Origin of the sequence: Altererythrobacter sp. TH136 (genome assembly GCF_007065885.1) — a bacterium.
GTDB lineage: Bacteria > Pseudomonadota > Alphaproteobacteria > Sphingomonadales > Sphingomonadaceae > Tsuneonella.
The window spans coordinates 2131163-2186263 of record NZ_CP041409.1 but is presented as its reverse complement, the minus strand read 5'-3'; the positions used below and the strand labels follow the sequence as shown (position 1 = coordinate 2186263).

At 66.0% G+C, this 55101-nt stretch carries 61 protein-coding genes and 2 tRNA genes (2 of these 63 only partly in view); 29 read left to right on the top strand and 34 right to left on the bottom strand.

Translation table 11 applies throughout. The features are described from left to right. A protein-coding gene (locus C0V74_RS10625; protein ID WP_143251733.1) for a restriction endonuclease subunit S crosses the window boundary here: on the top strand, positions 1-605 show its 3' portion. 580 nt of this gene lie to the left of the window's left edge; only the last 605 of its 1185 coding nucleotides appear in the window; the start codon falls outside the window, past its left edge; it ends in the stop codon at positions 603-605. On the opposite strand, the gene C0V74_RS10620 is transcribed toward C0V74_RS10625, so the two are convergent. The 4 genes from C0V74_RS10620 to C0V74_RS10605 form a co-directional block, all read right to left on the bottom strand. Further along, positions 585-971: a hypothetical protein gene (locus C0V74_RS10620; protein ID WP_143251732.1), complete on the bottom strand. Its 387-nt coding sequence runs from the start codon at positions 969-971 to the stop codon at positions 585-587. The two genes, C0V74_RS10625 and C0V74_RS10620, sit on opposite strands and share 21 nt — an antisense overlap. Before the next feature lie 202 nt (positions 972-1173). Then, positions 1174-2418 (bottom strand): hypothetical protein, encoded by a 1245-nt coding sequence (locus tag C0V74_RS10615; protein WP_143251731.1) that lies wholly within the window; start codon positions 2416-2418, stop codon positions 1174-1176. 200 nt (positions 2419-2618) lie between these two features. Next, the gene (locus C0V74_RS10610; protein ID WP_143251730.1) at positions 2619-4184 is read right to left on the bottom strand and encodes a site-specific integrase; all 1566 of its coding nucleotides are present in this window, start codon (positions 4182-4184) and stop codon (positions 2619-2621) included. An 83-nt stretch (positions 4185-4267) separates the two neighbouring features. Continuing rightward, a tRNA-Ser gene (locus C0V74_RS10605) sits at positions 4268-4357 on the bottom strand. Positions 4358-4515: 158 nt separating this feature from the next. On the opposite strand from C0V74_RS10605, the gene hspQ reads away from it, so the two are divergent. Continuing rightward, positions 4516-4896 (top strand): heat shock protein HspQ, encoded by a 381-nt coding sequence (hspQ, locus tag C0V74_RS10600; protein ID WP_131626186.1) that lies wholly within the window; start codon positions 4516-4518, stop codon positions 4894-4896. Positions 4897-4905: 9 nt separating this feature from the next. On the opposite strand, the gene C0V74_RS10595 is transcribed toward hspQ, so the two are convergent. Beyond that, positions 4906-5802 carry an ABC transporter permease gene (locus C0V74_RS10595; protein WP_143251729.1) on the bottom strand — a complete coding sequence of 299 codons (897 nt, stop codon included), beginning with the start codon at positions 5800-5802 and terminating at the stop codon, positions 4906-4908. Positions 5803-5874: 72 nt separating this feature from the next. Between C0V74_RS10595 and C0V74_RS10590 the strand changes: the two genes are divergently transcribed. Beyond that, positions 5875-6561 (top strand): GcrA family cell cycle regulator, encoded by a 687-nt coding sequence (locus tag C0V74_RS10590; RefSeq protein ID WP_143251728.1) that lies wholly within the window; start codon positions 5875-5877, stop codon positions 6559-6561. Between the two features lie 63 nt (positions 6562-6624). Next, positions 6625-7146 (top strand): DUF1993 domain-containing protein, encoded by a 522-nt coding sequence (locus C0V74_RS10585; RefSeq protein ID WP_143251727.1) that lies wholly within the window; start codon positions 6625-6627, stop codon positions 7144-7146. Positions 7147-7155: 9 nt separating this feature from the next. On the opposite strand, the gene C0V74_RS10580 is transcribed toward C0V74_RS10585, so the two are convergent. The 6 genes from C0V74_RS10580 to C0V74_RS10555 form a co-directional block, all read right to left on the bottom strand. Then, positions 7156-7836 (bottom strand): spermidine synthase, encoded by a 681-nt coding sequence (locus C0V74_RS10580; RefSeq protein WP_131626189.1) that lies wholly within the window; start codon positions 7834-7836, stop codon positions 7156-7158. 94 nt (positions 7837-7930) lie between these two features. Further along, positions 7931-10267: a polyribonucleotide nucleotidyltransferase gene (gene pnp / locus C0V74_RS10575; protein ID WP_143251726.1), complete on the bottom strand. Its 2337-nt coding sequence runs from the start codon at positions 10265-10267 to the stop codon at positions 7931-7933. A 171-nt stretch (positions 10268-10438) separates the two neighbouring features. After that, a complete protein-coding gene (gene rpsO / locus C0V74_RS10570; RefSeq protein WP_131626191.1) occupies positions 10439-10708 on the bottom strand; it encodes a 30S ribosomal protein S15 in 270 nt (89 codons plus the stop codon). Beyond that, positions 10705-11640 carry a tRNA pseudouridine(55) synthase TruB gene (gene truB, locus C0V74_RS10565; RefSeq protein ID WP_143251725.1) on the bottom strand — a complete coding sequence of 312 codons (936 nt, stop codon included), beginning with the start codon at positions 11638-11640 and terminating at the stop codon, positions 10705-10707. Before truB ends, rpsO begins: the two co-directional genes overlap by 4 nt. Further along, entirely contained in the window at positions 11633-12313 is a 681-nt protein-coding gene (locus tag C0V74_RS10560; RefSeq protein WP_143251724.1) for a site-2 protease family protein, read from the bottom strand. Before C0V74_RS10560 ends, truB begins: the two co-directional genes overlap by 8 nt. Positions 12314-12335: 22 nt before the next feature. Continuing rightward, entirely contained in the window at positions 12336-12920 is a 585-nt protein-coding gene (locus C0V74_RS10555) for a thymidine kinase (protein WP_131626194.1), read from the bottom strand. 111 nt (positions 12921-13031) lie between these two features. On the opposite strand from C0V74_RS10555, the gene C0V74_RS10550 reads away from it, so the two are divergent. Further along, the gene (locus C0V74_RS10550) at positions 13032-13490 is read left to right on the top strand and encodes a DUF4126 domain-containing protein (RefSeq protein ID WP_143251723.1); all 459 of its coding nucleotides are present in this window, start codon (positions 13032-13034) and stop codon (positions 13488-13490) included. Between the two features lie 3 nt (positions 13491-13493). Here the strand turns inward: C0V74_RS10550 and rbfA are convergent, their stop codons facing one another. Genes rbfA through rimP form a run of 6 tightly spaced genes read right to left on the bottom strand, consistent with a single transcriptional unit; the run spans position 13494 to position 20083 of the window. Beyond that, positions 13494-13898 (bottom strand): 30S ribosome-binding factor RbfA, encoded by a 405-nt coding sequence (gene rbfA, locus C0V74_RS10545; protein ID WP_143251722.1) that lies wholly within the window; start codon positions 13896-13898, stop codon positions 13494-13496. Next, positions 13898-14473, bottom strand: coding sequence for a DUF1697 domain-containing protein (locus C0V74_RS10540; protein WP_143251721.1), 576 nt, complete (start codon positions 14471-14473; stop codon positions 13898-13900). The genes rbfA and C0V74_RS10540 overlap by 1 nt, the downstream gene beginning before the upstream one ends. Positions 14474-14476: 3 nt before the next feature. After that, the gene (infB, locus tag C0V74_RS10535; RefSeq protein ID WP_143251720.1) at positions 14477-17074 is read right to left on the bottom strand and encodes a translation initiation factor IF-2; all 2598 of its coding nucleotides are present in this window, start codon (positions 17072-17074) and stop codon (positions 14477-14479) included. Between the two features lie 4 nt (positions 17075-17078). Further along, on the bottom strand, positions 17079-17870 hold the full coding sequence (locus C0V74_RS10530) for a DUF448 domain-containing protein (RefSeq protein ID WP_143251719.1): 792 nt from the start codon (positions 17868-17870) through the stop codon (positions 17079-17081). Beyond that, complete coding sequence (gene nusA, locus C0V74_RS10525) at positions 17851-19515, bottom strand: transcription termination factor NusA (protein ID WP_143251718.1); 1665 nt, start codon at positions 19513-19515, stop codon at positions 17851-17853. Before nusA ends, C0V74_RS10530 begins: the two co-directional genes overlap by 20 nt. Before the next feature lie 7 nt (positions 19516-19522). Beyond that, positions 19523-20083 carry a ribosome maturation protein RimP gene (rimP, locus tag C0V74_RS10520; RefSeq protein WP_143251717.1) on the bottom strand — a complete coding sequence of 187 codons (561 nt, stop codon included), beginning with the start codon at positions 20081-20083 and terminating at the stop codon, positions 19523-19525. Positions 20084-20407: 324 nt separating this feature from the next. Here rimP and rnk point away from each other — a divergent pair, with 324 nt between their 5' ends. Continuing rightward, the gene (gene rnk / locus C0V74_RS10515) at positions 20408-20812 is read left to right on the top strand and encodes a nucleoside diphosphate kinase regulator (protein WP_143251716.1); all 405 of its coding nucleotides are present in this window, start codon (positions 20408-20410) and stop codon (positions 20810-20812) included. Here the strand turns inward: rnk and pspF are convergent. Next, the gene (pspF, locus tag C0V74_RS10510) at positions 20809-21843 is read right to left on the bottom strand and encodes a phage shock protein operon transcriptional activator (RefSeq protein ID WP_143251715.1); all 1035 of its coding nucleotides are present in this window, start codon (positions 21841-21843) and stop codon (positions 20809-20811) included. The genes rnk and pspF overlap by 4 nt on opposite strands. A 110-nt stretch (positions 21844-21953) precedes the next feature. Here pspF and C0V74_RS12935 point away from each other — a divergent pair, with 110 nt between their 5' ends. From C0V74_RS12935 to C0V74_RS10470, 10 genes are all read left to right on the top strand, one after another. Continuing rightward, positions 21954-22136 (top strand): hypothetical protein, encoded by a 183-nt coding sequence (locus C0V74_RS12935; protein ID WP_210413485.1) that lies wholly within the window; start codon positions 21954-21956, stop codon positions 22134-22136. Positions 22137-22252: 116 nt separating this feature from the next. Continuing rightward, positions 22253-23035 carry a phage shock protein PspA gene (pspA, locus tag C0V74_RS10505; protein ID WP_246845006.1) on the top strand — a complete coding sequence of 261 codons (783 nt, stop codon included), beginning with the start codon at positions 22253-22255 and terminating at the stop codon, positions 23033-23035. 3 nt (positions 23036-23038) lie between these two features. Then, on the top strand, positions 23039-23335 hold the full coding sequence (gene pspB / locus C0V74_RS10500) for an envelope stress response membrane protein PspB (protein ID WP_131626203.1): 297 nt from the start codon (positions 23039-23041) through the stop codon (positions 23333-23335). Continuing rightward, the gene (gene pspC / locus C0V74_RS10495; RefSeq protein WP_131626204.1) at positions 23332-23709 is read left to right on the top strand and encodes an envelope stress response membrane protein PspC; all 378 of its coding nucleotides are present in this window, start codon (positions 23332-23334) and stop codon (positions 23707-23709) included. The genes pspB and pspC overlap by 4 nt, the downstream gene beginning before the upstream one ends. Positions 23710-23734: 25 nt before the next feature. Next, entirely contained in the window at positions 23735-24046 is a 312-nt protein-coding gene (locus C0V74_RS10490) for a hypothetical protein (RefSeq protein ID WP_131626205.1), read from the top strand. After that, positions 24046-24384, top strand: a complete 339-nt coding sequence (locus tag C0V74_RS10485) for a hypothetical protein (RefSeq protein WP_143251714.1) — start codon at positions 24046-24048, stop codon at positions 24382-24384. Before C0V74_RS10490 ends, C0V74_RS10485 begins: the two co-directional genes overlap by 1 nt. Further along, entirely contained in the window at positions 24381-24644 is a 264-nt protein-coding gene (locus tag C0V74_RS10480; protein WP_131626207.1) for a hypothetical protein, read from the top strand. Before C0V74_RS10485 ends, C0V74_RS10480 begins: the two co-directional genes overlap by 4 nt. Positions 24645-24678: 34 nt before the next feature. Further along, positions 24679-24918 carry a hypothetical protein gene (locus tag C0V74_RS10475; RefSeq protein ID WP_131626208.1) on the top strand — a complete coding sequence of 80 codons (240 nt, stop codon included), beginning with the start codon at positions 24679-24681 and terminating at the stop codon, positions 24916-24918. Beyond that, positions 24915-25091 (top strand): hypothetical protein, encoded by a 177-nt coding sequence (locus tag C0V74_RS12930; protein ID WP_165938647.1) that lies wholly within the window; start codon positions 24915-24917, stop codon positions 25089-25091. The genes C0V74_RS10475 and C0V74_RS12930 overlap by 4 nt, the downstream gene beginning before the upstream one ends. Before the next feature lie 33 nt (positions 25092-25124). Continuing rightward, positions 25125-25532 (top strand): SufE family protein, encoded by a 408-nt coding sequence (locus C0V74_RS10470; RefSeq protein ID WP_143251713.1) that lies wholly within the window; start codon positions 25125-25127, stop codon positions 25530-25532. On the opposite strand, the gene C0V74_RS10465 is transcribed toward C0V74_RS10470, so the two are convergent. Next, positions 25529-26785 (bottom strand): MFS transporter, encoded by a 1257-nt coding sequence (locus C0V74_RS10465; protein WP_246844840.1) that lies wholly within the window; start codon positions 26783-26785, stop codon positions 25529-25531. The two genes, C0V74_RS10470 and C0V74_RS10465, sit on opposite strands and share 4 nt — an antisense overlap. Before the next feature lie 38 nt (positions 26786-26823). Beyond that, positions 26824-27342 carry a sterol desaturase family protein gene (locus C0V74_RS10460; protein WP_143252271.1) on the bottom strand — a complete coding sequence of 173 codons (519 nt, stop codon included), beginning with the start codon at positions 27340-27342 and terminating at the stop codon, positions 26824-26826. Positions 27343-27483: 141 nt separating this feature from the next. On the opposite strand from C0V74_RS10460, the gene C0V74_RS10455 reads away from it, so the two are divergent. Next, positions 27484-27909 carry a hypothetical protein gene (locus C0V74_RS10455; protein ID WP_143251712.1) on the top strand — a complete coding sequence of 142 codons (426 nt, stop codon included), beginning with the start codon at positions 27484-27486 and terminating at the stop codon, positions 27907-27909. 57 nt (positions 27910-27966) lie between these two features. Here the strand turns inward: C0V74_RS10455 and C0V74_RS10450 are convergent, their stop codons facing one another. Next, on the bottom strand, positions 27967-28389 hold the full coding sequence (locus C0V74_RS10450) for a thioesterase family protein (RefSeq protein ID WP_143251711.1): 423 nt from the start codon (positions 28387-28389) through the stop codon (positions 27967-27969). 206 nt (positions 28390-28595) lie between these two features. On the opposite strand from C0V74_RS10450, the gene leuC reads away from it, so the two are divergent. The 9 genes from leuC (at position 28596) to C0V74_RS10405 (ending at position 34387) form a co-directional block, all read left to right on the top strand. Beyond that, positions 28596-30029: a 3-isopropylmalate dehydratase large subunit gene (gene leuC, locus C0V74_RS10445; RefSeq protein WP_143251710.1), complete on the top strand. Its 1434-nt coding sequence runs from the start codon at positions 28596-28598 to the stop codon at positions 30027-30029. Beyond that, positions 29960-30520: a DNA-deoxyinosine glycosylase gene (locus C0V74_RS10440; protein WP_349236031.1), complete on the top strand. Its 561-nt coding sequence runs from the start codon at positions 29960-29962 to the stop codon at positions 30518-30520. Before leuC ends, C0V74_RS10440 begins: the two co-directional genes overlap by 70 nt. Positions 30521-30559: 39 nt before the next feature. After that, entirely contained in the window at positions 30560-30715 is a 156-nt protein-coding gene (locus C0V74_RS10435) for an isopropylmalate isomerase (RefSeq protein ID WP_131626214.1), read from the top strand. Continuing rightward, entirely contained in the window at positions 30715-31329 is a 615-nt protein-coding gene (gene leuD, locus C0V74_RS10430; protein WP_143251709.1) for a 3-isopropylmalate dehydratase small subunit, read from the top strand. The genes C0V74_RS10435 and leuD overlap by 1 nt, the downstream gene beginning before the upstream one ends. Next, positions 31326-32324 (top strand): NADPH:quinone oxidoreductase family protein, encoded by a 999-nt coding sequence (locus C0V74_RS10425; RefSeq protein WP_143251708.1) that lies wholly within the window; start codon positions 31326-31328, stop codon positions 32322-32324. The genes leuD and C0V74_RS10425 overlap by 4 nt, the downstream gene beginning before the upstream one ends. A gap of 54 nt (positions 32325-32378) precedes the next feature. After that, positions 32379-32702 carry a DUF1476 domain-containing protein gene (locus C0V74_RS10420; protein ID WP_131626217.1) on the top strand — a complete coding sequence of 108 codons (324 nt, stop codon included), beginning with the start codon at positions 32379-32381 and terminating at the stop codon, positions 32700-32702. 4 nt (positions 32703-32706) lie between these two features. Beyond that, positions 32707-32940 carry a BolA/IbaG family iron-sulfur metabolism protein gene (locus C0V74_RS10415; protein WP_131626218.1) on the top strand — a complete coding sequence of 78 codons (234 nt, stop codon included), beginning with the start codon at positions 32707-32709 and terminating at the stop codon, positions 32938-32940. Positions 32941-32976: 36 nt separating this feature from the next. Continuing rightward, positions 32977-33306 (top strand): Grx4 family monothiol glutaredoxin, encoded by a 330-nt coding sequence (gene grxD, locus C0V74_RS10410; RefSeq protein ID WP_143251707.1) that lies wholly within the window; start codon positions 32977-32979, stop codon positions 33304-33306. A gap of 304 nt (positions 33307-33610) precedes the next feature. Then, on the top strand, positions 33611-34387 hold the full coding sequence (locus C0V74_RS10405) for an NUDIX domain-containing protein (RefSeq protein WP_143251706.1): 777 nt from the start codon (positions 33611-33613) through the stop codon (positions 34385-34387). Positions 34388-34415: 28 nt separating this feature from the next. Here the strand turns inward: C0V74_RS10405 and C0V74_RS10400 are convergent, their stop codons facing one another. The 4 genes from C0V74_RS10400 to C0V74_RS10385 form a co-directional block, all read right to left on the bottom strand. Continuing rightward, positions 34416-35723, bottom strand: a complete 1308-nt coding sequence (locus tag C0V74_RS10400; RefSeq protein WP_143251705.1) for a L,D-transpeptidase family protein — start codon at positions 35721-35723, stop codon at positions 34416-34418. 104 nt (positions 35724-35827) lie between these two features. Then, complete coding sequence (locus C0V74_RS10395; protein WP_143251704.1) at positions 35828-38431, bottom strand: HWE histidine kinase domain-containing protein; 2604 nt, start codon at positions 38429-38431, stop codon at positions 35828-35830. Beyond that, the gene (locus C0V74_RS10390; RefSeq protein ID WP_143251703.1) at positions 38409-38843 is read right to left on the bottom strand and encodes a biliverdin-producing heme oxygenase; all 435 of its coding nucleotides are present in this window, start codon (positions 38841-38843) and stop codon (positions 38409-38411) included. Before C0V74_RS10390 ends, C0V74_RS10395 begins: the two co-directional genes overlap by 23 nt. Positions 38844-39079: 236 nt before the next feature. Further along, positions 39080-39156 (bottom strand) — tRNA-Arg (locus C0V74_RS10385). A 56-nt stretch (positions 39157-39212) separates the two neighbouring features. Between C0V74_RS10385 and C0V74_RS10380 the strand changes: the two genes are divergently transcribed. Next, positions 39213-39953: a queuosine precursor transporter gene (locus tag C0V74_RS10380; protein ID WP_143251702.1), complete on the top strand. Its 741-nt coding sequence runs from the start codon at positions 39213-39215 to the stop codon at positions 39951-39953. 56 nt (positions 39954-40009) lie between these two features. Here C0V74_RS10380 and C0V74_RS10375 read toward each other — a convergent pair whose 3' ends face one another. The 9 genes from C0V74_RS10375 to C0V74_RS10335 form a co-directional block, all read right to left on the bottom strand. Continuing rightward, positions 40010-42988 (bottom strand): TonB-dependent receptor, encoded by a 2979-nt coding sequence (locus C0V74_RS10375; RefSeq protein WP_143251701.1) that lies wholly within the window; start codon positions 42986-42988, stop codon positions 40010-40012. A gap of 186 nt (positions 42989-43174) precedes the next feature. Continuing rightward, positions 43175-44170 carry a P-type DNA transfer ATPase VirB11 gene (gene virB11 / locus C0V74_RS10370; RefSeq protein WP_143251700.1) on the bottom strand — a complete coding sequence of 332 codons (996 nt, stop codon included), beginning with the start codon at positions 44168-44170 and terminating at the stop codon, positions 43175-43177. Positions 44171-44180: 10 nt separating this feature from the next. Further along, positions 44181-45317, bottom strand: a complete 1137-nt coding sequence (locus C0V74_RS10365) for a TrbI/VirB10 family protein (protein ID WP_246844838.1) — start codon at positions 45315-45317, stop codon at positions 44181-44183. Continuing rightward, complete coding sequence (locus C0V74_RS10360; RefSeq protein ID WP_143251699.1) at positions 45317-46102, bottom strand: TrbG/VirB9 family P-type conjugative transfer protein; 786 nt, start codon at positions 46100-46102, stop codon at positions 45317-45319. The genes C0V74_RS10365 and C0V74_RS10360 overlap by 1 nt, the downstream gene beginning before the upstream one ends. Next, positions 46099-47295 carry a type IV secretion system protein gene (locus C0V74_RS10355; protein WP_143251698.1) on the bottom strand — a complete coding sequence of 399 codons (1197 nt, stop codon included), beginning with the start codon at positions 47293-47295 and terminating at the stop codon, positions 46099-46101. The genes C0V74_RS10360 and C0V74_RS10355 overlap by 4 nt, the downstream gene beginning before the upstream one ends. 10 nt (positions 47296-47305) lie before the next feature. Then, entirely contained in the window at positions 47306-49756 is a 2451-nt protein-coding gene (locus C0V74_RS10350; RefSeq protein WP_143251697.1) for a VirB4 family type IV secretion/conjugal transfer ATPase, read from the bottom strand. A gap of 30 nt (positions 49757-49786) precedes the next feature. Beyond that, positions 49787-50068 (bottom strand): VirB3 family type IV secretion system protein, encoded by a 282-nt coding sequence (locus tag C0V74_RS10345; RefSeq protein WP_143251696.1) that lies wholly within the window; start codon positions 50066-50068, stop codon positions 49787-49789. Positions 50069-50072: 4 nt separating this feature from the next. Then, complete coding sequence (locus tag C0V74_RS10340) at positions 50073-50375, bottom strand: TrbC/VirB2 family protein (protein ID WP_143251695.1); 303 nt, start codon at positions 50373-50375, stop codon at positions 50073-50075. 3 nt (positions 50376-50378) lie between these two features. Next, positions 50379-51008 carry a lytic transglycosylase domain-containing protein gene (locus C0V74_RS10335; protein ID WP_143251694.1) on the bottom strand — a complete coding sequence of 210 codons (630 nt, stop codon included), beginning with the start codon at positions 51006-51008 and terminating at the stop codon, positions 50379-50381. Positions 51009-51300: 292 nt separating this feature from the next. On the opposite strand from C0V74_RS10335, the gene C0V74_RS10330 reads away from it, so the two are divergent. After that, positions 51301-52956, top strand: a complete 1656-nt coding sequence (locus C0V74_RS10330) for a hypothetical protein (RefSeq protein ID WP_143251693.1) — start codon at positions 51301-51303, stop codon at positions 52954-52956. Between the two features lie 82 nt (positions 52957-53038). Further along, positions 53039-55101: the 5' portion of a TonB-dependent receptor gene (locus C0V74_RS10325; RefSeq protein ID WP_143251692.1), read on the top strand. It continues 673 nt past the right edge of the window; only the first 2063 of its 2736 coding nucleotides appear in the window; its start codon is at positions 53039-53041; its stop codon lies beyond the right edge, outside the window.

Below are 55101 nucleotides of genomic sequence, written 5' to 3'. Positions count from 1 at the left end.
TTGGCGATCCGTCGGTGAACCCCAAGGGTTGGCCTACGTTCGAGCTAAAGGCGCTGGTGCATTTCGCAAGTGGCGGCACTCCTTCCAAGGGAGAGCCAGCATTCTGGGACGGGGCAATCCCGTGGGTTTCGGCAAAGGATATGAAGGCCGATCCACTGACTACGTCGCAAGACAGCCTAACCGATGCCGCGATTGAGCGCGGCGGTGCGAAGCTCGTTCCCGTAGGCAGTTGTGTGGTCGTGGTTCGAGGCATGATCCTCGCCCACACAGTTCCCATCCGGCAAACCTCGGTCCCGTTGGTCATCAACCAAGACCTCAAGGCGCTGATCCCCGGTGACAAGATCGACGGGTGTTATCTCAGATGGGCACTGCAATGCCTGCACCACCGCCTCTTGAGCCGAGTAACGACCGCTGGGCACGGGACGAAGAAGCTCGATTTAGAAGAGTTGACCGAACTCCAGATGCCGTTGCCGCCGTCGGCACTTCAACAGGCGTTCGCTGAACGAGCGCGAGAGGTGACGAGCATTCAACGGCTTTCCGAACAAGCCGCGAGCGCAGCCGAACGCACCAGTGACGCGCTCATGTCACGTCTGTTCGCCGCGTGACCCCTGCCGCGCCCCCATACCTTCCCAGAAGCGACGGGAAGCCAGTTCACGCCGCGCCTGGGACTGCGCTACGCGTTTCGCCTTCTCCTCCTCTGCCCGGAGGGCCTCTTGATGGGCGATCCTTTGCCGCCCATGCTGGCGTTCCAGTTCGCGGCGTTCGGCAGCCGCTTGACGTAACTTGCGGGCCTTCTTGCGATCCTTCGTCCAGTAGGCGGCCTTCAGCCGCTTCGCGTCGCAGGCGCGGCAACAGGATCGCAGGCAATCGGACTTGGATGCATCGCGGGCGAACGCCTCCAGAAGGCGATTTCGGCAACAAAGATGGCAATGCTTTCGCCCCGGCGGGGCGGCTTTTCGGGTTCGCGGCATAGGGGTTATCCGGGGTTGACGTGCAGAGAATGGCGAGGTTTCCCTCCCCTATAGTGCGTACTAATTACAACCCTCTGAAAACACACAACAACATCCGATCGGGTTTTCTCTCCCTTATCGACCTCGAATCATGCCTTTACGGCTCTCAGTAATGACCGAAGGTGTGCGTTGGTGCCGGGACGGATCGAGAAGGATCGTCGTCCTACCGGGATGGAAAAATGGGAAGGAGGGGGACGTTGAGAGAGGACGCAACCCTCCGTTCTTGCTCGGGCGAAGACCAGCCAGAAATGATGGGGTAGGCCCTAGCAGAGCCGAACCGGCCAAGGGTTCCATGATAGGCTAGGTTCATTGTTTGCCCCAACACGAACTCGGCCGAACGGGGGACGATGAAACTGTCATGGACAGGGAGGCAACAGATGCCCCTTCCGCGCAGGTAACCGAGGATTGCCGAAGCCATTTCGCTGTCTATCGCCTGAAGTTCCACGCCCCGGCCGCTCCTGAACCATCCGCTGATCGGCTGGTGCTCTGTCTCGATCAGCTGGAGCAAGGCCTTGTAGGTGTAACGGCGCGGAAGCCGGGCCAGTGCGCCCTTCGGAGCCTTGGGTTGCACGCCGGGGCCAGCATTGAGGAGCTGGTTGAACGCGGTCTTCACGACAGGGCGATAGGCCTCCCCCTCCAGCCCGGGCAGCACATAGGGGTCCGCCTCCGGCCCCAGCGGCATCCCTTCGAGGTGATAGCAGAGACGTGGGTGAAGCGATTTGAAATCCAGCTCCACCGTCTCCTCGCCATCGATTAGCAAGCGGGCGCGGTCTCGCTTCGGCAGCGCCTGCCACCAGCCGCCATAGAAGCGGCCGCCGTGATCCCACCGGCGGTTGTTGAATACGCGATAGAGCCGGGTGGCGGAGCGATCACGCGCATCCGGCCGGTCTTCCCTATCCACTTCGTCGTCGATCTCACCGGTCGACTCTTCCATGACCTCCAGGTCGATCCGAAAGGTCGTGAGGAATGCGTTGAAATCGCGAAGCTGCTCGCGCATCCGACGCGTCTCGATCGTGTCCCCATAGGGGACCAACCGCTTGTGACCGCGCGGACCTTCGGGGGCAGCCTTCAGGCGCACCAGCTCCGACCATTGAGAATAGCCGATGGACTCCGGGGTGATCCCAAAGGTGACCTCAAGCGCCTCAACAAGCGAAGGACGAGCGCGGAGGCGCGAGCGATAGCCCTTGCCGCCTGCGCCACCGAAGGCGTTGGGCGAACGGTCGTAGGAGCCGAGCTTGTGGTCGGCGAACCCGGCACGAACGAGAAAATCGGCCGCAGTGATGACCGCGGTCGCGCTGGCATCCGGGTGGACGTAGCGGTGGCTCGCACCGTAATCGTTGTTGCTTCGGGAGTAGGCGAGCCATCGCTCTGGATCGACTCTGAAGGCCCCGTAGAGGCCCAGCAGCATTGAGCCGAGAGTGCACCGCAAGCGATCCCTGTCCGCGCTCCTTCGGGCCTTCTGGCGACTCTCTGCGGCCTCTAGGAGGTCGAGGATATGATCGAGCGCGGCAGGCCAGCCGGGGGCGTCGCAGGAACGATCCCACGGAAAGGGCCGACTGTTCTCCAGATGCTGGCGGTCGCGCTCGCCGGGCAGTGTCGATTCTCTCATCAGACGAGCGCGATGCGGGGCAGCTTCTCGACCTCTATCGCCAAGTCGCGCACGGCCCACACGCCGTAACGCTGACCTTCGCTTGCCGGTGCATGGCCTTGGATTGCGTCGCGAGCCTCCTGCTCCATTCGGGCCGAACGTGCAGCCGTCTTGAACCGGTGCCGCCAGCCGTGGTTGGGGGCGACGTTGGGATCGTCCACGCCTAGAGAACGGACCCACTTGGCTAGCCGCTCGCCGACCTTCTTGAACTGCGGGTTCCCGTCGGAGCCCTTACGGTTTGCCTTGGGATCGTAGAAGATCGGACCTTCGGGCAGCGAAGTGACCAGCTCGACGAAGCCCTGCTCGACGAGGTGCGAATGGATCGGCACCTTGCGCGCCTGCTGGTTCTTCACGCCCCCGGCTTCAGGCGTAATGTGGATCAGCCAGATGCCGTCTTCCTCGAAGACGTCCTGCTTGCGGAGCTGGGTGATCTCGTTGACCCGCGCTCCGGTGTAAGCGCAGAGCCAAGGCGCCCAGCGGCGGGCACGAATTGACAACTCTGTCTGACGACCGTCACCCGTTGCGAGCGTCGCGTTGAGGATGGTCTTCGCCTCTTCGTCGCTGAATCCGGGGTCGCGCAGACGCTGGGCCTTGCCACCGCGCACCTTCAGGTTGACAGCCGGGTTATCCTCGACCCGCCGATTGTCCTTCGCCCATCCGAAGACTGCCTTCGCGGCCGAAAGGTATCCTTCCCGGACCGTCTTCGCCGAAAGCTTCCTCTCGAGTAGGAGATGGTCTTTCCAGCGGACGACGTCGTCGGCCGTGACCAGGGAAGCGTCATCATGCCCGACGAAGGCCGTGAGCGAGGTGATCATCCGCTTCCACGCCTTGACGGTAGCGGGAGCCGGGGCGCGTTCCGCAACATAGCCATCGAACAATGAAATGATCGTGGGCCCGTCCTTCGAGGGCTTGGTCGGAGTCTCTGTGACCGGCTGCCATTCGGGAAGCGTTGCGACCACCGGATCGGCACCGTAGTCGCCGCTCGCCCGCCGGATCATGAGATCGCAGAGCGACAGGTAGAGATCGGCCATGTCCTGCAACAGCCGTTCCCGACTGGCGTCCGTGATCGAGAGGGCTTCGGCATTGAGCAGCAAGTCGGCTTGTTTCCGAAGGTATGGCGTGATCCGCCATGGGCCTTCGTATGGCTCGCTGGAGTAGGCCGAGGCGTTGTCGGTTTCGGGGTAAAGCTCCTCGCGGGAAACCTCCCAGCCGATTACTTCACCCGGATCGTCGGACAGCTCCGCGACTTGCTCCCGATACCATCGACCCGCGAGTGCGCGGCTGTGGCGCTGACTCAACGATAGTGGCTCGTGCCGCTCGGTCGAACGCAAGGCCGCGATGCGGTCCTCGACGGCCATGAGCCATGCTGCGAACTCTGCGCGTGCTTGCGTGTGATTGAGGGAGGCCGGCCAAGTCGGCTTGTCCTCGCGCTTGCCATAGGCTTCGCGGATGTCTGCCGGGATGACCTTTCGTGCCGTCCAGAGACCCGTGGATGTTCGCGAAAGCTTCGCCATTCGTAGTGCCATTTGGACCGTCCTTTGTACTTGGACGGCTGAACAAACCTCTGAAAATCAGTATCTATTTCGACGCACAGGCCTTTTCAAGTGCGTGGCGGAGAGGGTGGGATTCGAACCCACGGTACGGTTGCCCGTACACCGCATTTCGAGTGCGGCGCGTTCGACCACTCTGCCACCTCTCCGCAAGAGCTCGTGCGCTTGACCCCCGAGGGGGGTCTGGTCGAAACGAGCGCGCCGCCTAGCCGAGCGTTTCGGGCTTGCCAAGTCCCCAACTGAACCGGGCGGGGAACAAGCGGGCGGCGGCGCTTGTTTGATGTGTGCAGAGGCTTATATTTCACCCATGGATCGTTCGCAGTTCTTTTCCCCCACCGCCGGCCGCACGATCGAGGCGCCGCGCCACTCCTCGACCCGCTTCGGCGTGGGCGAAGTGGTCCGGCATCGCCTGTTCGATTTCCGCGGAGTGGTGTTCGATATCGATCCGGTGTTCGCCAACAGCGACGAATGGTACGAATCGATTCCCGCCGCGGTCCGGCCCAACAAGGACCAGCCATTCTACCACCTGCTGGCCGAGAATTCGGACAGCAGTTACGTGGCCTACGTCAGCCAGCAGAACCTGGTGCATGACGCGGAGAACGGACCGGTCGATCACCCGCAAGTGCCCGAACTGTTCGAAACGTTCGACGAAGGCCGCTACCGCCTGCGCCGCGGGCTGACGCACTGACGCCGCGCGTCAGCTCTTCAGCTTCCACCCCGATCGCAGGATCATGTAGGTGCCGAGCGCCAGCAGCGCGTTGAATACGCCCAGGCCCACCGCGCCATGGAACACCGCCATGTTGGTGTCACCGATGTCGCTGCGGCCCAGGAACCCGAACCGGAAGCCGCTGATCACATAGAAGAACGGATTGGCCCGGCTGATCGCTTGGAACGCCGGCGCGAGGTTGTCGATCACATAGAACGTGCCCGACAGCAGGCTGAGCGGCGCGACCACGAAGTTGGTCACCGCCGCCGCGTGGTCGAACTTTTCCGCCCAGATCGACGTCAGCAGCCCTAGCACCGCCAGCATGATCGCCCCCATCAGGCCGAACCAGGCCACCGCCCACGGGTGCGCCATATGCAGTGACACGCCGGGAAACAGCAGCATCGCCGCCCCCACCGCCAGGCCGACGGCGATCGCGCGGGTGACCGCGGCGCCGACGATCCCCGCCATCAGCTCGCCGTTGGACAGCGGTGGCATCAGCAGGTCGATGATGGTGCCCTGGATCTTGCCCGACAGGAAACTGAAGCTGGAATTGGCGAATGCGTTCTGCATCATGCCCATCACGATCAGCCCCGGCGCCACGAACGAGGCGAACGGCACGCCCAGCACTTCGCGGCCCGACCGGCCGGTTCCGCTCAGCGCGACGGTGAAAATGACCAGAAACAGCAGCGTGGTGACCGCCGGAGCCCAGATCGTCTGGGTCTGCACCTTGAGAAACCGGCGCACCTCCTTCATATAGAGGCTCCACAGGCCGATCCGATTGAGACCCTGGATGACCGGCGTGCCCCGCGGGTGGAACGACTGGCGCAGCGCGCCTTCGCTTCCAGCGGCAGGCGCGGCGGATGACAGGGACTGGACTTGATCGGCCATGGCGCCGCGACTAGGGCCAAGCGCCCCCTGAAGCAACCGCCGCTCGAACACCGACAGGACGAAATCGACCCGATGAGCTGGACCGACGAACGCATCGCGACCCTGAAGAAGATGTGGGAAGGCGGCGCCACCGCCAGCCAGATCGCCGACGAGCTTGGCGGGGTCAGCCGCAACGCCGTGATCGGCAAGGCGCACCGCCTGGGGCTGAAGGCGCGCCCTTCCCCGGTCAAGCCGAACGAAGACAAGCCCGAGGCGAAGAAGGCGGCCCCTGTGCCTGCGCCCGCTGCTGCGGCGGCGCGGCCCGCGGTCAAGCGCCCGGTCGCCGCGGCGCCCGCGCCGCGCGAGCCCGAGCCGCAGCCCGCTCCGTCACCGGCGGCGGCCAGCGCCACGCCCAGCCAGCCGATCCCCAATTCCACCTCCATGCCCAAGATCGTCTCGGTCGGGCCGGGCGGGTTCCTGCGCCAGGGTCCGGGCGATCAGCAGCCGCCGATCCCGCCCGCGCCGCCGCGCCGGCTGGTCCCCGCCAAGCCCAGCGCCGATATCGCGGACAAGACCTCGCTGCTCGATCTCAACGACAAGGTGTGCCGTTGGCCGATGGGCCACCCGGGCGAGGCGGACTTCCACTTCTGCGGTGAAGCGGTGAACCCCGGTTTCCCCTATTGCGTGCAGCATTGCGGCCGCGCGTATCAGGCGCAGCTGCCGCGGGGTGCCCGCCGGCCCCCTCCGCCGCTGCCATTCGGCGGCCCGCGGGTTCGCTAAACCAGTTTCAGGCCCGGTGGTCGCCAGACTGCCGGGCCTTTTTGCTGACCGAGAGGATAACCGATGCCGCTTTCGCTTCACGCCGCTTTCGTCCCCGGCGCCCTGCAGATGCTGGGCACCACGCACGGGCTGATCGACAAGGCGGAGGCGTGGTGCGGCGAACAGGGCAGCGATGCGTCCGCGCTGATCGGCGCGTGCCTGCACGACCAGATGCTGCCGTTCGCCTATCAGGTGAAAAGCGTGGCCGACCACACCGGCGGCGCGATCGAGGGGCTGCGCGCCGGAGTGTTCTCTCCGGCCATGGAAGCGCCGCCGCAAGACTTTGCGGGATTGCGCGCCAAGCTCAACGCAGCGATCGCCACGTTGGAAGCGGTCACCGAAGACGAACTGGAAGGCATGATCGGCGCGCCGATGCTGTTCCAGATGCGCGACTTCAAGATGCCGTTCACGGCCGAGAACTTCCTGCTCAGCTTCAGCCAGCCGAATTTCTATTTTCACGCCGCGACGGCGTACGACATCCTGCGGATGAAGGGGCTCAGCATCGGCAAGCGCGACTTCCTCGGCCGAATGCGTCTCGCCAGCTAACGCCGGGGCTCAGGGCTTCCGGGCAAACCAGATCGTGTGGCGCGGCCCCTTGTTGTTGGGGCGTGCGCGGACGAACCGTTCCTCCACCTCCAGCCCCGCGTCCTGGAGGCGGCGGGTGAACTTGGGGTCAGGGCCGGCAGACCACACCGCCAGCAAGCCGCCGGGGTTGAGCGCGTCGCGCGCGCGAGCGATGCCGGTGCGGGTATAGAGGCGCTCGTTACCCGTGCGCACGATCCCGTCAGGGCCGTTGTCGACGTCAAGCAGGATAGCATCGTACGCCGCGCTCGTGCCGTCGCCCGCGTCATCGATCAGCGCGGCCACGTCACATAGCTCGATCCGGGCGCGGGGATCGGCCAGGCTGTCGCCGGTCAGGTCCGCCAGCGGTCCCTTGGCCCAGTCGAGGATTTCCGGCACGATCTCGGCCACCGTGACCGATCCGTGCGGTCCCAGCGCCGCCAGCGCGGCCCGCAGGGTAAAGCCCATCCCGTAGCCGCCGATCAGCAGACGCGCGTTCGGCTTGCCCAAGCGCTCGATCGTCAATTCGGCAAGCTGCTCTTCGGAAAAGCGCATCCGCGTGCCCATCAGCTCGTCGCGGCCGAGCATGACGATGTGATCGGTGCCATGGCGCACCAGCGTCAGCGTGTCGCCATCGGGGATGCGCGCGGTGGCGATCGTTTCGCGGGGTAGCATGGCAGCCTCCTCGCAGGCGCCAACGCAAAAGAAAAGGGCCGCCGGATCTCTCCGGCGGCCCTTCCCGATTTGCGTCTTGGTTCAGCGAACCGGATCAGTCCTTGAGGAAGTCCGGGATGTGGCTCTCGCCGCCGCCGTTCGAAGGACGGTCGTCGCGGTCGCGCCGGGGTCCCCGGTCGCCGCCGCCGTCACGGCGCGGGCCGCGATCGCCGCCGCCGCGTCCGCCGCGGTCACCACCGCCACTGCGGGGTCCGCGACGATCGCCGCCACGGTCACCGCCGCCCGAACGGGGCTCACGCGGTTCGCGCGGCGGACGGGTGTCCTCCAGCTCGGCGCCGGTTTCCTGGTCGACGACGCGCATCGACAAGCGAACCTTGCCGCGCTGGTCGATCTCGAGGACCTTGACCTTCACTTCCTGGCCTTCGGAGACGACATCGGTCGGCTTCTCCACCCGCTCGTTCTTCATTTCGCTGACATGGACCAGACCGTCCTTGCCGCCCATGAAGTTCACGAACGCGCCGAAATCGACGATGTTGACGACCTTGCCGTCGTAGATCTTGCCGACTTCGGCCTCTTCCACGATGCCCGAGATCCACTTGCGCGCGGCCTCGATCTGGCTGAGGTCGCTCGAGCTGATCTTGATCAGGCCCTCGTCGTCGATGTCGACCTTGGCGCCGGTTTCAGCGACGATCTCGCGGATCACCTTGCCGCCGGTGCCGATGATGTCGCGGATCTTCGACTTGTCGATCTGCATCGTCTCGATGCGCGGCGCGTGCGCCGACAGCTCGGTGCGGGCTTCGCCCAGCGCCTTCTGCATCTCGCCCAGGATGTGCGCGCGGCCGGCCTTGGCCTGGCCCAGCGCCGCCTCGAAGATCTCGCGAGTGATCCCGGCGACCTTGATGTCCATCTGCATCGTGGTGATGCCTTCGGACGTGCCGGCGACCTTGAAGTCCATGTCGCCCAGGTGATCCTCGTCGCCGAGGATGTCGCTGAGCACGGTGAACTCGTCACCTTCCAGGATCAGGCCCATCGCGATGCCCGAAACCGGGCGCGTGATCGGCACGCCGGCGTCCATCAGAGCGAGGCTGCCGCCGCAGACCGTCGCCATCGACGAAGATCCGTTGGACTCGGTGATGTCGGACACCACGCGGATCGTGTAGGGGAACTCTTCCTTCGCCGGCAGCACCGCCCGCAGCGCCCGCCAGGCGAGCTTGCCGTGGCCGGTATCGCGGCGCGAGGGGGCGCCGAAACGGCCCACTTCACCGACCGAATAGGGCGGGAAGTTATAGTGCAGCATGAAGTTCGAGTAGGAGAGACCCTCCAGCCCGTCGATCATCTGCTCGCTGTCCTTTGTGCCCAGGGTCGCGGTGCAGATCGCCTGCGTCTCGCCGCGGGTGAACAGTGCCGAGCCGTGCGCGCGGGGCAGGATGTGGACCATCGATTCGATCGGGCGGACCTGGTCGGTCTTGCGCCCGTCGATGCGGGTGCCGTCCTTGAGGATCGCCTTGCGGACGATGTCGCTTTCCAGGCTCTTCACCAGCTTGATGCGGCCCATGTATCCGGCCGGATCGCCTGCTTCGAGGTGCGCGAAGTGCTCGCGCGCCTTGGTGCGGGCTGCGTTGATGGCGTTCTGCCGTTCCGACTTGTTGGTCAGCTTGTAGGCGGCGGCGAGGTCTTCGCCGATGACCGAGCGCAGCTCTTCCAGCGTCTCGGCCTTGCCTTCGACCTTGTCGACCGCCCAGGGATCCTTGGCAGCCTGTTCAGCAAGGTCGCAGATCAGGCCGACGACCTTCTTGATCTCGTCGTGCGCGAACAGCACCGCGCCGAGCATGACCTCTTCCGACAGCTCCTTTGCTTCGGATTCGACCATCATCACCGCGTTGCCGGTGGCGGCCACGACCAGGTCGAGCGCGCCGGCGGCCGCTTCGGGCTGGCGCGGGTTGAGGGTGTATTCACCGTCGACATAACCGACGCGCGCGGCGCCGATCGGGCCCATGAACGGCACGCCCGAAATGGTCAGCGCGGCCGAGGCGGCGATCATCGCGACGATGTCGGGCTCGACCTCGCCGTCGAAGCTCAGCACCTGGGCGATGACGTTGATCTCGTTGTAGAACCCTTCGGGGAACAGCGGGCGGACCGGACGGTCGATCAGGCGGCTGGTCAGCGTTTCCTTTTCGGTCGCCCCGCGCTCACGCTTGAAGAAGCCGCCCGGAATGCGCCCGGCGGCGAAGAACTTTTCCTGATAGTGGACGGTGAGGGGGAAGAAGTCCTGCCCCTCCTTGACCGACTTGGCGGCGGTCACGGCGCACAGCACCACGGTTTCGCCATAGGTGGCGAGAACCGCGCCATCGGCCTGGCGGGCGATACGCCCGGTTTCCAGGGTGAGGGTCTTGCCGCCCCACTCCATCGATACAGTCTTGGTGTCGAACATTACGTTTTCCTTCGTGACCCGCACGGCCGTATTGCGGTGCGGGGCCTCTGATCCGGGTAAGCCGTCCCGGTCCGGTGCGGGGCTCGTCTGTCGCCCCAGGGCCGGGCGGGCCGAATGCCCGCGAGCCCGAATGCAAGAAGGGCGGCCCTGAAGCCGCCCTTCCCGCGAACCTTACTTGCGAAGCCCGAGCTTCGCGATCAGCGCATTGTACCGCTCGACGTCGATCTTCTTGAGATAGGCGAGCAGCGTGCGGCGCTTGTTGACCATCATCAGCAGCCCGCGCCGCGAATGGTTGTCCTTGTGGTGGCCCTTGAAGTGGTCGGTGAGGTTGCGGATACGCTCGGTGAGGATCGCGACCTGCACTTCGGGAGATCCGGTATCGCCGTCTTGACGGGCGTTATCCTTGATGACCTCTTGCTTCTTTTCGGCGGTAATCGTCATAAGTCTTCATCTTTCGCGGCATCGGGGAGGTTGAAGCCGCGGACGACGGTCGTCGTCCCCCCGCGGGTTTCCATCAACGCGACCGGCACGCCGGCGTATCGCGCTAGGAACAGCCCGTCGGGCAAGGCTTGATCGAACAAGACCCGGCCCTGTCGGGCCGCCTGCGCGCTTGTTCGATCGAGGTCATGGGCCGGGATACCGTCCAGCCCAGCCTCCAGCGGCAGGAGGTGGTCTTCAAGGCGCGCGCCGTTGCCGATTTCGTTCAGCAAGTCCAGCGAAATCGCCTGCGCCTGCCCGAACGGACCCGCCTGCGTGCGCCTGAGATAGGTCACGTGGCCGACCGTCCCCAGCGCGCGTGCGATGTCCCGTGCCAGGGAGCGGATGTACGTACCCTTGCTGACGTGAGCACGCAGGGTGATCCGGCCCGCCTGCGCCGCGTCGATCGCCCCGAGGTCGAACACGGTCACGGACCGCATCGCCAGTTCCACCTCCTCGCCCGCCCGGGCGAGGTCGTAGGCCCGCCGCCCGCCGACTTTCAGCGCCGAATAAGCCGGCGGAACCTGCTCGATCGGGCCGGTGAAGCGCGGCAGCACCGCTTCGACCTCTTCCGCGGTCGGCAGCCGGTCGGAGCGGGCGACCACCGCGCCCTCGGTGTCGAGCGTGTCGGTTTCCTCGCCGAAGGCAATCGTGAACTCGTACACCTTGCTCGCATCGAGCATCCGCCCGGCGAGCTTGGTCGCCTCCCCCAGCGCGATCGGAAGCACGCCTTCGGCCAGCGGGTCGAGCGTGCCGCCGTGGCCGATCTTGACCTTGCCGTACCCGGCCTGCCGCAGCACCCGCTTGACCGCCGCGACCCCTTGCGTGGAGCCGAGCCCGCGCGGCTTGTCGAGGATCAGCCAGCCCGATACCGCGGCAAGCGGCTGGTCAGGCACCCGCCACCCAGCCCGCCAGGGTCAGGAACTGCCCCCGCACCCATTCGACCGGGGGGCCGACGGTGTTCTCGATGATCCCGGCCTCAGGGAACGCCCAGGTCGCCGCGATCAGCGCGATGAACAGCAGCATCCCCAAGTTGCGCAGCTTGGCATAGTGATGCGCCAGGCTGCGCGGCAGCAGCCCCTCGACGATGTGGGAGCCGTCGAACGGCGGGATCGGCAGCAGGTTGAACAGCGCGAGGAATACGTTGATCGTGATGAATAGGAGCAGCCCGCCGATCACAAACTCATTCGCCTCGGTCGGCACGGCGATCGCGCCAGCATACAGACCGAGCGCGATCGCGCCGAGCGCGCCCAGCAGGATGTTGGTCCCGGGTCCCGCGGCGGCGACCAGCATCATGCCTAGCCGCGGGTTGTCCAGCCGGGCGAAGTTGACCGGCACCGGCTTGGCCCAGCCGAAGATCGGCCCGCCGATCAGCGCCATCGCGCCCGGCACCAGCAGCGTGCCGATGGGATCGACGTGGAGAATGGGGTTGAGGCTCAGCCGCCGCGCTTCCTTCGCGGTGGGATCGCCCAGCGCCAGCGCCGCCCAGCCGTGCGCCACTTCGTGAAACACGATGGCGACGATCAGGCAGGGTATCAGCAGCAGGGCGAGTTGAAGGGTTTCAGACATCAATGCTTTCCGGGTTGGCCGCTCATGTGGGGTGTCCCAGCGCCGCGCAGAAGTGCCTGCGACACAATGCCACATAGCGCTCGTTGCCGCCGACCTCGGTCTGCTCGCCTTCGCGCACCGCCTTGCCCCGCTCGTCGACGCGCAGGTTCATCGTCGCCTTGCGTCCGCAGTGGCACACGCCCTTCAGTTCGATCAGGGCATCGGCGATGCCCAGCAGGGCGGCGGAGCCGGCGAACAGCTCTCCCTGGAAATCGGTGCGCAGGCCATAGCAGACGACCGGGATGTCCGCGCTGTCGGCGAGGCGCGCGAGCTGCCACACCTGCGCCTTGGTCAGGAACTGCGCCTCGTCCACCAGCACGCAGGCGATTGCCGCCTCGTAGGCATCGGCCAGCACGCGGGCTTCGATATCGGTGTCGCCGGTGAACCGATGGGCATCGCTGGCCAGCCCGATGCGGCTGCTGATCGCGCCGAAACCGGGCCGATCGTCGAGCGCGGCGGTCCACAGCGACACCCGCATGTCGCGCTCGCCATAGTTGAAGGCTGCCTGCAGCAGGGTCGAGCTCTTCCCCGCGTTCATGCTGGCGTAGTAGAAATACAGCTTGGCCATGCGCGCGGTCTGGCGGCGCGGGCGATGCTTGAAAAGCCGGGACCGCGCGATCCTGCGGATAAAAGGCCGGCGCGCGGCGTTAAGCCCGAAACCGGACTTTCAAGGATCGCCATGCTTCGTTCGTTTCTCATCGGGCTGGTCGCTGGCCAGCGCGGGATCACGCCGCTGGCGGTGACCGCCGCCGGCGCGCGGCAAGGCACCCTGCCCGCTTCGGCGCCGTTGCAGCGCCTGATCGGCAATCGCTATGTCGCGGGCGGCAGCGTGGCGCTCGCGGCGGCGGAGATGGCGGGCGACAAGATGAAGAGCGCGCCCGACCGCGTCGTCCCGGCCGGCCTGTTCGTGCGCACGCTGACCAGCGCCTATGCCGGGGCGGCCATGGCGCCAAGGGGGCAGCGGGCCGCCGGGGCGGCGGTGGCGGCGGTCACCGCGCTGGGTGCGTCGTACATCGGCTGGCGGCTGCGCTGTGCGGCGATGAAGCGGTGGGGCCAGACCCGCACCGGCTTTGTCGAAGATGCGCTGGTGCTTGGCAGCGGGCTGGCCATCGCGCTCAGCGGACCGGATCGCCGCTGACCGTCAGTCTTCGTCCGGCTCGCCAAGGTCGCGCGCGACCTTGGGATCGTTGAGCAAGCGCTCGATCCGCTCAGCCTCGTCGAAGCTTTCGTCGGGCTTGAACGACAGGCGGGGCGCGAACTTGAGGCCCAGGCGCTTCGCCACCTCGCGCTGGAAGAACGCGGTGTTTGTCCGCAGCGCTTTCAGCACGATCGCCTCGTCCTTGCCCAACAGCGGCTTCACGTAAGCGGCGGCGTTGCGCAGGTCGGGGGTCATCCGCACTTCGGTGACCGAGACCGAGTGCGCTGTCAGCACGTCGTCGTGCACCTCGCCCCGCGCGAGCAGTTCGGACAGGATGTGGCGCACCCGCTCGCCCACCTTGAGGACGCGGACCGATTGCTGTTCGGGAGTGGCCGCCTTGTGCGCCATCAGTCTGCCTGATCCATCGTTTCCGCGTCCATCGTCGCCCCGTCCATTTTCGCCAGGATGCGCTTCAGCGAGCGCATGTTGCGTGCCGTCGCGCGGCTGCCGAGCTTGCGTTCGATGAAGGCGCCGGTCAGCTTGCTGGTCCCCACGCCGGTCATGTAATCGACGTGCAGCGCGCAGGTGCCCGGGGCGAGCTTTTCGGGACCACGGCCGGCGTAGGTGTCGATCAGGTCGGCGAACTGCTGCGCGCTCGGCTGCCGTTCCAGGAACAGCGTGTGGACGAGGTTATCCTCCCCCACCCCGTGGAACGGATTGCCGTCGATCGCCGCCGCCAATTCGTCGCGGGTGCGGACCGCGGCGAAGCTGTCGATGTCGAACCGGTCGCGCAGCACGTAGGCGAACTTGTCCGCCAGGCCATGCGACGGGCGCTCCTCGTGCCGGAACAGCACGTTGCCGCTGGCGACGACCGTCTCCACGTCCTCGAACTCCTCGCGCTCGAGCGCGTGGCGCAGGTCCGCCATCAGCAGCCGGTTGCCCCCGACGTTGATCGACCCGAGCAGGGCGACGTAGCGTTCCATCGGCTAGAGGATGCGTTCCCGCTCCTCGACCTCGAACACCTCGAGCTGGTCGCCCGGCTTGATGTCGTTGGTGTCGGCTAGCACCACGCCGCATTCCAGCCCGCCGCGGACTTCGTCGACGTCGTCCTTGAACCGCCGCAGCGAGGCGATGGTGGTCGCGGAAACGATGACGTCGGCGCGGGTGAGCCGGGCGTGGAGACCCTTGCGGATCGAACCCTCGACCACCAGCAGGCCGGCGGCCTTGTCCTTCTTGCCCGACTTGAACACTTCCTTGACCTCGGCCCGGCCCAGCACGTTCTCGATCCGCAGGGGACCCAGCACGCCGGCCATCTCTTTCGAGATCTCCTCGGTCAGGTGATAGATGACGTCGAAGTATTTCATCTCCACCCGGTCGCGCGTGACCAGCAGGCGCGCCTTGGGATTGGGCCGCACGTTGAAGCCGATGATCGGTGCCTTGGAAGCGGCGGCCAGCTGGACGTCGCTCTCGGTGATGGCACCCACGCCCGCGTGCAGCACGCGGACCTTGATGTCGTCGTTCGAGATCGCGTGCAGCGCCGTGACGATCGCCTCGACCGAACCCTTCACGTCGGCCTTCACCACCACCGGGTATTCGACCACGTCGCTCTTCAGGTTGGAGAACATCGTGTCGAAGTTGGTCGGGGCGAGCGCGGTGCGCTTTTCGGTCGCGCGTTCCTGGCGGTACTGCGCGACTTCGCGGGCGCGCTGCTCGTTCTCGACCACGGTCATCTGCTCGCCGGCGTCGGGCACGCCGCCCAGGCCGAGGACCTCGACCGGGACCGACGGGCCCGCTTCCTTGACCTGCTTGCCCTTGTCGTCGACCAGCGCGCGCACCCGGCCGCTTTCGGTGCCCACCACGAAGGTGTCGCCCCGCTTCAGCGTGCCGCGGGTGACCAGCACCGTCGCGACCGGACCGCGGCCCTTGTCGAGCTGCGCCTCGATCACGGTCGCTTCCGCCGCGCGATCGGGGTTGGCCTTCAGTTCGAGCAGTTCGGCCTGGAGCAGGATCTTGGCGATCAGGTCGTCGAGCCCGGCACCGGTCTTGGCCGAGACTTCCACGTCCTGCACGTCGCCGCTCATCGCCTCGACGATGACTTCGTGCTCAAGCAGGCGCTCGCGAATCTTCTGCGGGTTGTATTCGGGACGGTCGGACTTGGTGATCGCCACGATCATCGGCACGCCGGCCGCCTTGGTGTGGCTGATCGCCTCGATCGTCTGCGGCATGATCGCGTCGTCGCCCGCCACCACCAGGATGACGATGTCGGTCACGTTCGCGCCGCGCGCGCGCATTTCGGTGAACGCGGCGTGGCCCGGGGTGTCGAGGAAGGTGATCTTCTCGCCCGGCTGACCCTTCTGACCCTTGGTGGTGATCTGGTAGGCGCCGATGTGCTGGGTGATGCCGCCGGCTTCCCCCTTCACCACGTCGGTTCCGCGCAGCGCGTCGAGCAGCGAGGTCTTGCCGTGATCGACGTGGCCCATGATCGTCACCACCGGCGGGCGCGGCTGCAGCGTGTCTTCGGGATCGGCGTCCTCGCTGGCGTCGATGTCGACATCGCTCGCCGAAACGCGGGTCAGGTTGTGACCGAATTCCTCGACCAGCAGTTCGGCGGTGTCCTGGTCGATCGTCTGGTTGACGGTGACCATCATGCCCATGTTGAACAGCGCCTTCACCAGGTCGGCGCCCTTTTCGGCCATCCGGTTGGCGAGTTCCTGCACGGTGATCGCTTCGGGCACGACCACGTCGCGCACCTGCTTTTCGCGCGGAGTCGACGGGCCGCCGTGCGTGCGGCGTTCCTTTTCGCGGGCGCGCTTCAGCGCGGCGAGCGAGCGCGCCCGGCGCCCTTCGTCCTCATTGAGCGCGCGGGTGACGGTCAGCTTGCCCGAGCGGCGATCGCCGGCACCGCCGCCGCCACGTTCCGGAGCCGCGACAGGGCGCTTCTCCTCTTTCTTCTTCTCGGGGCGCTTGATCTCGGGACGGGCAACCGGGGTGAACCGGCGCGCGGCGGGCGCGGCGGTGCTGGCGGCATCGCCCGAACCTTCGGCTGACCCTTCAGCAGCGGCTTCACCCGCAACTTCTGCGGCACCTTCGCCCGTGGGAGCGGCGGCGGTTTCGGGTGCGGCGGCCGGAGCGGCGTCAGGCGCAGGCGCCGGCGCGGGTTCCTGCGCGGCGGCGGTCTCGGCCTCGCGCTTGGCTTCGGCGCGGCGGCGTTCTTCCTCGATCGCGCGGGCGCGTTCTTCGGCCTCACGCTCGGTTTGCTGGGCCAGGGTGGCGAGGCGCGCTTCTTCGGCCTCGCGCTGCAGGCGAGCGACTCGCTCCTGCGGGGTTTCGCCCGACGGCGCGGCCTTGCGCGCGGCGGGCGCCGGCGGAGGGGGTGGCGGCGGCGGCGGCGGAGGCGCAGCCTCGACCGGCGGCGGCGGCGGAGCGGCCTCCCCCGGCTTGCCCACCAGGCGGCGACGCTTGACCTCGACCACCACCTTGTTGGTGCGGCCGTGGCTGAAGGTCTGCTTGACCTCGCCCGCGTCGACCGAACGCTTCAGCCCCAATGGCTTGCGTTCGCGCGGAGTGTCGTTGCTGTCGCTCATAAACTTAAAACTCGTCCTTCGATCGGTCGTCCATCCCGGCGAGCGGCGGCTCACCGGCTTGCGTTGCGGCATCCGCGGTCGGATGCCCCAGGAAATGCTTCAGGCGCTCAAGCGCGAGCGATACCCGCGCGGCTGCGGCCGCATCGGCCAGCGCCATATGGACGACGTTGTCGCGGCCCATTGCCACAGACAAAGCCGCCCGGTCCAGTGGCAAGACCACCCCGATCTCGCCCGATCCTTCCACGTCGCGCCCCACGCGCCACGCCTGGTCCAGCTTGCGGTTGCCGTCTTCCCTGGCGTCGGAGGCGTGCAGCAGCAGGTCCACCGCCCCGCCCCGGGCATGCTCCGCGATCCGTTCGGACCCCAAGATAAGATGTCCGGCGCGCATTTCGAGGCCGAGCCGGTCGAGCAGCGCGCGGCGCAGGCCGTCCTCGATCCGCTGCGGCAGGTCTTCGGGCACGGTCAGCGCCGCGCCCCCCACAGATTTGCTGAACGCGCGGGCGAGCGCGCCCTTCAGCTTGCCCTTGGCGATCGCCGTCTCAAGCTCGGCGCGCGACACGGCCAGCCACGCACCGCGTCCGGGTGCCTTGGCGTGAATGTCGGGCAGCACCAGGCCATCGGGCGAAACCGCCAGCCGCACCAGCGCATCCCGCGCGCCATGCTCCCCTGACAGGATGCACTTGCGCTCCGGCTCCGCCTTGCGGGGGCCGCGCGTTTGGGCATCCCGGAAAGTACCACTTTCCGGGGACCCCTCTGCGATGTCGGAACCTAGCGGCTCATTGTTCGGAGTCCGCATTCACGGCCTCCTCGGTCGAAGCGCCGGCATCGGCAGGCGCTTCCTCATCGTCGAACCAGTGGGCGCGGGCCGCCATGATGATCTCGTTGCCCTGCTCTTCGGTCAGGCCGTATTCGCCCAGCACGCCGCCCTTGTCTTCGGGCTTGGCCGGGCGATCGCTGCGCAGGCGCGGACCTTCGGTCGGCGCGGGCTGGCGGCGGCGGGGCGCTTCGCGCTTCTTGGCGATCAGTTCGTCGGTGGCGAGGTCGGCCAGATCGTCGAGCGTCTTGATCCCTGCCTTGCCCAGCGTGACCAGCATCTTTTCGTTGAGATGCGGGATGTCGGCCAGCGCATCCTCGACCCCGAGCGCCTGGCGCTCCTGGCGATGGCCGGCTTCCTGCCGCTCCAGCGCCTCGGTCGCGCGGCTCTGCAGTTCCTCGGCGAGTTCGTCGTCGAAGCCTTCGATCCCGGCCAGCTCGGACAGGTCGACATAGGCGACCTCCTCCAGTTCGGCGAAGCCTTCGGCCACCAGCAGCTGGCTCAGCGTCTCATCGACGTCGAGTTCTTCCTCAAACATCTTGGACCGCTCGGCGAATTCCTTGCTGCGCTTCTCGCTCGCTTCTTCCTCGGTCATGATGTCGATCTGGTGACCGGTCAGCTGCGAAGCCAGACGCACGTTCTGGCCGCGGCGGCCGATCGCCAGGCTGAGCTGGTCGTCGGGCACCACGACTTCGATGCGCCCGTCCTCTTCATCGAGCACCACGCGGCTGACGGTGGCGGGCTGCAGCGCGTTGACCACGAACGTCGCGGTGTCCTCGCTCCAGGGGATGATGTCGATCTTCTCGCCCTGCAGTTCCTGGACGACGGCCTGCACGCGGCTGCCCTTCATGCCGACGCAGGCGCCGACCGGATCGATGCTCGAATCGCGGCTGATCACGCCGATCTTGGCGCGGCTGCCCGGATCGCGGGCGGCGGCCTGGATGGTGATCACCCCGTCATAGATCTCGGGCACTTCCTGCGCGAACAGCTTCTTCATGAATTCGGGGTGGGCGCGGGAAAGGAAGATCTGCGGCCCGCGATTGTTGCGCTCCACCTTGGTGATCAGCGCGCGGACCCGCTCGCCCGGACGGGCGGCTTCGCGGGGGATTTGCTGGTCGCGCCGGATCACGCCTTCGGCGCGGCCGAGGTTGACGATCACGTGGCCGAATTCGACCGACTTGATCACGCCCGTGATGATCTCGCCCGCGCGGTCCTGGAATTCTTCGAACTGCCGCTCGCGCTCGGCATCGCGGACCTTCTGGAAGATCACCTGCTTGGCGCTCTGCGCGTCGATCCGGCCAAGATCGACCGGCGGCAGCGGATCGACGATGTAGTCGCCGACCTTGGCATCGGCCTGCAGCTTGGCCGCCTGCTCGAGCCCGACCTGCTTGAAGTAGTCCTCCACTTCCTCAACCACCTCGACCACGCGCCACAGGCGCAGGTCGCCGGTCAGCGGGTCGAGCTTGGCGCGGATGTCGTTCTCGTTGCCGTACCGCGCGCGGGCGGCCTTCTGGATCGCTTCTTCCATCGCCTCGATGACGATGGACTTGTCGATCATCTTTTCCGACGCGACCGAGTTGGCGATCGCGAGCAGTTCTGCCCGGTTGGCGGAAATGGAGGTGGCCATGGCGGTCTTACTCTTCCTCTGTTTCGAGAATTTCGTCGGCACCTGACGTGTCGAGGGGTTGGGTGGCGGCGATCAGCGCGTCGGTGAGGACGAGCTTGGCCGACTGGATTTCGGACAAGACGATGAAGGTGATGTCGCCGTCCTTGTTGTAGATCCCGGCGGCGTCCCCGTCGGGTGACATTCCGACGAGCTTGCCACGAAACCGCTTCTGACCATTGATCGGCGAAAGCGTCTCGATCTTCGCCTCGTGCCCTGCCCAGTTGGCGAAATCCTTGGGTCGGGTAAGCGGCCGGTCGATGCCGGGGCTGCTGACTTCGAGGTGATAGGCGCCCTCGATCAGTTCCTCGCCCGACTCTTCCGCCTCGTCGATCACCGCGGATACCCGGCGGGATAGCGCGGCGCACTGGTCGATCACCAGCTGACCGGTCGCGGGGTCCTCGGCCATGATCTGCAAGGCCAGGCCGCCGTCACCGGCTTCGCTCGCCATCATCTTCACCCGCACAAGATCGAACCCGAGCGCTTCGGCCTCGGGTGCGATCAGCTGGGTCAAGCGGGCGATATCGGCCAAGAGGGACTTTCGTGTTCGGCAAGCACCTTTGGCGCCGGGGCCTTTCGGCGCCAGCCCCTCAGTCTTGCGATGTGGGATTGATCGCGCAGATAGTCCGCCAAGTCCTACAAAGCAAGCGCAAGAGTCAGGTTGTCGCCGCACGATTGACACCTGGCCGGGCTGGTGACAGCATCGGCCGCTATGACGCAGTTCTTTCGACACCTCGGCGGTCAACTGCTCGCGGGCAGCTAGCCCCGGCCGGTGCCTGGTGCCCCGGACCGGGGCCCCGGCACCGCTCGCGTCATGCCCGCGCGGCATCACCTCACCCGTCGAAAGAACCGTTCCATGGCCACCAAGCACGCGCCTACGCGCCCTCCCATCCTCGTTGCCGAAGGCGAAGCCGATGCGCTCGCCGACCTCGCCGTCGCGGTTGCCGACCGCCATCCCCTGGTCAGCCGCCTGCTCCTCGAAGAACTGGACCGCGCCGAATTGCGCCGCCCTCACGAAATCCCTCCTGACGTGGTGACGATGGGCGCGACGATCGAATTCATGGTCGAGGAGACCGGGGAGCAGCGTACAGTTGAACTCGTATACCCGCGGGATGCTGACATCGCGCAAGGTCGGGTGTCGATCCTTACGCCGGTGGGCGCCGGACTGCTGGGCTTGCGCGCCGGCCAGTCGATCGCTTGGCCCGACCGCGGGGGCCACCCACGCACGCTGACGATCGTCAGGGTAGTCCGACCGGACTAGGCTGCCGCTTCCTCGCCGCCGCGTTCGGCCAGTCCGTGCTTTCGGATGCAATGGCGCAACTGGTCGTAGGACAAACCCAACGCCTTGGCGGTCTGCCGCTGGTTCCAGCGATGCTTGCCCAAGGCATGTTCGACGATCGCTCGTTCATGCGATTCGACCGCGGCGCGCAGATCGGCGACCTGATCGTAATCCGGCGCGGTTGCGGGCTGCTGGGACGCAGGTTGAACCTTTTGTGCGGTGACTTGCGCGGTCGGTTTCCAGGGGCTTTCGAACGGATCGAACACCACGTGCCCGATCGGGTTGTCCGCGTCGCCCCAGCGGTAGACCGCCCGTTCGATGACGTTCCTCAATTCGCGCACGTTGCCCGGCCACAGGTGCCGCTGCAGCTGTTCGCGCACGTGCTCGGCAAACCCCGGCCAGCCCTCCCAGCGCAGCTCGCTGGCCATGCGGCGGCCGAAAAACTCCGCCAGAACAGCGACATCGCCTTCGCGCACCCGCAGTGGCGGCAGGGTGATCACCTCGAAGCTGAGCCGGTCGAGCAGGTCTGCCCGGAACCGCCCCTCGTCCGCCAGCTGCGGCAGATCCTCATTCGTCGCCGCGACGATCCGGACATCGACCCGCTGCGGCCGGTTCGACCCGATCCGGGTTACCTCCCCATATTCCACCGCCCGCAGCAACCGCTCCTGCGCCTGCATGCTCAACGTCGCCAACTCATCGAGGAACAGCGTGCCCCGGTCCGCTTCCTCGAACCGCCCGGCGCGCGATCGGGTCGCGCCGGTGAAGGCGCCCGCTTCGTGACCGAACAATTCGGCCTCGATCAGCGTCTCGGGCAAGGCGGCGCAATTCATCGTGACCAGCGGTTCGTCCCACCGGCTCGACAGGCGATGCAGGCGTTCGGCGATCAATTCCTTGCCAGTCCCGCGCTCCCCGACGACGAGCACCGGGCGGTTCATGGTGGCGGCATGGCTCGCCCGCTCGACAGCGTCGAGAAAGGCGCCCGATTGGCCGATGAACTGGCTTTCCCGCTCCATGCCCAACGCATAGCGGATTTCGCCAATTGTCGGCAAACAAAACCATGCGGCAATAGCGCGGAGTATGCTTCGTATCCGTAAATCGGGTTTGGCACGCGCCTTGCTAATATGTGAACATCTATCAACCGGAGCACCAATCGATGTTCGACCGCCGTTTCCTACAGAGCCGCCTCGGCCAAGCCGCCGCTGCCAGCGTCGCTGCCATGGCCCTGTTCGTGGCGCTGAGCAGCCAGCTTCAGGCGACCCCCGCCTATGCCGCGGTGCCGGTGTTCCAGACCGTGGAGCTGGCGTGAACAAGCCCGTCTCCGACGATCCGTTCGACCCGCTAGGGCCGGAGCGCTCAACCTCTTCATCGCGCGGACCCCAGTCCTCCCGCGCCGATGACGCTTCGGCCCGTCCTGCCAGCCGCATCGAGCGCGAAGTCGAACGCCTGCGCCGCAGCCCCACGCCGACGCAGGCCTCAACCCCCCGAGATGCCAATTACGGAGTCGCCTTCATGGGCATTTTCAGCCGCACCCGTGACATCATCGCGGCCAACTTCACAGATATGCTCGACAAGGCCGACGACCCGACGAAGATGATCCGCATGATCATCCTCGAAATGGAGGAGACGCTCGTCGAGGTGCGCGCCAGCGCGGCCCGCACGATCGCCGATCAAAAGGAAATGCACCGTCACACGGTCAAGCTGGAACGGCTCCAGGCCGACTGGTCGGACAAGGCGCAACTCGCCCTTTCGAAGGACCGCGAGGACCTCGCCCGCGCCGCGTTGGTCGAAAAGAAGAAGGCCGGCGATATGGCCGACCAGCTCAAGCAGGAAATCGCCGTGCTCGACGATGCTCTGCGCGCATACGAGCAGGACATCGAGAAGCTGCAGGTCCGCCTGCGCGAAGCCCGCAGCCGCCAGACCGCCATCGCCGCTCGCCTGGAGAGCGCTGAAAACCGGGTCAAGCTGCGCAGCCTGATGACTAACGAACGGGTGGACGAAGCGCTGACCCGCTTCGACCAGCTCGAACGCCGGGTCGATTACGCCGAAGGCCGCGCCGACGCCCTGAGCATCGCCGATGGATCGGGCAAGCCGAGCCTGTCGGACGAGATCGCCGCGCTCGCCGGCAAGGACCAGATCGACGACGAACTGGCGGAGATGAAACGCGCGCTCGGCCTGAGCGACCAAGACGACACGAAGGAGGGTTGATCGGTGGAGGAAGCTGTTCCCATCATTGCGGTGCTTCTGGGCCTGCCCTGGATCATCATGCACTACATCACCAAGTGGAAGACCGCCGCGACGATCACCACCGACGACGAAGCGCTGCTGGAAGAACTCTACAGCCTGGCGAAGCGGCTCGACGCGCGGATGGACACCGTCGAGCGCCTGGTCGCCAGCGACCACGAGGATTTCAAGCCGGCGCGCCTGATGCATGACCAGGAGGTGGATGACGCCCCCTTGCGCGAACTCGACCGCCTGCTCGCCGGGAAGAAGGGAATCCGCCCATGAACACGCCGCGCACCACGCTTTACCGCGACAAGCAGAACGCCAAGCTGCTGGGCGTCTGCTCGGGGATCGCCGACTACACCGGGGTCAACACCCTGTGGGTGCGGCTGGGCTTCATCATCCTGCTGCTGACGGTCGCACCGATCCTGCTGCCCGCTTATTTCATCGCCGGCATGCTGCTGAACAAGAAGCCGCCGCACCTCTACGTCGACCAGGACGAGAGCAAGTACTGGCAGCGCGTCCGGCAGAGCCCCAAGCGCACCGCCCGCGAGATCCGGGGCAAGATGAAGGACATCGATCGCCGGCTGGCCGAGGTCGAGACCTACTACGTCACCAGCAATCCGCGCCTGTCCGCCGAAATCGAACGGCTGCGCTGAGCCGTCACACAACAGGGGAACCACCATGGAAGGCACGATTGCCCTACTCATCCCGATCGTGGCGCTGATGATCCCGATCGTAGCGATCTGGACCAAGCATCAGCAGAAGCTGGCCGAGATGAACGTCCGTTCCACCGCCGAACTGAGCGCGGAAAAGGCCGCGCAGTACACCAGTCACGTGAAAGAGCTGGAAGAGCGCGTCCGGGTGCTCGAGCGGATCGTCACCGACCGCGGCTACGATGTCGCCACCCAGATCGAGGCGCTGCGCGACCAGCGGCGGGTGGAAGAAGGCGACGGGGTCGCGATCGATCACCTGCGCAGCCGGGAGCGTGTCTGATGCCGATCAGTGAGCTAGCCCCTTATCTCGGATACCTGATCGGCGGCGGGTTCCTGCTTGGCATCGGCGGCATCCTCGCCTCGGTCCATACGACCCGGCTCAAGATCAAGAACGGCTACCCGCTGGAAGGCATGTGGGGCCAGTCGCTCAAGCCCAACACCGACAAGGAAGCCGTCGCCCGGGTTCAATTGCTCACGCAGGAGAACGCGCAGCTGAAGGCGGAAGTCGGCGCGATGCGCGAGCGGCTGGAAACGATCGAACGGATCGTCACCGACGGCGGCTTTCGCCTGACGCATGAGATCGAGCGCCTGCGTGGTTCATCGGAGAAAGTACAGTGAGCTTCTGGACGGCCCTCGTCGCGATCGTAGCGATCATCGCGTTCGCATCGATGCGGATCGCGAAATACAACAGCCCCAGCGGCCGGACGCTCGCGAGCCCGCCGAAAGACGACGGCGAGAAACTCGCCCTGCGCAGCGAGGTCGAGGATCTGCGCGAGCGGCTCAAGGTGCTGGAACGCATCACGACCGAGGCGCACACGTCGAACGCCCAGGAAACCCGCCGCGTCGCCGATGAGATCGAGGCGCTGCGCGACCGCTGATTGTGGTGCAGCAAAAGCAAGGAGGAACCAGGACATGAGCGAGCATATCGTCGTAGCCGCCACCTCGTTGGTCGCCATCGCCATCGTCGCGTTCGCGATGCTGCGCGGGTGGCAAGGCTGGCTGACGCTGAAGGAGCATGAATTGGAACAGGCACCCACCAGGACGCGCGAACCGGACAGCGGCAACGCGCTGGGCGCGGCGCGGATCGAATTGAGCGACCTCAAGGAGCGCATCCGCAAGCTGGAAGCGATTGCCAGCGGGGTCGACCTGTGAGTGTCCGGGCAGGAGACGCCGCGCAGGTTGGCATTGGGCTTGGCAGCGCGATCGCAGTCGCGATCAGCTGGAGCTTGCACAAGTCGATCGTCTGGGCCGTGATCCAGGGGTTCTTCGGCTGGTTCTACGTCATCTACTACGCCTTCACCCGCCCGGGGGGGCTGTCGGGCTAGGACCCGAGGACAATCGGGGCTAGGGCGCCGCTCATGCGCGCGCTTGATGACATTGCCGAGGAATATGAGTTCCTCGACGCCGACGACCGTTACCGCCTGCTGATCGATCTTGGCCGCGATCTGGAGCCGATGCCCGACCCGCTCAAGACCGACGCGACACTGGTCCGCGGGTGTTCGGCAAGCGTGTGGGTATACCCCACGGGCGAACCGGACCGGTTGCATTTCCTTGCGGACAGCAACGCCGCGATCACGAAGGGTATCGTCGCGCTCGTGATCGCCGCGGTGCAGGACAAGGCGGCGGCAGAGGTCGCGGGCATGGACATCGCGGCCGCGCTGGCGCCCTTCGATCTCAAGAACCAGCTCAGCTCCAACCGCACCCAGGGTGTGCCGAACATGATTGCGCTGGTGCAGGCGCACGCTGCCCGGCTGGCGGCGGGCTAGCTCCTCCGCAGCAGGCGCGGGGCGGTCTCGGGCATGCGCCACAACACCGGCAAAACGAACACCGCCACCAGCGCGATCAATGCGCCCGGCAGCGGTGCCCATCCGGTCCGCTCGAGCAGCAGCTGCGATACATAGGGCGCAACCCCGCCGAACAGCGCGGTTGCACTGGTGACGCCGAAAGCGAGGCCGCTCAGCCGGCCTTCGCTGGGAAACTGCTCCGCCGTAGCCGACGCGGCGACCGCGCTCACCCCGCCGGCGATCAGCGCGAGCGCAACGGCCCCGGTCAACGCGGCGGAGGCGGAGGCACCCGCCAGCATGCTGAACAGCGTCACTGGCAGCGCCGCGCTCGCCAGCGTGAGCCCGATAAGCACCGGCTTGCGCCCGATCCGGTCAGACAGTGCGCCCACCAGCGGCGTCACCACGATCACCGCCAGCGCCGCCACCGTCGCGAGCCACAGTCCTGCGCTTTCATCCATCGCGCCGACCGACACCAGAAACACCGGCACGTAAGTGATCCCGACATAATACGTGATCGAGCCGAGCGCCGAGACGGCGAAACCGCGCACCATGCCTGGCCGGTGGCGGCGCAGTGCATAGGCCAAGGGTCGCTGCGGCACCGATCCGCGCGCTACCTGCTGCTCGAACTCCGGCGATTCCTCCATGCGCGCCCGGGCTATCAGCACGCTGCCGGCGAGCAGGGCGCCGAACAGGAACGGGACGCGCCAACCCCAGCTCGTCAGCGCGTCGTCAGGCAGCAGACTCACCGTCAGGGCGGAGATGCCCGCCGCCAGCAATGCGCCGATTTCGCTCGACGCCGCGGCCAGCGATGTGATCAGCCCGCGCCGCTCGGGACGTGCGCCTTCGAGCAGGTAGGCGACCACCCCGGTGTATTCGCCGCCCACTGAAAACCCCATCACGCAGCGGATCGCGAGCAGCAGCACGCCGGCAGTCGCGCCGGTCTGCGCGTGGGTGGGCAGCAGGGCCGTCGCGAGCATCGACCCTGTCATCAACGCCATCGAGGCGAGCATCGTCTGCCGCCGGCCATAGCGATCGCCGATGTGACCGAACACCGCCGCGCCGACCGGGCGCATCAGATAGGCGACCGCGAATCCCGCCAGCGTGGTCAGGACCGATAGCTCCGCGTCCGGGAAGAACACCCGCGACAGTACCGTGACCAGGTACAGGTAGAGCGTGAAATCGTACCATTCGACCACCGTCGAAAAGCCGGCGATGATCATCGAAGTGCGGGACATCGGCGCTGCGGGTCGGCCGTCGGCCAGCGGCGCCGGATTCAAGCGCCGGCACTCTCGCGGACAATCGCCACGCCGGCCTCGCGTTGGCGCTTCAGTTCGGCCTTCAGCCGGGTGGGATGGCGCGCGACGATGAACCCGAAGCTCACCCCGCCCTCCTTGCCGATGGTCGCGTGGTGGAGCTTGTGCGCCTGCACCAGCCGCTTGGCATACCCGCTTTTGGGAACCCAGCGGAACCAGCGCTGATGCACCAGGCCGTCATGCACCAGCGTGTAGATCACGCCGTAGATCAGCACGCCGACGCCGATCCAAGTTCCGGGCCACCACGCAGCCTCCCCCATGATCATCGGGCTGCCGAATGCGAACATCGCGATGCTAAGCGCCGCGCCGACCAGCGCGAAGCGGTCGTTCTTTTCGAGAAAGTTGTCGTGCGGTTCGTGATGGTCGCGGTGCCAGCCCCAGCCAAAGCCATGCATGATGTATTTGTGGCTGGCCCACGCGACAAACTCCATGCCCACGACAGCGGCGAGGGTGATAAGGAAGGGCAGCAGCAGCGACATGCCTTTCATGTAGTCGCTGACAAGCGAGAGCGCGACGATTTCTTGCCGCAAGGCCGAGTTCGCATTCTCGTGCCGTTCATATTCACAGGCGCAAATATGAATGCGTCGCCGAATTGATCGGCATACAGAAGGATACTAGCCATGAGGACAAGCACCAAGATTATCCTCGCCGCACTCGCCGGCAGCGCATCGCTTGCAACGGCAATCCCGGCGCAGGCCCAGAGCTACCAGCAGCAGCGCGATCGGTACGACGATCGGTATGACCAGCGCGACGGTCGTTACGATCAGCGCGATGGCCGCTACGATCAGCGCGGTCAAACGCACGCGATCCGCACCCAGATCGATCAGCTGGCGCAGCGCATCCAGCGCATCGACGGCCGGGATCGCATTTCGGAGCGAGAGGCCGCCAGCTTGCGGCGCGCGGTCCAGAACCTGCGCATGCAGTATCGCGATTACAGCCGCAACGGCCTGACCAATCGCGAAGCGCAGATTCTGCAGAGCCGCATCCAGCAGCTCCGTCAGCGTCTGGCATACGAGCGCCGCGATAACGACGGTCGCCGCTGGTAAGATAACGCGTGAACTTCATGAGGCGTCCCACCGGAAGGCGGGGCGCCTCGTGGCGCGTCAGGTCGCCGGGCCGGTGTCCGCATTGGTCGCGGGGAAGAACAGCCGCGAAATCTCGTCGCCGATCCGCGCCGGACGCAATGTGCCGGCATCGACACAGCACCAGCTTGAGCGCACCTCGGCCAGCACGACTTCGCCCCGCTGGATAATCGTGTGATAGAATGCCCGGGCGCCGTGGATTTTCTCAAGAACGGTGCGCGCGACGACGTCATCTTCGAGAAAGGCCGGCCGGCGATAGGTGATCTCGTGCTTCAGCGCGACCCACAACCGCTCCGCCACCGCTTCGGCCGGCGCCAGCTTGTTCCAGTGCGCCAGGACCGCATCCTGCACCCATCCCAGATAGCGGGCGTTGTTCACGTGGCCCATGAAATCGATGTCCGCGGGCAGGATTCGAATCGGGAAGTGGAAAGGGATTGCTGACATAGCTGTAAGTTAAGCGCGGCACGGTTGCTATTCCATGACTATCTCGCATCGCGCGCGTTGCGGCTTGCCGTGTGAGCCGCCAGGCGGCGTGATGCGCCGGCGGACATCTTCAAGCGCGGCGGCAGCCTGCCGCTAAACGCTGGCGCGCAGCAGCGCCAAGTTTTCCCATCTTGCGCCGCCGGGGGGCAGCGGGCCAAGCCCGGCGCATGGCCAGTCGACCGCGAACTCTGTACGAGAAGATTTGGGACGCTCACGTCGTCGAAACGCGCGACGACGGGACCGCCCTGCTCTACGTCGATCGCCATCTGGTGCACGAGGTCACCAGCCCCCAGGCATTCGAAGGCCTGCGCGCGGCGGGCCGACCCGTACGACGGCCGGAGCTGACGCTCGCGGTGCCGGACCACAACCTTCCCACGACCGCCCGGCGGGACGCGACAGGCAACCGGTTGCCGATCGCCGACGCCGAAAGCGCCGCGCAGCTGGCGGCGCTGGAGCGCAACACCGCCGGATTCGGGGTCGCCTACATCGACGCGACCGCGCCAGCGCAAGGTATCGTCCATGTCGTAGGCCCCGAACAGGGGTTCTCGCTGCCCGGCACCACCATCGTCTGCGGCGACAGCCACACCGCTTCGCATGGCGGGGTCGGCGCGCTGGCTTTCGGGATTGGCACCAGCGAGGTCGAGCATGTGCTCGCCACGCAAACCCTCCTGCTGCGCAAGTCGAAGACCATGGAAGTGCGCGTCACTGGGGCGCTGGGCGCTGGGGTGAGCGCCAAGGATCTGATCCTGCACATCATCGGCCGCGTCGGCACCGCCGGAGGGACCGGCCACGTGATCGAGTACCGCGGGGAGGTGTTCGAAACCATGAGTGTCGAAGGCCGGTTGACCGTCTGCAACATGAGCATCGAGGCCGGTGCTCGGGCTGGACTGATCGCACCGGACGATGTCGTGTTCGATTACCTGCGCGGACGGCCTCTCGCCCCGTCCGGCGAAGAGTGGACGCGCGCCGTGTCCTGGTGGCGATCGTTGCGAACCGATGACGGCGCCGCATTCGACAAGGTGGTGGTCATCGACGCCGCCGAGGTCGAGCCGACGGTGACCTGGGGGACCAGCCCGGAAGATGTCGCGCCGATCGGGGGCTCGGTTCCGTTGCCCGAAAGCTTTGCCGACCCCGCCAAGCAGGAAGCCGTGCGCAACAGCCTCGCCTACATGGGGCTCGAGCCGGGACAGACGCTGGCGGAAGTGACGATCGAGAACGTCTTCATCGGCAGTTGCACGAACAGCCGGATCGAGGACTTGCGCGCCGCCGCCGCCGTGCTGCGCGGGCGGCGCAAGGCGTTAGGCGTGAAATGGGCGATCGTGGTGCCCGGGTCCGGGCTGGTCAAGGCGCAGGCCGAAGCCGAGGGTCTCGATCGGGTGTTCACCGACGCAGGCTTCGAATGGCGCGAACCTGGCTGTTCGGCGTGCCTGGCGATGAACCCCGATAAAGTGCCGCCGGGCGAACGGTGCGCCTCCACCAGCAACCGCAACTTCGTCGGCCGGCAAGGACCCGGCGCCCGCACGCATCTTGTATCTCCGGCGATGGCCGCGGCGGCCGCCGTGACCGGCAGGCTAACGGACGTACGCGAGTTGGTCGGCTGACGAACCGCAAGGCCGCATTCCCGCCGATAACGACGCCCGATGCACGGGTGCTCATCCTCGGCAGCCTGCCCGGGGAAGCGTCGCTCGCGGAGCAGCGATACTACGCGCACCCGCGCAACCTGTTCTGGCATTTGATCGGAGGGGTGATCGGGACGGACCTTGTCGGGCTCGACTATGCCGACCGGATCTCCGCTCTCCAGCGCGCGCGGATCGCGCTGTGGGACACGGTCGCCTCGGCCACCCGGGTCGGCAGCCTCGATGCCGCCATTCGCGATGCCGAGCACGCCACGGTGGCAGAACTCGTCGCCGCTCTCCCCGACCTGCGCGCCGTGGCGTTCAACGGGCGCAAGAGCGCCGTCATCGGCCGTCCCCAACTGGTCGGCAGCGGCCTGGCCTTGATCGACCTGGCCTCGTCCTCACCCGCCCACGCTTCCCTGCCACTCGCCGAGAAAGAGCGGCTTTGGGCACGACTAGCCGATTTCCTGGTCTGACCCCTTGCGTGCATCCAGAGCGGGCCGCATGGTTGAACCATGAGCGATAAACTTTCCGGAAAAGCCATCGCAGCGGGCGCGGCCATCGGGTCTGCCGCCATCGCAGCCGCGCTGCTGTATGCCAACAAACGCAAGGAGCGGAAAGCGTCCGACCGGCCTGCGCCCCCTTCGGGCGAACCCCCGGAAACCGATTGATGGATCCATTGCGCGAAGTGACAGGCCGGGCGATCCCGTTCGGTGCCAAGAACGTCGACACCGACGTCATCATTCCCGCGCACTGGCTCAAGACAGTCACCCGCGAAGGGCTCGGGCGCGGCGCGTTCGAAACGGTGCGCGCGCAACCCGGCAACGTGTTCGACCATCCGGAATTCGCGGGCGCGCCGATCCTGATCGCGGGCGACAACTTCGGCTGCGGATCGAGCCGGGAACATGCCGCCTGGGCCCTGCGCGACATGGGCGTGCGCGCAGTGATCGCGCCCAGTTTTTCCGACATTTTTGCCGGCAACGCGTTCAAGAACGGGATCCTCGCGGTCGTCCTGCCGCAAGCCGATGTCGACCGCCTGCTGGAGGTCGCGCGCACCGATCCGGTGGCGATCGACCTGGAACATCAGGTCGTCAGCACTCCTTTTCAGGACCGCTTCGGGTTTGAGATCGACCCTTTCCGCAAGGCTTGTCTTATGGACGGCCTCGACGAGATCGGCCTCACGTTGGCGCGGAACGAAGCCATCGCCACTTACGAACAGAGGCGCGCGCATGACATGCCGTGGCTCGCCCCCAGCCTTACCAAGACTACGGAGAAAGCCGCTTGAAAGCCCTTCGCACGCACGCCGTTGGCGGACCTGACAGCCTGACGCTCGACGAGATCGACGATCCCCAGGCTGGAGCTGGCCAAGTGGTGGTCGCCGTCAAGGCATGCGCGATCAACTTCCCTGACGGTCTGATCATCCGCGACATGTACCAGTTCAAGCCCGAACGCCCGTTCGCCCCGGGCGGCGAGATCGCTGGCGTGGTGGAATCGGTCGGCGAAGGCGTGACCCAGTTCAAGGCCGGTGACCGCGTGTTCGGTGGCATCGGTCATGGCGGGCTGACGGAAAAGATCGCGGTCGACGCCAAGCGGCTGTTCCCGGTGCCCGAAGGCGTGCCGCTGGAAAAAGCCGCGTCGCTGATGATGACGTACGGCACGACCATCCACGGCCTGAAGGACCGGGCTCACATCAAGCCGGGCGACGTGATGCTCGTGCTGGGCGCGGCCGGCGGTGTCGGTCTCTCTGCGGTCGAACTGGGCAAGGCGTTCGGCGCAAAAGTCATCGCCGCGGTCTCCAGCGAGGAGAAAGGCGAAGTCGCCCGCCGCGCAGGCGCCGACGACGTGGTCGTCTATCCCAAGGATCAGATGGACAAGGATGCTTCCAAGGATCTCGCGAACCGTTTCAAGGCCGCGTGCGGGCCCGATGGCGCCAACATCGTGTACGACATTGTCGGCGGCCAGTATTCCGAACCGGCGCTGCGCTCGATCGCCTGGGAGGGCAAGTTCCTGGTGGTGGGCTTCCCCGCCGGGATCGCCAAGATGCCGCTCAACCTCACCCTGCTGAAAAGCTGCGACATCTGCGGCGTGTTCTGGGGCGCGTTCACCGCGCGCGAGCCGGAAAAGTTTCACGCGCAGGCGGACGAGCTGTTCGAATTGCTCAAGGCCGGCAAGATCGACCCGCTGATCTCAGAGACGTTCCCGCTCGAGCGGGGCGGCGAAGCGATCGCCAAGCTCGAAAACCGCGAGGCCGTCGGCAAGCTGGTGGTGACGATGGGCTAGTCTTGGCCGGCCAGCAGCCGTATGGCCGGCGGGAAAGCTACTCGAGAGGCGACAATGACCGATTTCAGTGACCGTCAGCGCGGCGAAGAACGCAAGTTCGTGATGGACGAGGAAACGACGTTCCGGGTCAACGCGCGCCGGAACCGTCTCCTCGGTCATTGGGCGGCTGAGAAGATGGGTCTCACCGCCGAGGAAACCGATGCCTATGCCAAGGCGGTGGTCCAGGCCGATTTCGAGGAAGCGGGCGACGAGGATGTGATCCGCAAGGTCCTGGGCGATCTCACGGGCGCGGGCTGCGAAGTCGACGAGGCCGAAGTACGCGCGGCGCTTGATGAGAAGAGTGTCGAAGCCCGCCGCCAACTCATGAGCGAAAGCTGATCGCATGGCGATGGCAGCGGCCGAGATCGAGGCGCTGATCCGCGCCGCCCTGCCCGATGCGCAGATCGAAATCCGCGATCTGGCGGGCGACGGCGATCACTATGCCGCGCACGTGGTCTCATCCGCGTTTGCCGGTAAGACGCGGATTGCTCAGCATAAACTGGTGTACGAGGCGCTCGGCGGGCGCATGGGCGGAGAGCTCCACGCCTTGCAACTGACCACCGCCGCTCCCAACTGAGAGTCCAGGTTTTCTCCAGTTTAAAAGGGTTCGGCCATGTCCGACGTCAATCAGCGCATCAGCGATATCGTTCATAGCAACGACGTGGTCCTTTTCATGAAGGGCACGCCGCTGTTCCCTCAATGCGGCTTCTCCAGCCGCGCAATCGCCATTCTCGACCACTGCGGGGCGCAATACGAAAGCGTCGATGTCCTGCAGGACATGGAGATCCGCCAGGGGATCAAGGGCTACAGCGAATGGCCGACCATTCCGCAGCTTTACGTTGGCGGTGAGTTTCTTGGCGGAAGCGACATCATGATGGAAATGTACGAGGCGGGCGAGCTTCAGCGACTGCTCGCCGAGCGCGGCACGGCTCAGGCCGGCTAGACCGCGACCTCCGGTAAAAGAAAGAACCCGTCCGGCTGGGTAGGCCGGACGGGTTTTCTTTTGCGTTCTGGGTTCTGGGTGGCCGGGAGGAAGAGCCGGGAGACAAAAGGCTCTTCCTCCGCACGAAGACCGTTGGGGTAACGGTTACTCTGCACGAGCCGTGCCAATCCTGCGAACCTGCGCAAATCCGGCAGGTTCGAAGGTTAATTGCCTTAACCGCTTGGGCCGGATGTAAAGTTTCCCGACATCCGCGTGGATCGCGATAGGGCTTGGCAACAAACCGGCGGCTCGCCACAACCGGGCAATGGATAGCGACCAGCAGCCCGCCTCGATCCCCGCCGCGACCGTGATCGTATTCCGTCGCTCTCCGGACGGTGGCGCACCGCAAATCCTGATGATCACGCGCCACCGGGCCATGACCTTCGCCGGCGGCATGGCGGTATTCCCGGGCGGACGGGTCGATCCCGCCGATTACGATCTCGCCGCGTCGCTCGACTGCGCATTCGATGCCGAAGAAGTCGCACACCGGATCGCAGCGGTGCGCGAAACGCTCGAGGAAACCGGGCTGGTCGTCGGCATCACCCAATGTCCATCCGCCAGCGAAGCGGCGGCGGCGCGCAAGCTGCTGCTGGAAGGCGGTGCGCTCGCGCCGGTGCTGGAAGCAATGGGGTGGACGCTCGATCTGGATGCAATCATCCCGTTCGCCCGCTGGCACCCGAAAAACGAGCGACTGCCGCGCATTTTCGACACCCGCTTTTACCTGGCCGATCTCGGCACCGGGGCGGTGGACCTGGAGATCGACGCGACGGAGAACACGCATCTTTTCTGGACTGGTGCCGCCGATGCACTGACAGCCGCCGAGCACGGCGAGATCGCGCTGATCTTTCCCACGCGCCGCAATCTGGAACGGCTGGCAGAGTTCGCTTCATTCGAAGACGCTCGCGCCCAGGCCGAGGCTGTCCCGGTCAAGACGATCACCCCCTGGATCGCGGAGCGTGATGGCGAGAACTGGCTGATGATCGACGACGACGCCGGTTATCCGATCACGGGAGAGCCGCTGACGTCGGTTGCGCGCGGCTGATGAACGCGCGGAGATCGGGCCGGCTGGACTAACCCAGCGTCATCGCCTCGCGGAATTCGGCATCGCGATCGAGCATCCTACCCGTCCCGACGTTCATGCGCCGGAGCACGGCAGCATCGCGTTCGTACCGGTCCTTCCGGAAGACCGGCCCTCCTGAGTCCGCTCCGACGGTCAAGTACGTGATGTAAACCGGGACCGGCTGATCGAGCTCGACCTGCTCCTCCCGCCTGGGCGATGCGCCCTGCGGCATTTCGCCGTGCAGCCAACGGGCCAGGCGGCGCGCATCTTCCACCCGCACGCAGCCGTTGCTCACCCACCGCTCCTCTTCATTGAACAGCGCCTTGTTCGGTGTGTCGTGCAGATAGATGCCAAACTGGTTCGGCATCATGAACTTGATCTCGCCCATTGAGTTTGCTCCGCCCGGAAGCTGCCGTACCCGGATCTTGACGTCGCCGCGCGCCACGCCCTCCCAATCCACCGATCGCGGATCGCCAACCGGCGCATCATCGGACCAGCCATCGAGCACCTCGTAACCCCGGTCGGACAGATACGTGAGCCCGCCTTTCAGCACGTTCGGAGCGATCAACCTTTGCGCGAGTTCCAGCGGCACGTTCCAGTATGGATTGACGCTGGAGAACCGCAGCGGGGCTGCCATCATTGGCGTCTCCGTATCTGGAGAGCCGACCACGACTTTCATGCTGTCCACCGGACGGCCGTTCTCATACATCCACAAGCGCGCCGATCCGGCATCGACCAGCACGTATCGTCCGCTGCTGGCGGCAGTCGGGAGCCGCCGGGCGCGCTCCATGTTCAACTGGATCAGGGCTTCATAATAAACGGCGCCCTTGTTGAGGGACTCGATGGTCTGCGCGCTGACCTTGCCGTCAGCCACCAGGCCATGTGCCTTCTGGTATTCGGAAATGCGGCTTGAAAGCGCCGCGTCGAACCGCCCCGCGCGGGACAGGCCCAGCCGCTCCCGCAAGGCCGAGACTCGGGGGTCCGTCGAGCCGGCCGACATGGCCGGACCTGTGTTGATGCGGACCTGCGGCAGTTGGCTCCACTTGCTCCGGTACTGGTCCAGCTGCTTTTGCAGATCGGCGTACAGCGGATGAACTGGGGCAAGCGGGTCGAGCGGGGCATCGCTCCACCCTTCGACCTCATCGTCCCGCTGGCGCCGCGCCAGTTCCGGCTCGGGCGGCATCGCGTCTGCGTCGATCAGGGTCATGTCCAGCCCGGATTGGCGGCTCGGCGGCACATCGATCCGCTCGATCTGCGCAGATGCCGGCGCTGCTGTCAGCATCACGGCTGCAGCCAGTGACCCCATCACGCGCAGCATTGTATCAATCTCCCAGTTGCTCAGGCACCTGATACAGGGTCGCACATGTACCCCAAGCGAACGCCGGCATCATCGGGCTCGCGTCGCGCCCTTACCGCGACGCATCAAGAGGTCGCGTCAGTCCCTGCTACCTGCATGGCCAGCAAGGCGTCGAATGCTTTCGCGACGTTCTCCAGGGTGTACGGTTTCTGCAGGATGGGCCGATGGGCATGCCGATCGGGAAGCTGCGCCTGGTCCCCGTACCCGGTGGCGAAAAAGAACGGGATGCCGCGATCGGCCAGTGCGTCCGCCACCGGCAGGCTCGTCCCCTCGCCAAGATTGATGTCCAGCATGCCGATCGTGGGCGCCGTACGGTCGAGTAACTCCAGTGCATTGGCCGCATTGGCGGCGGTGAGCACGGCCTCAGCTCCGAGCCGGTCAAGGATGTCCTCTGCATCGTAGGCGATGATCAGGCTGTCCTCGACAAGGATCACCGAATGGCCCGCCAGGATGTGGAGTGGTGGCGGCACGGGATGGCCGATCGCCGGACGCGGGTACTTGATGACCGGCATGTGATCCGCAGAGGATTCGCTGACGTGCCGGGACGGAATGCAGAAATGCGCCCGCACCCCCTCCGCCGGATAATCGATGGATGCGCGCCCGCCCAGATCATACGGGACCGAGCGATTGATGATGGTCGTGCCGAAGCCCTGTCGGCTGGGCTGTTTCACCCGCGGACCGTTCTGTTCGACCCAGTCGACTAACAAATCGCCGTCCGGGCTGCGGCGCCACGAGATGTCGACGATCCCATCGGTCGACAGGCTCCCGTACTTCGACGAATTGGTCACCAGTTCGTGGATCACCAAGGCCATCGTGGAATACGCTTGCGGGTTCAGCAGCACGTACCCGCCACTGGTGGTGATCCGATCGGGCCGATCGGACAGGAAGGCGGCCGCCTCGGCGTCAATCAGAGCTTGGATCGGAGCAGGGCCCCAATGATCGTCAGTGATCTGGTTGTGCGCCCGTGCGAGCGCGTGAATGCGGCCGTCGACCGTCTCCACAAACGCGGAGACATCGCCATCATGCTGCTTGGATTGCCGGACCAGACCGCGGATCACACCGAGGATGTTCCGGACCCGGTGATTGAGCTCGGCAATCAACAGCTCCTGCCGCTCGTTGGCTTGCTTGCGCTGGACCGTTGCCTCGTCGGCCATTCGCAGCACGACCTCGATCAAGGTGGTGCGCAAGGTTTCCGCGACCCGCAGTTCGGACGACGTGAACGGCTTGGAGTGGCCCTGGACCGTTTCCTTCCATTCGGCGAAGCTCTCTCGCGGCGTCAGTCGCGGTCCGTTGGGCCCGTATTCGACCGGCTTATGCGGATCGCCGCCCCAGCTGACCGATCGGACCAACTCCTCGCGAAACAGCAGCACGTAGTTGCGCATGGTGCGCGACAGCGGGATCGCGAGCATGCCGGCGGCCTTGTGCGCGAAATGCTCGGCACCCGGCATGATCGACGCGAGGTGATCGGTCGCCACCACGTCGCTGTTGGCGGTGGCGGTCAGGTGGCCGATGATCTGGCGAAACTCTTCGGGACTGGGGGTCTGCCCCGACATCGCGGCGGTTCCGTTCATCCAGACGCCCACGCCGTCGGCCGGGATCGCGCTCGTCAGGATGTCACTCAACCAGTCGGGATCGTTGAGCAGCGATTCATCGGACGCGACCGCGCCCAGGAGCTGGTCCGACAGGTCGCGGGCGTGCCTTTCGAACTGCACCACCTCGCGGTGTTCGCGCACCTCCAGGCCCAGTGAGAACATCTGCGCGAAGAGTTCGCACACCGAACGCCGTTTGAAGGACGGCGAGGTCGGGGAATAATGGTGGCAGGCGAACAGGCCCCACAATTCGCCGTCCACGATGATCGAGATCGACATCGATGCAGCGACGCCCATGTTCTTCAGGTATTCGATGTGGATTGGCGAAACGGATCGCAGGATCGACAGCGAAAGGTCCAGGGGATTGCCGTCATTGTCCAGTGCGGGAACGATCGGCACCGGCTCGGCCTCGACGTCGCTGATCACGCGCAGCAGGTTGCGCTTGTAAAGCTCCCGCGCCTGCGCGGGGATGTCGCTGGCAGGATAGTGCAGGCCCTTGAAACTGCCGATATCTGGGCCGCACGCCTCGGCCGCCACTTCGCCTGATCCATCGGGCGAAAAGCGATACACCATGACCCGGTCATACCCGGTCAGGCTGCGGATGAGACGCGCACTCGTGCCAAGGTATTCCATCATCGTGCCGGTGCCTTGCAGCCGGGCGACCATCGACCGGACGATGCTCGTCGCATCGCTGTCGTGATCGGCTGTCGGCTCCGCTTCGACCACGATTTCGGTGTTCGACACGTGCACCGCCAGGTCGAACCGCGCGCCGTTTGCGAACAGGTCGATGCCGAAAATCCGCTCGAGCGAATCCTCCCCGATCAGCATCGCGACCCGGTTGCGCAGCGAGTGCACCGCCTCGCTGGAGAACACCTGGTCCAGCGGCATTCCCACCGGCTGCGGGGGCGGTGCAGGGAAGAATGCGTCAAGGTTCGCCGAGGCGCGCGTGATCGTCCAGTCGGGAGCAAGCGCCAGCAGAAAGCCGATCGGCTGGATGCCGCCCAGAAGGTGGATCGGTTCCCGATCGCAGTTCGTCAGATCGACCGCTGTTTGCGGATCAGGCAAGTTCTGGTTCCTCATTCTGCTGGGCCGCACGCTCGAAACAGCGAAAGCAGTCTTTTGCGGCGCTGGCAGCAGCCTCAAGTTCAGTCGGAGACACAAGGTTCCTGTTCAGCAAGCTCAAAAGACGGGGCCAGGCCGCTGGCGGACCCGCCGCGTCCAGAAATCGTCGGGGCGCCCCGCGATACAACTGCCTGGCCAGCAGCTTGCCTCCCAGCCGCGATCCTTCGAGCACGTAAGCGGCGCCCAGCATCTCCGGTGGCCGCTCCAGGCGGCGGTCCCAGTCGGATACCGGGGCTCGCACGCCGAGCTCGGTCAGGTCGGCGAGCAGGAGGTCGCGGCGGCTGCGCGCCGGCCAGTCGTCGATCCACCGTTCGACGCCGCTGCGGTCGAGTTCTGCCTCTATGCTGCAGTAAGCGGCGCCTTGCGCCAACAGAAACGATGCATAGCCGGCGGGCGTATCCAGCCTGAACTGCGAATACAGGAGGTCGACGCGAGCGTGCTCCGCCCGGGTCAGCTCCCGAAGTGGTGACTTCAAATGCGACTCCCTGGACGCAGCGCGACCAGTTGTTGAACTTTAGTTATATGTGCGGGTCGCGAGGAGGCCAACCCGAAAGTAAGACCGCTCCCACCGAGGCGAATGGCCGCGATGTGAACCACTCGTTGCGCTGGCGCGCCCGGCAGGACTCGAACCTGCAACTCCAAGCTTAGAAGGCTCGTGCTCTATCCAGTTGAACTACGGGCGCGCGCCGGGGCCGCATAGCCTGCTTTTCGCCGCGGACAAATCGCGATAATCCGCGGCATGGACCAACCGGTTACCCGCATCGAGGGCGACGCCGCAGCGCCGCGTCACTTCCGCTACTATGATCTGATCATGGCGGCGTTCGTTGCCATCCTGCTGCTGTCGAACATCATCGGCGCGGCCAAGCCCAGTTATGTGACCCTGCCCGGCGGGACGGAGTGGTCGTTCGGCGCCGGGGTGCTGTTCTTCCCCATCAGCTACATCATCGGGGACGTCCTGACCGAGGTGTACGGCTATGCCCGGGCTAGGCGGGTGATCTGGACCGGGTTTGCCGCACTGGCGTTCATGGCGTTCATGGCCGCGGTCGTCGTTGCATTGCCGCCTGCCGCAGGCTGGCCCGGGCAACCGGCGTATGAATTCGTGTTCGGCAACTCCTGGCGGATCGTCGCGGCGTCGATGATCGCGTTCTGGGTGGGGGAATTCGCCAACAGCTTCGTGCTCGCCCGCATGAAGGTGATGACCGGGGGCAAGCACCTGTGGATGCGCACGATCGGGTCCACCGTGGTTGGCCAGGGCCTCGACAGCCTGATCTTCTATCCGCTGGCGTTTTATGGCCTGACCGGGTGGCCGCCCGAGCAACTGATGCAGGTGGTCCTGTCACAGTGGGCCATCAAGACCGCGTGGGAGGCGGCGCTGACCCCGGTGACCTATGTGGTGGTCGGCGCGCTGAAGCGCCGCGAGGGTGCCGAGGTGTTCGACACCGCGACCGACTTTTCGCCGTTCGGCCGCAGCAGCAGATAGGAAAAGGGCCGGACGTTTCCGCCCGGCCCTTCCTCCCCCCGAGAACGCAAGTCGCGTTAGAAGTTGAACCCGGCCGCGATGCCGTAGCGGCGCGGTTCAAGCGTGAAGATGTTGGTGTAGAGACCCGACGACTGGTCGGTCAGGTATAGGCCCGTGGTCGCGTTGCTGTCGAAGATGTTCTGCACGAAACCGCGCACATACCAGCGATCGTCCACTCCGTTGAGCTGCACCTGCGCGTTCGCCTGGACGTAGCTTCGCACCTTGTTGACCCGGCCGTTGAAGATATTGCCGAAGCTTTCCCCGGTGTAGGTCACGTCCGCCCGGGGAACCAGGGTCATCCCGCTGTTCATCCGGATGGTGTGCTGGATGCCCATCGACGCCTTGAAGTTGGGCGCCTGGGGCAGACTGTTGCCCTTTATGCTGACCGGTACGCCGCCGCCGTAAACGGTGATCGCACCGCCTGTACCAGCCGCGGCGGCTTCCAGCGCAGCGCAGCTGCTGAAGGCGCCGCTTCCTGCACCGACGTTCGCATCGGCCGGGAACGGAGTGGGACCCCGCAGCCCGTTGGCGGCAGTCAGTCCGCGCGAGGCATTGATGCCGTTGTTCACGCTTGTGACGAAGCCGTCGGCGAACGCCTGTCCGCCGACGTTGGCCACCACGGCGCAGTTGAACGCCTGTCCGATGTCCTTGATGATCACCGAGTTCGGCAGCCCGCCCGACGGATCGCGCTGATTGATGAACAGGGTATCGTCGGTGACCTTGGTCTTCAGGTAGCTGAAACCCAGGTTGACGAGGGTGTCGGGCCCCGGCCGAATGACGGCTTCCGCCTCTGCACCGTAGATATCGGCATTGATGTTGTCGTTGATCGACGTGCGGGCAAGAATGCGGCTGAGCTGCAACCCCTTGTACTTGTAATAGAACCCGGTGAGGTTCAGCTGCATTGCGCCGTTGGCGAACGTATTCTTCGACCCCACTTCGAACGCGTTGACGATTTCCGGATCGAACGATTCCGTCACCCCCGGGATCGAGAACTGCAAGGCTGGGTTGATGCCCCCGGACTTGTAGCCGCGCGAATACGACGCATAGATCAGATTATCGGGCGTGACCTGGAAGTCGAGCACCGCCCGCCCGGTGAACTCGTCGAAGCTGACGTCCCGAATGCGCAGTTGCTGCGCGCCCGGCAGTCCCGTGGCCCCGGTGTCGGCATCGAAGCTGCCGGCGAACGGGGAATCGAAGATGTCGGTCGTGGTGCTGTACGGCACCAGGAACGACGCGAGCGTCGAGTTCGATTCGTCGTGCTTCTTGTCGTTGTTGTAGCGGATACCGGCGGTGAGCTTGAGCCGGTCCGAGATGTCGACGTACGCTTCACCGAAGATGCCGTACGATTTCAGCTTGAACCGCTCCAGGTGGTTGCGGAAGTACGGCGAGCCCAGGTACGATGGCGGCAGGCCGTTGCTCAGTGCAGTGAAAGTGCCGAACAGGGACGCGAAATAGTCGATCGCGAATGCGTTGACGTAATAATCGCCGTTCGTGATCTCGTTCTGCGCGTAGATCGCGCCCAGCAGGAAATTGAACGGTCCGTCGAAGTCCGAACTGATGATCGCTTCCGCCGACCACGATTGGCTGCGTCCGTTCGACCTGTCGAATGCAAGCGGACCGTCGCCGCAGACGCTGTCGCCGCCGAACGCTCCGAGGCCATTGGCGTTGGTGTTCGACGTGCAGAGCTGCCCGCCCGGTCCATTGGGGATCAGGGCCGCAGCGATGGGCGCGAAATAGGCAGCGGTGCCCGGCAGGCCCGGAATGCCGTTCGCGGCCAGGAATGCGAGAGAGTTCAGCCCGGGCTGGATCGTCGTTCGCCCGGACACGTCGAGGTTGTAGTCCTGCCGGGATTCGATGCGGACCTTCTGGTAGATGCCGGTCAGTCCCAAATTGATGTCGCCGAACGACTGCTCGATGTGGGCCTGTGCCTGGATTTCGTCGGTGAAATATTCCGGGGTAAAATCGGTGTTGACCGTGCGCACGTCTCTCGGCTCGACCGCGGTGGCGTTGCCATCGGGGCCATAGAGACTGCCCACCCCCAGTCCGAGCAACGGACTGATCCCATTGAGCGCGAACACCTCGCGCGAACCCAGAACGGCCGGGAAGGTGGAGTTGCCGTTGACCTTGGCCGCGTCGCGCCGATTGTTCAGGCATCCCAGAACCCCGGTTGGATCGCGCTGGCAGAGCTGCTTCTGGATGCGCAGCCGGTCGTCACTTTCCCGGAAGTAATAACCCATCAGGTCGACCGTGGTATTCGGGCCCGGTTCCCACCGGATCGATCCACGCACCGCGTACATGTCGCGCCCGTCGATGTCGGAGTTGTCGAACAGGTTCTTCGTGTAGCCGTCGCGCTTGAGGTAGAACCCCGCGACGCGCACGCCGAGCGTTTCGCCAACGGGGACGTTGATCATCCCCTTGGCCTTGATCGAATTGAAGTTGCCGTATTCGCCTTCGGCCTTGCCCTGAAACTCTGCCAGGTTGGGCTTGGCGGTCACGAAGTTGACCACGCCCGAGGTCGCGTTGCGCCCGAACAGAGTGCCCTGCGGCCCGCGCAGCACCTCGACCCGCTCGAGATCGAAATATTCGGTTTCGAACAGGCGGGTGCCGAACAGCGGCGAACCGTTGATGTGAATGCCGGTGGCGCTGTCGCAGCTGTTGCCGACGCATAGATCGCCCACACCGCGAATGGTAAAGCTCGATCCGGTGAAGTTGCCCTTGGAGAAGGTGACGTTCGGCAGGGTCAGCTGCAAGTCCGACGCGTTGTCGATCTGCTGCGCCTCGAGGGCCTCGGCAGTGAACGCACTGACTGCGATCGGAACATTCTGGAGGGCTTGCGCGCGGCGCTGCGCGGTCACGACGATGACGTTGCCGGACTCGATCGGCCCGGCGCGTTCGGTCTGATCGGGCGGACTTTCGGGTGACACGTCTTGCGCAGCAGCCGGAAAGGCGACGCACGACGCACAGATTCCCGCCAGCAGGGTTGCTTTGACCCTCATAGTTCCTCTCCTCTGAATGGCCGTCTAGGCGCGGCTCTCTTCGGGAGCGAAGCTAATGCAATTTCCGACGTGCTGGCAATAGGCTACATGCGCGGCAGACAAACGCCCTGTTGACGAAACATTGTTGCCCATTTCCGCGAGAGGTCGCAGAGCCTTTCTGAGGCGATCCTGTTCGCACGGAGTGCGTCAAACCAGCGCGGCGCTTTGTGCGATCGCCGTGATACCCCGCCGCCCGGACGCATCCCGTCCCAGCTGGACGATGATGTCGATTACGCTGGCGGCGTAGGCGATCGTGTCGCTGCGGGTGAGGCCGATGCCGGTCTGCATGACCATCAGCGCCAGCTGGTCCAGCGCGCCGCGCAGGCTGTTGGCGTGGATGGTGGAAAAGCTACCCGGATGGCCGGTATTGATCGCGCGCAGGAAGCTGACGCTCTCCGCACCGCGCAATTCGCCCAGCACGATCCGGTCGGGACGCAGCCGCAGCGCAGCCTGCAGCAGTTCGTTGGCGGTGACCTTGGCCTCGCCGAGTTCCCCCTTCACCGCCACCAGGCCGACGCCGTTGTCGCCGGGCAGCTTCAGCTCCGGCGTATCCTCGACCAGGATCACTCGCTGGTCGCGCGGAATCTCGCCGAGCATGGCGTTGAGGAAAGTAGTCTTGCCGGTGCTGGTGCCGCCGGAGATCAGGATCGTCTGCCGCTGCGCGATGGCGGCGCGCAGGAATGCGATCGGCTCTGCCTGCGGGTCCGGCAGCGAGGCAGTCGCCGAACCGGTGAGCGGACCCGCGTCGTAGGCGTCCAACGGCAGGTCCAGCCGCCGATGGCGCCGGATCGCCATCACCCAGTGCTTGCGCGAGGCGGGCGGCCCGCAAAACTGGACTCGCGCGCCATCGGGCAATGTCGCGCCCAGCAACGGATGCTCGCGGTTGATGCCCTGGTGGCTGACGCGCGCGACCTGCTCGGCGAGGCGCTGGACCAGCCGATCGTCGATCTCGGGCGCGGCGATCCGCTGCATTCCGCCGAGCGTCGCATCCTCGATCCACACTTCGCCCGGCCGGTTGACCAGGATCTCGGTGACGGAATCGCGCGCCAACCACTGTGCGAACGGCGCGAGGTAGGCGTCGAGATAGACGCTTCGTTCGCCAACGGGCGCCACGCCGGGCAAGGGGTGGACGTCGGCGGTCATCGCGCGCGCACTACTTGACCGCCGCTACCTGGCTGAAATCCAGGTCGCGGGCGGTGAACACGCGGATCGGTTCGCCCTGGCGCACGCGCACGGTCGGCGCGATCTGCCCGTCCTGCTGCAGCGCGGTGCTGGCCGCGCTCGTTCCGCCGCCGAGCACTACCGACGCGCCGCCGGTGGCGAGGCCCCCGATGACCGACAGCAACATGGCCGATCCAAAGCGCTTGAAGAAGTGGCTGTTCACCGTACCCGCCAGCCCCGTGGTGCCGTCGAAACCCACCGCGGGAGAGGCCAGATTGACCGAAGCACCGTCGGGCCGGATCAGCCGCGTCCAGATGACGTAAGCCCGCTTCTGCCCGCCTTGCAGACCGGACTGATACTGGCCGATCAAGCGGCTGGAGCGCGGGACCAGCACGCGGGTGCCGTCGAAGCTGCGGACGTCCTGGCTCACCACCGCCCGCACGAAGCCCGGCACATCGGTATTGATCGCGGTCTCCAATACCGCAGGGATCAGGGTGCCTTGCGTGACGGTCGTCTGCGGATTGACCATGGCCTTGGCCTGAGCGGTCCCTCCCCCGACCCCGCCGACCCTGCTGGCGAAATCGTTGGCGTTGCCCGTGACGGCATCCGGATTGGCGCCTGCCGGGCCGGAGCCCGGTTCACCCATGCCTGGCGCCAGATTGCCGGCATCGAACACCACCGTCGGATTGGCAAAAGGATTGGTCACCGGCACCTGTGCGACACCTGGAGAGTATCCCGGCATCGATGACAGGACCGGTTGCGGCGCGGGGTCGGGCCGCGGCATGCCGACCGGCTGCGGCTGACCGGGCTGCTGCATGGTCGTCACAGCCTGGGGCGGAAGCATCATCGTCTGGGGCTGAGAAGCCTGCTGGCTACCGACGCCGTTCTGCGGCTGCTCCGTCCGGGCGGCATTCATCGACCACAAGGTCACGGCGCCGAGCAATCCGATCACCGCGACCCCTACGGCGAGCCCCAACCCGTCGGACTTGCCCTTGCGCTGCGTAACCGCGGGAAACGCATTGCGGCTGGCAAGATCGATGATCTCGGCGGTCTCGCCCTCGCGCGGGTCAAGGTCGTTGGCGATGGTTTCGCCCGGCTTCTTGGCCGGCAGCCGCATGGCGAGGCGCATTACCGGTTCTCCCTCAGGGTGCTGTTGTCGCTGCGGGCGAGCGAAGTCTGCGGCGCGGAGGCCACCGGCCCGCCGTTCACCAGCGTTGCCGCCTGCTTGCCCGACCGCAGAACGATTTCGCGCGGCACGCCGTCCACCACGATTACATCCCCGCGCACGGTGAAGTTCACCGGCCCTTCGGTGCCGTTGGCATCCTTGATCAGAATCGCCGGAACCGGGCTTCCCGACGGCCATGCGAGGAAGGTCGCCGTACCATCGTCATAGGTGCGCGACGGCAGCAGCTTGCGGTCGCCCTTCCCGGCCCAGGCAAAATTGAGCGCGGCCGGATCGGTAACCACCTGCGGCGCCGCCGCGGCACCCATTTCTTCTGCCGTTGGCGCGTCGGCGGCGGCCAGTTGCGCGGCGGCGTCCGCCTTCGGCTCTTCGGGATAAGTGAATCGCAGCACGTACAGCGGCTTGGCCGAGGCGCTGGCGACCAGATCGAACAGATAGGTGCGGCGATCGGTCACCACCGTCATGTTGGTGCTAGCGGTCGTCGCCAGCGGCTTCACGAACAACAGGTTGGCCCGCTTGTTCGGAGTAACCTGCCACGCCTGCGAATCGCCGATGGCGACGTTCTCGATGTGCTCGTCCTCACCAAACTGGATCGTCGCCTGGACCTTGGTGCGCCCGTCGATCCGCACGACCTGACCTGCGTCGTAGAACCTCTCCACGATGCGGGAATCGTCCGCCAGTGCGCCGGCCGAGGTTGCCGTCAGGACGAGCGCGAAAGCTGCGCGGATCATTTCACTTTCTCCGAATAGCGGGTCGGGTGCCGGGGCGGCGGCGCGCGGAACCGGCTGCCGATCCCGCGAACCCGCGACGGCGCCTCCCCCGTGACCGCACCGATCTGAGCAGAGCCTGAAGCAACCTCGCGCGTGATCACCCGCGTGTCCCGGCCCTGGGTGTGCGCGGCGGGCGAGGCATCGTTCGCCGCCGGAGCGACGGCAAACGACGACAGGGGGATGCGCCGATCTGCAGCGGGTGTGGCGGGGGACGCGGCAGGCGTCGGGGCGGCGGCCAGCGGCGGCACCGCGGACACGCCATACGACGGAGCGGACCGCCCCTCTCCCGCGCCGCCTTCCGGCACCAGGCCGAACACCCGCCAGCCAGACACCATCGTGCCGGTGACCTTGAGCACCATCACCATCAGCGCCATGTGAACCGAGCCGACGAGGAAAAACGCGACCGCTGCCTGGGGGTCGACCTGCCCCGGGGTCTGCACCAGCGCGGCGAGCACCGGCACCGCCAGTTCCAGCATCACGCTGCCTCCCAGCACCGCGAACAGCGGGACCAGCGCCAGCATCACCAGCCCCTTGAGCCAGCCGGTGAACAGCCCGCGCGTGCCCTGGAACAGCGCCAGCACCACGAAGATGGGCCCCACCGCGACCAGCACCGCCAGCGCGATGCGCGCGGTGACCAGCACGCCGACGGTGCCGAGCAGGAACAGCATCGCGCCCAGCCACATCATGCCTTCGGGCGAAAACGCGCCGACGTCCTTGCCTTCGGTCTGCGGACTTGCCTGCTGCAACGCCTGGAACACGACGTCGATCTTCTGCGCAAACACCTGTGTCGCCGAACCCGGGCTGCCGGTAATCACTCCGGCGATCCAGTCAGGCCCGCCAACGGTCAGGTTCAAAACCAGCGTGCTATAGGCAACCCAACTGGTCACCAGCGTCAACACCGCGCCCATGGTCATCATGCGCGGAGTCAGTGACCGGACGCTGAGATTCGCGCGACCCAGCAAAAGGTTGATGCCAAACCAGGCAACGAACAGCCCGAGCAGGATGGTGAGCACCGTCACCATTGCTCCGCCGGGCGCGAACAGTCGGCCAAAGGCGGCCGTCATGGTTTCGCCGGCAACGCAATCGACCGCCCGCAGCGCGGCCGCCACGCCATTGCCGAGCTCCTGCGCGGCGGCATCACAGGCCACGCTCATCCGCCGCGCCTCACTCGGCCGCCAGGCGCAAGGGCAGGTCGGCGTCTCCGCCATCCTCGAACGCTGGTGTGCCGCCCGGCCAGGCATGGCCGGTGAGCGGTCCGAACCAGTCGGCCGGATTGTCGCCCACTGCCTCGCGCAGCAGGTCGAGCCGCCGCACGCTGCTTTCGCGGCCTGACAACACCGCCAGCACCTCAGGCGCATTCGACAGATCGAGCCGCACCACCACGCTGGCATCCGGCTGGCGGATCAGGAACGCCCGGCTGTGGGCCGGCAGACTGCGGATCAGGGCCAGTTCGTGGCTCGTTAGGCCGAACCCGTCGCAATAATCCTCTGCCCGGGCGCGGGCGTTCGGCATGAAGATCATTGTCGCGGTCTGTTCGACCAGCGCGGTGGCGATCCGGCTTTCCAGCGCGTCCCGCGCCGATTGGGTGGCGAACCCGACCAGCGCGTTGCGCTTGCGCAGCGTCTTCAGCCAGTCGCGGATGCGCGCCGCGAACACCGCGTCGTCCAGTGCCTTCCAGCCCTCGTCGATCAGCACCATCGTCGGCTTGCCATCGAGCCGCTCGTCGATGCGGTGGAACAGGTACAACATCGTCGGCGTGCGCAACCGCGGGTTTTCCAGCAGCGCGGTCATGTCGAAGCCGAGCACGCGGGTGGACAGGTCCAGCCGGTCGCGTTCGTTGTCGAACAGCCACGCGTTCTCCCCGCCCAAGATCCAGGCCGACAGGCGGTCGGCAAGGTCGCCCGGCTGCGGGCGCCTGGCGCCCGACAGCAGCTCGCGGAAATGCCGCAGGCGGCGCAGCGAAGCGTCGTTGGCGTACGCCGCATCGACCGCACCGGCGATGGTCGCCAGCTCTTCCGGCCCCTCCGCCGCCAGGAGCACGCCCAGCCAATCGCGCAGGAACGCCCGGTTGGTCGGCGTGTCGGGCAGCGCCAATGGATTGAACCCGGTCGGTTCGCCCGCGGCAATCCGGTCGTAACGCCCCCCGATGCCGCGAATGAACAATTCGGCGCCGCGGTCCTTGTCGAACAGGATCGTGCGGGGGGAGAACTTCTGCGCCTGCGCGGCCAGGAAGTTCATCACCACCGTCTTGCCCGAACCCGACGGTCCGATGACCGTGAAGTTGCCGAGGTCGCCGTTGTGGAAGTTGAAGAAGAACGGCGTCTGGCTGGTTGTCTGCAGCAGCGTGACCGCCTCGCCCCAGTGGTTCTCTTCCGCCTGGCCGAGCGCCATGCCGTGCAGGGAGCCGAAGCTCGCCATGTTGGCGCTGGAGATCATCGCCCGGCGCGCGATGTACGCCTCGTTGCCGGGGAACTGGCCCCAGAACGCCGGTTCCAGATTGGTATCCTCGCGCACCACGATCGCGCCCGTGTCGGCGAGGGCAGCGGCACACGATGCGGTCGCCTCGTCGAGCGTGGGCAAGTGCGGGGCGCGCACCAGAACCGTCAGGTGGTGATCCCCGAACCCCACCGCGCCGTTGCCAAGCGCATCGCGGGCGGCCAGCATGTCGGCCCGTTCGGCCATCGCTTCCTCGTCGGCCGACTTCAGCCGGCGGATCGCCAGGTCCATCCGTTCACGCGCGGTGGTCCGTTCGGTGGGTGCATAGCTTTCGGACACGACCATCTCGAACGGCTGGCGCAGGAGCGCGTCGAGCAGCCCGGGGCTGGTCGCCTCCGGATAATCCTTGAGACTGAGGATCGCGGCAAAATCGGGTTCGCCGCTGCCGCGCAGCTCCATCGCATCGAGCCCGAAGCTCGCTCGCCGATAGGGTAGCATCTGGCCGATGTCGGTCCCCGCCGCGGGCCGGCGTACCGGGCGCATCTCGCCGTTGTAGAGCGCGCTCAGCAGTTCCAGTATTTCGTTGTTGGTGCCGCCGCTGGGGCCCTGGTAATCGCCGAGCAGCGCCGCGCCATAAGCCTGCAGCGAGGCGACCAGCCCGGTGGCCGCCGCCTTGAGCGCGCGGATGTCCTTGGGGTCAGCTTCTGCCTCGGATTGCCCCCCTCCCCGCTTACCCGCGCGGCTCCACAGCTTCGTCGCCCTCTCGGCCAAGCCTGCGCGCCCTCGAGCCGGGCGACGGATGAGGGTGACGAACTGGTCGTTGACGAACAGCGATCCGCTGCCCAGCCGCTCCTTCCAGCGGCGGTCGATGTGCGCGCTCAGAGCGTCGGGGAACTCTGCCTCAAGCTCGATCTGCACCCGCCGGCGCACGACATGATGATACAGCGCGAACCGTGCGTCGAGCGTCGATCGCAGCATCACCTCGCGGGTGGCCGCATGGTGATTGAGCGCGTCGGAATCCTCGGTTTCGAACAGCAGCCCCGGCACCTGCAGCGCGGTCATGACGCTGCCGTCGCGCAGCAACACGGTGCTGCCGTCGATCAGCCGCAGATACGGCAGGCGATCGCCTGCGCGCGCTTCCTTTGCACTCCACGCGGCGGCGCCGATCCACTTGGTCATGGCCAATCCCTCATCGGCGCGGCCTCTCGTTCACGCGGCATAGCTGTTGCAGCCCCACCGCGACCAGTTGCGCACCCGTGGACACTTCGAGACCTTGGTCAGCCACAAATCGAAAATCCGCGGCTCACGCAGACAGGCGAAATAGCCCACCAGGTGGAACCCCGCCGCGGCGGCCAACGTCCACCAGCTGCCGGTGATGAGGAACAGTTCGGTGGTCAGCGCGAAGTTGATGATGAAATAGTTGTAGGTCACGCCCGCGAACATCTGCGGCCGGGTCAGCGCACGGTGGACGCGGTGACGTGCCAATTCCACTGCCCTACGCTCCCGCCGCCGCGCCCTGGATGCCGGCGACGATCGAAGCGGCGCCGAACAGGATGAACACGCCGATGATCACGGTCGCGCCGAACCGCCAGTTGAGCCGGCCGGTCAGCATCATGAAGCCGACCGCAGCCACCGCCATGACCGCGACAGCGGTGGCGACGTTGCCCAGCAGCGTGCCCTGCAGCCAGCCGAGCGCGGCGACGATCGGCCCCGACCCTTGCGGATCGGCGGCTTGGGCGAACGCGGCAGTGGGGCTCATCAACAGGGCGATGGGCAGGAGGCGGGTCAAACGCAGCATGGTCTAGTTCGGCTCTCGTGATGAGGAAGGGCGTGAATGGTTGGGCCGGGAGTGGTTGGACAGGCGCCCCATGATCGAAGCGACGTAGCCTTGCGTTTCGCGGATACGGGGAATGCCCCCGGCCGCGATCACCCGGCCGGGTCCCGCGTTGTAGGCGGCGAGCGCCTTTTCGATATCGCCACCGAACCGGTCGAGCTGTTCGCGCAGGTACCGCGCACCGCCCTCCAGATTGGCGAACGGATCGTTGGCATCGACCCCCAGATAACGCGCGGTCCCGGGCATCAGCTGGGCGAGTCCGCGCGCGCCCACCGGCGAAACTGCGTTCGCGCGCCAGCGGCTTTCCTGCCAGACCAGCGCCTCGATCAGGGTCGGGCTGAGATCGAACCGGCGCGCAAGCTCGCCCACCTTGACGGCATAAAGCGACGGCACCACTCCCGCCTGCCGGGCTGCATCGGCGATAGCGTGCTGCGGCACCGGGAAGTCCGCCGACAGCTCGACTTGTTCGACGGCGCTCTTGGGCACCTGGGGAGACGCCGCGAGCGCCCCGGCGATCCATTGCGCGCCGTTCGGCCCGATCTCCAGCACATCAGCGCGTGCGGCGACCGGTGCGCAGGCGAGCGCAACCATAGCCATGCCGCATAGTCTGCCGAGAATCATCGCGAGCCCTCCGTCCCGGACCCTCTGCATACACTAAGTGACAATGCGGTGACAGGCTCGTGAAGCCGATGGGAGAAGCTCACGGTTGTGGGGTGCGGATCGTTTTGCGGCCTCGAAGTATGACGAGCAAGACACGCAATCGTCATAGTTAAGTCACGTTTCGATAAGCCGACTTTTGAAAATAAACTGTCACGTACGGCCCCTAGCGCTCCTCTTGCGACCTGCGTTCAACGCAATCGATTCTTCGGCTTATGAGGGGGACGTTCACGTGAATACCATTCAGCGGACCATCGTGCTTGGCTGCGGCCTGGCAATTCTGACCGGGTGCGGTCCGGATGACATCTCCTCACCCGGCACGACCGGCGGTGTCGACGTCGTCATCAACAACCCCGCGCCTCCCCCGCCGCCGCCGCCGCCGACCAGCGCGACGATCACCCCCGCCGGCGCCTGCCCGACGCTGACCAACGACGGCACCGTCGGACTGACCGATCGCGGCACGATCAGCGGCCCCACTGGCAGCTACCGCGTGTGCGAACTGCCCAGCCGCATCGCCCGCAGCGTGACCCTGCCCCGCATCTCGGGCCTGCTGTACGCGATGAACGGCCGGGTCGATGTCGGCTGCGATGGTGGCTTCAGCGCACCCTCCGCCGCCGCACCCTACACCTCCACCACCGTCGGCTGCACCGCGCCGCTAACCGCCGACACCAACGTGACGCTCACGGTCGAGCCGGGCGTGATCTTCTACGCCCGGACCGGCCAGTCGTGGCTGGCGGTCAACCGCGGCAACAAGATCAACGCGGTCGGCACCGCCACCGCGCCGATCATCTTCACCAGCCAGGACAATGTCGCCGGGCTCAACACCGATAACTCGATCGGCCAGTGGGGCGGCGTCGTGCTGCTCGGCCGCGGGCGGATCACCGACTGCGTCACCGGCTCGGTCGCCGCGGGCAACTGCGAACGCGACACCGAAGGCGCGGTCAACAAGGCGTCGTATGGCGGCAACAACGATGCCGACAGTTCGGGCACGATGAGCTACGTGCAGATCCGTTATTCCGGCTTCGTGCTCAGCTCCGACAAGGAACTGCAAGCGCTGACCCCCAGCGGGATCGGTTCTGGCACCACGCTCGACCACATCCAGTCGCACAACAGCTCGGACGACGGCGCCGAATTCTTCGGCGGTGTGGTCAAGATGAAGCACTACGTGGCCACCGGTGCGGACGACGACAGCCTTGATGTCGACACCGGCTCCCGCGCGAGCATTCAGTACGCGCTGCTGCTCCAACGTCCCGGCGAGGGCGACGCGCTGATGGAGATCGACTCCAACGGCAACGAGCTCGATCAGCCGCGCACCAACCTCAAGGTGGTCAACTTCACCGCCATCCAGCCGCTGGCGAGCAACCAGAACAACACGACCGGAGACCGGGCTTCCGCACTGTTCCGCGGCAACGCCGACGTCACGCTCTACAACGGCCTGATCATCTCGCCGAACAACGAGTGCATCCGGATGACGTCGAACACCGATGCCGCCAACGACGCGACGCTGACTGCCCGCTCGGTCGCGCTCCAGTGCTCGGGTACCGGAGACGCCAAGTTCATCGGCGACGGGTCGGGCTCCGCACCGTTCACCGCCGCCCAGGTGCGCGGGTTCATCACCGGGGATGCATCGAACAACGAAGCGTTCGTCAACTCGCTGACGATGACCTTCGTGAACGGCGCCAACGAGAACGCGGTCAACCCGACCGACCCCAGCGGCCTGTCGACCGGCACCGTAATCGCCGCCGGGTTCTTCACCGCCTCGCCCACCCCGTACAAGATCGGCGCGGCGTTCCCGGGCAACACGGCCTGGTACGCCGGCTGGACCTGCAACAGCGCGTTCGCCCCGCTCGGCGGAGCAAGCGCCTGCACCTCGCTGCCGACCACGTAAGCGGCGGCAACCCGAACTTGAGGGGGCAGCCGCCGCTTGGGGCGCTGCCCCCTCTTCGTATCGACCTTCCAGGGGAAACGAGATGTCCACCAATCTGAGGCTGGCGAGCGCGCTGCTTCTGACCAGCGCGCTGGTCGCGCCCGGTATCGTCCATGCACAGTCCGAAACGGGCGCGAGCACCGCGGTGACCCCGCCCACTGGCGATGCCGTAGCCGAACCCGCGGTCGCGGCACCCGCAGAGGATGTCGAGGTCTCGATCCCCGGCGGTAGCGGCGAAATTGTCGTGTCCGGGCGGCGCGAGAGCAACGTCGCGCGCACGTCGGCGCAGGTCGTGTCGGTGCTCGGCACCGCCGAAATCGCGCGCACCGGTGAAGGCAACATTGCCGGCGCCCTCGGCCGCGTCACCGGCCTCAGCGTGGTCGGCAGCGGGTTTGTCTATGTGCGCGGTCTGGGTGACCGCTATAGCCTGGCGCTGCTCAACGGTTCTCCGCTGCCCAGCCCCGAGCCTTTGAAGCGGGTGGTGCCGCTGGACCTGTTCCCCACCGGCGTGATCGCTTCGTCGCTCGTGCAGAAAAGCTACTCGGTTAACTACCCCGGCGAATTCGGCGGCGGCGTGATCAACCTCACCACAAGGTCCACGCCGAACGAGCCGTTCCTGTCGCTCGGCTTCGGAGTGTCGGGCGATACCGAGACGACCTTCAACACCGGCTACACATATTACGGCAGCAGCAGCGATTGGACCGGGTACGACAACGGCAACCGCGACGTTCCCCCGCTGCTGCAGGATTATTTCGACAGCCGCGCGCTGATCGGCACCGATCCGGTCGACACCACCGCGATCGCGCGCCGGCTCGTTTCTGCGCGCAACGCAGTGGTCCAGCGCGACAAGAACACGATGCCGAATTTCTCGGCCTCGTTGTCGGCGGGCAAGACCTTTCCGGTGGGCGATGCCGATCTGGGCGTGATCGCCGCTGCCGGCTACAGCAACAAGTGGCTGACACGCGACATCACGCAGCAGCGCTCGTCCAGTTTCGACCTGACCTCGATCGAACGAGATTTCCGCACGGTCAACACTGACCAGCGGATCCTGGTCAACGGGCTGCTCGGCTTTGGGTTCGAGGCGGGTGACAGCAAGCTGCGCTGGACCAACGTCTACATCCACGAAACCGTCAAGAAAGCCGCGCTGTCGCTGGGTCAGAAGCCTGCGCAGAGCGGCGCCGACACCGACTTCATGGGCCAGCGGACATCGTGGTTTGAACGCCAGTTGTTCGACAGCCAGGTGGTGGCCGAACTCAAGCCGAGCGACCGTCTCGCAATCGACCTCAGGGCAGCGTACGCGAACACGAAACGCGACGCGCCGTCCGATTTGTTCTTCGAGTACGTCCGTTCAAACAGCGGCCCCTTCGCCGGCCAGTTCGTCAACCGCCTCAACAACGGCAACGGCGGCGATGGCGAGGTGACTTTCTCCAACCTCAGCGAAGACCTGTATGCCGCCAGCGGCGACATCACCTGGCGTGCCCTGGACGGTTTTTCGCTCACGACGGGCGCCGCTTACAGCGACACGCTGCGCACCAGCACGCGCCGCGCATTCCTGTTCCTGGCCCCCAACAACTTCCGCGGCAACAGCGACGTGATCAGCGCCTTCGGCCTGCAACGGATCGACGACCTCATCGCGACGCTGACCGACCCCAAGTTCGTCGCGGCCAACACGCCGGGCGCGGGCGGGCTGACGCTGATCGAATCCGATCCAGGCACGCCTGCATTCGATGCCGGGCTGGAGATCAAGGCCGCCTATCTTAAGGGGAACGCCGCCTTCGGCCCGGTCTCGCTCGACGCGGGCGTCCGATACGAGGATGCGGTCCAGTTCACCAAGCCGCTGGCGGTGTTCGCCTCCGTCCCGCCGTCGGTCACGGGCACGGAGTTGAAGCGCGGGTACTGGCTGCCCGCGGCGACGCTGACCTTCGACCTGGCGGACGGGATGCAGGCGCGGCTCAACGCATCCAAGACCATCGCCCGCCCGCAGTTCCGCGAGCTGATCGCCCAGCCGTATTACGATCCTGATGACAACCGGTCGTACCGCGGCAACCCGCTGCTGGTCGACAGCCAGTTGTTCAACGCCGAAGCCCGGCTCGAATACTACTTCGC

Bases quoted from the DNA above. Each gene is read 5' to 3' on its own strand.
- C0V74_RS10620 (WP_143251732.1), bottom strand. From the start codon at position 971: ATGCCGCGAACCCGAAAAGCCGCCCCGCCGGGGCGAAAGCATTGCCAT.
- C0V74_RS10615 (WP_143251731.1), bottom strand. From the start codon at position 2,418: ATGCTGCTGGGCCTCTACGGGGCCTTCAGAGTCGATCCAGAGCGATGG.
- C0V74_RS10610 (WP_143251730.1), bottom strand. From the start codon at position 4,184: ATGGCACTACGAATGGCGAAGCTTTCGCGAACATCCACGGGTCTCTGG.
- hspQ (WP_131626186.1), top strand. From the start codon at position 4,516: ATGGATCGTTCGCAGTTCTTTTCCCCCACCGCCGGCCGCACGATCGAG.
- C0V74_RS10595 (WP_143251729.1), bottom strand. From the start codon at position 5,802: ATGGCCGATCAAGTCCAGTCCCTGTCATCCGCCGCGCCTGCCGCTGGA.
- C0V74_RS10590 (WP_143251728.1), top strand. From the start codon at position 5,875: ATGAGCTGGACCGACGAACGCATCGCGACCCTGAAGAAGATGTGGGAA.
- C0V74_RS10585 (WP_143251727.1), top strand. From the start codon at position 6,625: ATGCCGCTTTCGCTTCACGCCGCTTTCGTCCCCGGCGCCCTGCAGATG.
- C0V74_RS10580 (WP_131626189.1), bottom strand. From the start codon at position 7,836: ATGCTACCCCGCGAAACGATCGCCACCGCGCGCATCCCCGATGGCGAC.
- pnp (WP_143251726.1), bottom strand. From the start codon at position 10,267: ATGTTCGACACCAAGACTGTATCGATGGAGTGGGGCGGCAAGACCCTC.
- rpsO (WP_131626191.1), bottom strand. From the start codon at position 10,708: ATGACGATTACCGCCGAAAAGAAGCAAGAGGTCATCAAGGATAACGCC.
- C0V74_RS10560 (WP_143251724.1), bottom strand. From the start codon at position 12,313: ATGTCTGAAACCCTTCAACTCGCCCTGCTGCTGATACCCTGCCTGATC.
- C0V74_RS10555 (WP_131626194.1), bottom strand. From the start codon at position 12,920: ATGGCCAAGCTGTATTTCTACTACGCCAGCATGAACGCGGGGAAGAGC.
- C0V74_RS10550 (WP_143251723.1), top strand. From the start codon at position 13,032: ATGCTTCGTTCGTTTCTCATCGGGCTGGTCGCTGGCCAGCGCGGGATC.
- rbfA (WP_143251722.1), bottom strand. From the start codon at position 13,898: ATGGCGCACAAGGCGGCCACTCCCGAACAGCAATCGGTCCGCGTCCTC.
- C0V74_RS10540 (WP_143251721.1), bottom strand. From the start codon at position 14,473: ATGGAACGCTACGTCGCCCTGCTCGGGTCGATCAACGTCGGGGGCAAC.
- infB (WP_143251720.1), bottom strand. From the start codon at position 17,074: ATGAGCGACAGCAACGACACTCCGCGCGAACGCAAGCCATTGGGGCTG.
- C0V74_RS10530 (WP_143251719.1), bottom strand. From the start codon at position 17,870: ATGCGGACTCCGAACAATGAGCCGCTAGGTTCCGACATCGCAGAGGGG.
- nusA (WP_143251718.1), bottom strand. From the start codon at position 19,515: ATGGCCACCTCCATTTCCGCCAACCGGGCAGAACTGCTCGCGATCGCC.
- rnk (WP_143251716.1), top strand. From the start codon at position 20,408: ATGGCCACCAAGCACGCGCCTACGCGCCCTCCCATCCTCGTTGCCGAA.
- pspF (WP_143251715.1), bottom strand. From the start codon at position 21,843: ATGGAGCGGGAAAGCCAGTTCATCGGCCAATCGGGCGCCTTTCTCGAC.
- pspC (WP_131626204.1), top strand. From the start codon at position 23,332: ATGAACACGCCGCGCACCACGCTTTACCGCGACAAGCAGAACGCCAAG.
- C0V74_RS10490 (WP_131626205.1), top strand. From the start codon at position 23,735: ATGGAAGGCACGATTGCCCTACTCATCCCGATCGTGGCGCTGATGATC.
- C0V74_RS10485 (WP_143251714.1), top strand. From the start codon at position 24,046: ATGCCGATCAGTGAGCTAGCCCCTTATCTCGGATACCTGATCGGCGGC.
- C0V74_RS10475 (WP_131626208.1), top strand. From the start codon at position 24,679: ATGAGCGAGCATATCGTCGTAGCCGCCACCTCGTTGGTCGCCATCGCC.
- C0V74_RS10470 (WP_143251713.1), top strand. From the start codon at position 25,125: ATGCGCGCGCTTGATGACATTGCCGAGGAATATGAGTTCCTCGACGCC.
- C0V74_RS10465 (WP_246844840.1), bottom strand. From the start codon at position 26,785: ATGTCCCGCACTTCGATGATCATCGCCGGCTTTTCGACGGTGGTCGAA.
- C0V74_RS10460 (WP_143252271.1), bottom strand. From the start codon at position 27,342: ATGTCGCTGCTGCTGCCCTTCCTTATCACCCTCGCCGCTGTCGTGGGC.
- C0V74_RS10455 (WP_143251712.1), top strand. From the start codon at position 27,484: ATGAGGACAAGCACCAAGATTATCCTCGCCGCACTCGCCGGCAGCGCA.
- C0V74_RS10450 (WP_143251711.1), bottom strand. From the start codon at position 28,389: ATGTCAGCAATCCCTTTCCACTTCCCGATTCGAATCCTGCCCGCGGAC.
- leuC (WP_143251710.1), top strand. From the start codon at position 28,596: ATGGCCAGTCGACCGCGAACTCTGTACGAGAAGATTTGGGACGCTCAC.
- C0V74_RS10435 (WP_131626214.1), top strand. From the start codon at position 30,560: ATGAGCGATAAACTTTCCGGAAAAGCCATCGCAGCGGGCGCGGCCATC.
- leuD (WP_143251709.1), top strand. From the start codon at position 30,715: ATGGATCCATTGCGCGAAGTGACAGGCCGGGCGATCCCGTTCGGTGCC.
- C0V74_RS10420 (WP_131626217.1), top strand. From the start codon at position 32,379: ATGACCGATTTCAGTGACCGTCAGCGCGGCGAAGAACGCAAGTTCGTG.
- C0V74_RS10415 (WP_131626218.1), top strand. From the start codon at position 32,707: ATGGCGATGGCAGCGGCCGAGATCGAGGCGCTGATCCGCGCCGCCCTG.
- grxD (WP_143251707.1), top strand. From the start codon at position 32,977: ATGTCCGACGTCAATCAGCGCATCAGCGATATCGTTCATAGCAACGAC.
- C0V74_RS10405 (WP_143251706.1), top strand. From the start codon at position 33,611: ATGGATAGCGACCAGCAGCCCGCCTCGATCCCCGCCGCGACCGTGATC.
- C0V74_RS10400 (WP_143251705.1), bottom strand. From the start codon at position 35,723: ATGCTGCGCGTGATGGGGTCACTGGCTGCAGCCGTGATGCTGACAGCA.
- C0V74_RS10395 (WP_143251704.1), bottom strand. From the start codon at position 38,431: ATGAGGAACCAGAACTTGCCTGATCCGCAAACAGCGGTCGATCTGACG.
- C0V74_RS10380 (WP_143251702.1), top strand. From the start codon at position 39,213: ATGGACCAACCGGTTACCCGCATCGAGGGCGACGCCGCAGCGCCGCGT.
- C0V74_RS10375 (WP_143251701.1), bottom strand. From the start codon at position 42,988: ATGAGGGTCAAAGCAACCCTGCTGGCGGGAATCTGTGCGTCGTGCGTC.
- virB11 (WP_143251700.1), bottom strand. From the start codon at position 44,170: ATGACCGCCGACGTCCACCCCTTGCCCGGCGTGGCGCCCGTTGGCGAA.
- C0V74_RS10365 (WP_246844838.1), bottom strand. From the start codon at position 45,317: ATGCGCCTCGCCATGCGGCTGCCGGCCAAGAAGCCGGGCGAAACCATC.
- C0V74_RS10360 (WP_143251699.1), bottom strand. From the start codon at position 46,102: ATGATCCGCGCAGCTTTCGCGCTCGTCCTGACGGCAACCTCGGCCGGC.
- C0V74_RS10355 (WP_143251698.1), bottom strand. From the start codon at position 47,295: ATGAGCGTGGCCTGTGATGCCGCCGCGCAGGAGCTCGGCAATGGCGTG.
- C0V74_RS10350 (WP_143251697.1), bottom strand. From the start codon at position 49,756: ATGACCAAGTGGATCGGCGCCGCCGCGTGGAGTGCAAAGGAAGCGCGC.
- C0V74_RS10340 (WP_143251695.1), bottom strand. From the start codon at position 50,375: ATGCTGCGTTTGACCCGCCTCCTGCCCATCGCCCTGTTGATGAGCCCC.
- C0V74_RS10335 (WP_143251694.1), bottom strand. From the start codon at position 51,008: ATGGCTATGGTTGCGCTCGCCTGCGCACCGGTCGCCGCACGCGCTGAT.